General features: G+C 48.5%; 52 protein-coding genes and 1 riboswitch (1 of these 53 running past the window's edge). Of the genes, 16 read left to right on the plus strand and 36 right to left on the minus strand.

The annotated features are described in order from the left end of the window. Nucleotides 1-120: 120 nt before the first annotated feature. A complete protein-coding gene (gene ald / locus ACRRNK_RS17205) occupies nucleotides 121-1,251 on the minus strand; it encodes an alanine dehydrogenase (protein WP_433943905.1) in 1,131 nt (376 codons plus the stop codon). 358 nt (nucleotides 1,252-1,609) lie between these two features. Between ald and yhbH the strand changes: the two genes are divergently transcribed. Continuing rightward, complete coding sequence (gene yhbH, locus ACRRNK_RS17210; RefSeq protein ID WP_433943906.1) at nucleotides 1,610-2,773, plus strand: sporulation protein YhbH; 1,164 nt, start codon at nucleotides 1,610-1,612, stop codon at nucleotides 2,771-2,773. Between the two features lie 8 nt (nucleotides 2,774-2,781). Then, nucleotides 2,782-4,212, plus strand: a complete 1,431-nt coding sequence (locus tag ACRRNK_RS17215; RefSeq protein WP_433946927.1) for a SpoVR family protein — start codon at nucleotides 2,782-2,784, stop codon at nucleotides 4,210-4,212. Nucleotides 4,213-4,461: 249 nt separating this feature from the next. On the opposite strand, the gene ACRRNK_RS17220 is transcribed toward ACRRNK_RS17215, so the two are convergent. After that, a complete protein-coding gene (locus ACRRNK_RS17220) occupies nucleotides 4,462-6,357 on the minus strand; it encodes a PrkA family serine protein kinase (protein WP_433943907.1) in 1,896 nt (631 codons plus the stop codon). Between the two features lie 293 nt (nucleotides 6,358-6,650). On the opposite strand from ACRRNK_RS17220, the gene ACRRNK_RS17225 reads away from it, so the two are divergent. Then, nucleotides 6,651-7,412, plus strand: coding sequence for a DUF2161 domain-containing phosphodiesterase (locus ACRRNK_RS17225; protein WP_433943908.1), 762 nt, complete (start codon nucleotides 6,651-6,653; stop codon nucleotides 7,410-7,412). A 117-nt stretch (nucleotides 7,413-7,529) separates the two neighbouring features. Here the strand turns inward: ACRRNK_RS17225 and ACRRNK_RS17230 are convergent, their stop codons facing one another. Continuing rightward, complete coding sequence (locus ACRRNK_RS17230; RefSeq protein WP_433943909.1) at nucleotides 7,530-8,729, minus strand: hypothetical protein; 1,200 nt, start codon at nucleotides 8,727-8,729, stop codon at nucleotides 7,530-7,532. Between the two features lie 380 nt (nucleotides 8,730-9,109). Here ACRRNK_RS17230 and ACRRNK_RS17235 point away from each other — a divergent pair, with 380 nt between their 5' ends. After that, a complete protein-coding gene (locus tag ACRRNK_RS17235; RefSeq protein WP_433943910.1) occupies nucleotides 9,110-9,520 on the plus strand; it encodes a hypothetical protein in 411 nt (136 codons plus the stop codon). Further along, complete coding sequence (locus tag ACRRNK_RS17240; RefSeq protein ID WP_433943911.1) at nucleotides 9,517-10,593, plus strand: phosphodiester glycosidase family protein; 1,077 nt, start codon at nucleotides 9,517-9,519, stop codon at nucleotides 10,591-10,593. Before ACRRNK_RS17235 ends, ACRRNK_RS17240 begins: the two co-directional genes overlap by 4 nt. Nucleotides 10,594-10,867: 274 nt before the next feature. Here ACRRNK_RS17240 and ACRRNK_RS17245 read toward each other — a convergent pair whose 3' ends face one another. The 16 genes from ACRRNK_RS17245 to ACRRNK_RS17320 form a co-directional block, all read right to left on the minus strand. Continuing rightward, nucleotides 10,868-11,122 carry an AbrB/MazE/SpoVT family DNA-binding domain-containing protein gene (locus tag ACRRNK_RS17245; protein ID WP_433943912.1) on the minus strand — a complete coding sequence of 85 codons (255 nt, stop codon included), beginning with the start codon at nucleotides 11,120-11,122 and terminating at the stop codon, nucleotides 10,868-10,870. 229 nt (nucleotides 11,123-11,351) lie between these two features. Then, nucleotides 11,352-11,816, minus strand: a complete 465-nt coding sequence (gene trmL / locus ACRRNK_RS17250) for a tRNA (uridine(34)/cytosine(34)/5-carboxymethylaminomethyluridine(34)-2'-O)-methyltransferase TrmL (RefSeq protein ID WP_433943913.1) — start codon at nucleotides 11,814-11,816, stop codon at nucleotides 11,352-11,354. Between the two features lie 114 nt (nucleotides 11,817-11,930). Next, nucleotides 11,931-13,019 (minus strand): 3-phosphoserine/phosphohydroxythreonine transaminase, encoded by a 1,089-nt coding sequence (gene serC, locus ACRRNK_RS17255; protein ID WP_433943914.1) that lies wholly within the window; start codon nucleotides 13,017-13,019, stop codon nucleotides 11,931-11,933. A 288-nt stretch (nucleotides 13,020-13,307) separates the two neighbouring features. Beyond that, nucleotides 13,308-14,732 carry a type I glutamate--ammonia ligase gene (glnA, locus tag ACRRNK_RS17260; protein WP_433946928.1) on the minus strand — a complete coding sequence of 475 codons (1,425 nt, stop codon included), beginning with the start codon at nucleotides 14,730-14,732 and terminating at the stop codon, nucleotides 13,308-13,310. A gap of 227 nt (nucleotides 14,733-14,959) precedes the next feature. Then, the gene (gene aroF, locus ACRRNK_RS17265) at nucleotides 14,960-16,012 is read right to left on the minus strand and encodes a 3-deoxy-7-phosphoheptulonate synthase (protein ID WP_433943915.1); all 1,053 of its coding nucleotides are present in this window, start codon (nucleotides 16,010-16,012) and stop codon (nucleotides 14,960-14,962) included. A 220-nt stretch (nucleotides 16,013-16,232) separates the two neighbouring features. Further along, entirely contained in the window at nucleotides 16,233-17,192 is a 960-nt protein-coding gene (locus tag ACRRNK_RS17270; protein ID WP_433943916.1) for a 4-hydroxy-3-methylbut-2-enyl diphosphate reductase, read from the minus strand. A 64-nt stretch (nucleotides 17,193-17,256) separates the two neighbouring features. Continuing rightward, entirely contained in the window at nucleotides 17,257-18,714 is a 1,458-nt protein-coding gene (locus tag ACRRNK_RS17275) for a HAMP domain-containing sensor histidine kinase (RefSeq protein ID WP_433943917.1), read from the minus strand. Between the two features lie 2 nt (nucleotides 18,715-18,716). After that, complete coding sequence (locus ACRRNK_RS17280) at nucleotides 18,717-19,406, minus strand: response regulator transcription factor (RefSeq protein ID WP_433943918.1); 690 nt, start codon at nucleotides 19,404-19,406, stop codon at nucleotides 18,717-18,719. Nucleotides 19,407-19,689: 283 nt separating this feature from the next. Continuing rightward, complete coding sequence (locus ACRRNK_RS17285; protein WP_433943919.1) at nucleotides 19,690-21,294, minus strand: S1C family serine protease; 1,605 nt, start codon at nucleotides 21,292-21,294, stop codon at nucleotides 19,690-19,692. Between the two features lie 119 nt (nucleotides 21,295-21,413). Next, on the minus strand, nucleotides 21,414-22,070 hold the full coding sequence (locus ACRRNK_RS17290) for a response regulator (protein WP_433943920.1): 657 nt from the start codon (nucleotides 22,068-22,070) through the stop codon (nucleotides 21,414-21,416). Further along, the gene (locus ACRRNK_RS17295; RefSeq protein ID WP_433946929.1) at nucleotides 22,067-23,104 is read right to left on the minus strand and encodes a sensor histidine kinase; all 1,038 of its coding nucleotides are present in this window, start codon (nucleotides 23,102-23,104) and stop codon (nucleotides 22,067-22,069) included. Before ACRRNK_RS17295 ends, ACRRNK_RS17290 begins: the two co-directional genes overlap by 4 nt. A gap of 4 nt (nucleotides 23,105-23,108) precedes the next feature. Beyond that, nucleotides 23,109-24,080, minus strand: a complete 972-nt coding sequence (gene liaF, locus ACRRNK_RS17300; protein ID WP_433943921.1) for a cell wall-active antibiotics response protein LiaF — start codon at nucleotides 24,078-24,080, stop codon at nucleotides 23,109-23,111. Between the two features lie 209 nt (nucleotides 24,081-24,289). Continuing rightward, nucleotides 24,290-24,583 carry a hypothetical protein gene (locus tag ACRRNK_RS17305; RefSeq protein ID WP_433943922.1) on the minus strand — a complete coding sequence of 98 codons (294 nt, stop codon included), beginning with the start codon at nucleotides 24,581-24,583 and terminating at the stop codon, nucleotides 24,290-24,292. Nucleotides 24,584-24,712: 129 nt separating this feature from the next. Beyond that, nucleotides 24,713-25,321 carry a 3D domain-containing protein gene (locus ACRRNK_RS17310; protein ID WP_433946930.1) on the minus strand — a complete coding sequence of 203 codons (609 nt, stop codon included), beginning with the start codon at nucleotides 25,319-25,321 and terminating at the stop codon, nucleotides 24,713-24,715. A 267-nt stretch (nucleotides 25,322-25,588) separates the two neighbouring features. Continuing rightward, nucleotides 25,589-27,526 (minus strand): threonine--tRNA ligase, encoded by a 1,938-nt coding sequence (gene thrS, locus ACRRNK_RS17315; RefSeq protein WP_433943923.1) that lies wholly within the window; start codon nucleotides 27,524-27,526, stop codon nucleotides 25,589-25,591. A gap of 415 nt (nucleotides 27,527-27,941) precedes the next feature. Beyond that, complete coding sequence (locus ACRRNK_RS17320; RefSeq protein ID WP_433943924.1) at nucleotides 27,942-28,853, minus strand: putative sporulation protein YtxC; 912 nt, start codon at nucleotides 28,851-28,853, stop codon at nucleotides 27,942-27,944. Between the two features lie 69 nt (nucleotides 28,854-28,922). Here ACRRNK_RS17320 and ACRRNK_RS17325 point away from each other — a divergent pair, with 69 nt between their 5' ends. Then, entirely contained in the window at nucleotides 28,923-29,666 is a 744-nt protein-coding gene (locus tag ACRRNK_RS17325; RefSeq protein ID WP_433943925.1) for an Ig-like domain-containing protein, read from the plus strand. Between the two features lie 104 nt (nucleotides 29,667-29,770). On the opposite strand, the gene ACRRNK_RS17330 is transcribed toward ACRRNK_RS17325, so the two are convergent. From ACRRNK_RS17330 to metA, 6 genes are all read right to left on the minus strand, one after another. After that, on the minus strand, nucleotides 29,771-30,607 hold the full coding sequence (locus ACRRNK_RS17330) for a stalk domain-containing protein (protein WP_433943926.1): 837 nt from the start codon (nucleotides 30,605-30,607) through the stop codon (nucleotides 29,771-29,773). A 188-nt stretch (nucleotides 30,608-30,795) separates the two neighbouring features. Further along, nucleotides 30,796-31,611, minus strand: a complete 816-nt coding sequence (locus tag ACRRNK_RS17335; protein WP_433943927.1) for a copper amine oxidase N-terminal domain-containing protein — start codon at nucleotides 31,609-31,611, stop codon at nucleotides 30,796-30,798. A 350-nt stretch (nucleotides 31,612-31,961) separates the two neighbouring features. Next, nucleotides 31,962-33,095: a cyclic dehypoxanthinyl futalosine synthase gene (gene mqnC, locus ACRRNK_RS17340; RefSeq protein ID WP_433943928.1), complete on the minus strand. Its 1,134-nt coding sequence runs from the start codon at nucleotides 33,093-33,095 to the stop codon at nucleotides 31,962-31,964. Nucleotides 33,096-33,266: 171 nt separating this feature from the next. Further along, the gene (locus tag ACRRNK_RS17345; RefSeq protein WP_433943929.1) at nucleotides 33,267-34,421 is read right to left on the minus strand and encodes a trans-sulfuration enzyme family protein; all 1,155 of its coding nucleotides are present in this window, start codon (nucleotides 34,419-34,421) and stop codon (nucleotides 33,267-33,269) included. After that, nucleotides 34,421-35,602: an aminotransferase class I/II-fold pyridoxal phosphate-dependent enzyme gene (locus ACRRNK_RS17350; protein ID WP_433943930.1), complete on the minus strand. Its 1,182-nt coding sequence runs from the start codon at nucleotides 35,600-35,602 to the stop codon at nucleotides 34,421-34,423. Before ACRRNK_RS17350 ends, ACRRNK_RS17345 begins: the two co-directional genes overlap by 1 nt. A 20-nt stretch (nucleotides 35,603-35,622) precedes the next feature. Beyond that, nucleotides 35,623-36,558: a homoserine O-acetyltransferase MetA gene (gene metA / locus ACRRNK_RS17355; protein WP_433943931.1), complete on the minus strand. Its 936-nt coding sequence runs from the start codon at nucleotides 36,556-36,558 to the stop codon at nucleotides 35,623-35,625. Nucleotides 36,559-36,675: 117 nt separating this feature from the next. Beyond that, nucleotides 36,676-36,803, minus strand: a riboswitch (SAM riboswitch). A 475-nt stretch (nucleotides 36,804-37,278) separates the two neighbouring features. Between metA and corA the strand changes: the two genes are divergently transcribed. Further along, complete coding sequence (gene corA, locus ACRRNK_RS17360; RefSeq protein ID WP_433943932.1) at nucleotides 37,279-38,214, plus strand: magnesium/cobalt transporter CorA; 936 nt, start codon at nucleotides 37,279-37,281, stop codon at nucleotides 38,212-38,214. A gap of 84 nt (nucleotides 38,215-38,298) precedes the next feature. On the opposite strand, the gene ACRRNK_RS17365 is transcribed toward corA, so the two are convergent. After that, entirely contained in the window at nucleotides 38,299-39,303 is a 1,005-nt protein-coding gene (locus ACRRNK_RS17365) for an HRDC domain-containing protein (RefSeq protein WP_433943933.1), read from the minus strand. Between the two features lie 201 nt (nucleotides 39,304-39,504). Between ACRRNK_RS17365 and ACRRNK_RS17370 the strand changes: the two genes are divergently transcribed. Together ACRRNK_RS17370 and bioB are read left to right on the plus strand one after the other, a co-directional pair. Continuing rightward, a complete protein-coding gene (locus ACRRNK_RS17370) occupies nucleotides 39,505-39,807 on the plus strand; it encodes a DUF3055 domain-containing protein (protein ID WP_433943934.1) in 303 nt (100 codons plus the stop codon). A 323-nt stretch (nucleotides 39,808-40,130) separates the two neighbouring features. Beyond that, a complete protein-coding gene (gene bioB, locus ACRRNK_RS17375; protein WP_433946931.1) occupies nucleotides 40,131-41,123 on the plus strand; it encodes a biotin synthase BioB in 993 nt (330 codons plus the stop codon). Nucleotides 41,124-41,210: 87 nt separating this feature from the next. On the opposite strand, the gene modB is transcribed toward bioB, so the two are convergent. From modB to ACRRNK_RS17390, 3 genes are all read right to left on the minus strand, one after another. Beyond that, nucleotides 41,211-41,876: a molybdate ABC transporter permease subunit gene (modB, locus tag ACRRNK_RS17380; RefSeq protein ID WP_433946932.1), complete on the minus strand. Its 666-nt coding sequence runs from the start codon at nucleotides 41,874-41,876 to the stop codon at nucleotides 41,211-41,213. A gap of 6 nt (nucleotides 41,877-41,882) precedes the next feature. Beyond that, on the minus strand, nucleotides 41,883-42,860 hold the full coding sequence (locus ACRRNK_RS17385; RefSeq protein WP_433943935.1) for an MBL fold metallo-hydrolase: 978 nt from the start codon (nucleotides 42,858-42,860) through the stop codon (nucleotides 41,883-41,885). 208 nt (nucleotides 42,861-43,068) lie between these two features. Continuing rightward, a complete protein-coding gene (locus ACRRNK_RS17390) occupies nucleotides 43,069-44,196 on the minus strand; it encodes a foldase protein PrsA (protein WP_433943936.1) in 1,128 nt (375 codons plus the stop codon). 203 nt (nucleotides 44,197-44,399) lie between these two features. On the opposite strand from ACRRNK_RS17390, the gene ACRRNK_RS17395 reads away from it, so the two are divergent. Continuing rightward, complete coding sequence (locus ACRRNK_RS17395) at nucleotides 44,400-45,761, plus strand: dipeptidase (RefSeq protein WP_433943937.1); 1,362 nt, start codon at nucleotides 44,400-44,402, stop codon at nucleotides 45,759-45,761. Between the two features lie 108 nt (nucleotides 45,762-45,869). Here ACRRNK_RS17395 and ACRRNK_RS17400 read toward each other — a convergent pair whose 3' ends face one another. From ACRRNK_RS17400 to ACRRNK_RS17415, 4 genes are all read right to left on the minus strand, one after another. Continuing rightward, the gene (locus ACRRNK_RS17400; protein WP_433943938.1) at nucleotides 45,870-46,178 is read right to left on the minus strand and encodes a hypothetical protein; all 309 of its coding nucleotides are present in this window, start codon (nucleotides 46,176-46,178) and stop codon (nucleotides 45,870-45,872) included. Nucleotides 46,179-46,453: 275 nt separating this feature from the next. Next, nucleotides 46,454-46,678, minus strand: coding sequence for a helix-turn-helix domain-containing protein (locus tag ACRRNK_RS17405; RefSeq protein ID WP_068620025.1), 225 nt, complete (start codon nucleotides 46,676-46,678; stop codon nucleotides 46,454-46,456). Between the two features lie 193 nt (nucleotides 46,679-46,871). After that, entirely contained in the window at nucleotides 46,872-48,479 is a 1,608-nt protein-coding gene (locus tag ACRRNK_RS17410) for an MDR family MFS transporter (RefSeq protein WP_433946933.1), read from the minus strand. A 49-nt stretch (nucleotides 48,480-48,528) separates the two neighbouring features. After that, the gene (locus tag ACRRNK_RS17415) at nucleotides 48,529-48,969 is read right to left on the minus strand and encodes a MarR family winged helix-turn-helix transcriptional regulator (protein WP_433943939.1); all 441 of its coding nucleotides are present in this window, start codon (nucleotides 48,967-48,969) and stop codon (nucleotides 48,529-48,531) included. A 210-nt stretch (nucleotides 48,970-49,179) separates the two neighbouring features. Here ACRRNK_RS17415 and ACRRNK_RS17420 point away from each other — a divergent pair, with 210 nt between their 5' ends. From ACRRNK_RS17420 to nagA, 3 genes are read left to right on the plus strand one after another with little or no spacing between them, the layout of a single operon-like run. Then, nucleotides 49,180-50,031 (plus strand): MurR/RpiR family transcriptional regulator, encoded by an 852-nt coding sequence (locus ACRRNK_RS17420; RefSeq protein ID WP_433943940.1) that lies wholly within the window; start codon nucleotides 49,180-49,182, stop codon nucleotides 50,029-50,031. A gap of 16 nt (nucleotides 50,032-50,047) precedes the next feature. Then, a complete protein-coding gene (nagB, locus tag ACRRNK_RS17425; protein ID WP_433943941.1) occupies nucleotides 50,048-50,779 on the plus strand; it encodes a glucosamine-6-phosphate deaminase in 732 nt (243 codons plus the stop codon). Next, complete coding sequence (nagA, locus tag ACRRNK_RS17430; RefSeq protein ID WP_433943942.1) at nucleotides 50,776-51,963, plus strand: N-acetylglucosamine-6-phosphate deacetylase; 1,188 nt, start codon at nucleotides 50,776-50,778, stop codon at nucleotides 51,961-51,963. Before nagB ends, nagA begins: the two co-directional genes overlap by 4 nt. Before the next feature lie 89 nt (nucleotides 51,964-52,052). Here nagA and ACRRNK_RS17435 read toward each other — a convergent pair whose 3' ends face one another. Beyond that, nucleotides 52,053-53,309 (minus strand): YhcN/YlaJ family sporulation lipoprotein, encoded by a 1,257-nt coding sequence (locus ACRRNK_RS17435; RefSeq protein WP_433943943.1) that lies wholly within the window; start codon nucleotides 53,307-53,309, stop codon nucleotides 52,053-52,055. Nucleotides 53,310-53,502: 193 nt separating this feature from the next. Between ACRRNK_RS17435 and ACRRNK_RS17440 the strand changes: the two genes are divergently transcribed. Then, nucleotides 53,503-54,570, plus strand: a complete 1,068-nt coding sequence (locus tag ACRRNK_RS17440) for a glycosyltransferase family 4 protein (protein ID WP_433943944.1) — start codon at nucleotides 53,503-53,505, stop codon at nucleotides 54,568-54,570. Between the two features lie 179 nt (nucleotides 54,571-54,749). Here ACRRNK_RS17440 and ACRRNK_RS17445 read toward each other — a convergent pair whose 3' ends face one another. After that, on the minus strand, nucleotides 54,750-55,100 hold the full coding sequence (locus tag ACRRNK_RS17445; RefSeq protein ID WP_433943945.1) for a hypothetical protein: 351 nt from the start codon (nucleotides 55,098-55,100) through the stop codon (nucleotides 54,750-54,752). A 166-nt stretch (nucleotides 55,101-55,266) separates the two neighbouring features. Between ACRRNK_RS17445 and ACRRNK_RS17450 the strand changes: the two genes are divergently transcribed. Together ACRRNK_RS17450 and ACRRNK_RS17455 are read left to right on the plus strand one after the other, a co-directional pair. After that, nucleotides 55,267-56,493, plus strand: coding sequence for a glycosyltransferase family 4 protein (locus tag ACRRNK_RS17450; RefSeq protein ID WP_433943946.1), 1,227 nt, complete (start codon nucleotides 55,267-55,269; stop codon nucleotides 56,491-56,493). Between the two features lie 9 nt (nucleotides 56,494-56,502). Beyond that, nucleotides 56,503-56,664: a hypothetical protein gene (locus ACRRNK_RS17455; RefSeq protein WP_433943947.1), complete on the plus strand. Its 162-nt coding sequence runs from the start codon at nucleotides 56,503-56,505 to the stop codon at nucleotides 56,662-56,664. A gap of 165 nt (nucleotides 56,665-56,829) precedes the next feature. Here the strand turns inward: ACRRNK_RS17455 and ACRRNK_RS17460 are convergent, their stop codons facing one another. Beyond that, on the minus strand, nucleotides 56,830-57,671 hold the 3' portion of the coding sequence (locus tag ACRRNK_RS17460) for a glycosyltransferase family 4 protein (RefSeq protein ID WP_433943948.1). It continues 193 nt past the right edge of the window; 842 of the gene's 1,035 nt are visible here — the last part of the coding sequence; its start codon lies off the right edge, out of view; it ends in the stop codon at nucleotides 56,830-56,832.

The following is a 57,671-nucleotide window of genomic DNA, read 5'->3' on the forward strand; positions in this document are numbered from 1 at the left end:
GCACTTTTTGAAAAAAAATCTGTAAGGACCTTTATGGCAGTACTACCGGAGGCAATCATTGTTCAGGCAATCACACTCAGAAGTTATTTATACTTTAATAATGTTGAACTCCCAACTGCCTTAATCCACCGTTCCTTCTAAAGCCTCTTCCACACTTATATAGGATGTGTTCACACTGCGAGCAACCGCTTCGTGAGTAACGTATCCATTTAAAACATTAATTCCTTTGGCAAGTGCTTTGTTATTCATAGCTGCTGTCTTGAGTCCGGAATTGGCAATTTGCAAAGCATATGGCATTGTAGCATTGGTCAGCGCCCAGGTTGATGTTCGTGCCACCGCTCCTGGAATATTAGCTACAGCATAATGAACCACTCCATGCTTCACGTAGGTTGGGTTCTCATGAGTCGTCACCCGGTCAATGGTCTCAATAGAGCCTCCTTGATCGATTGCAACATCAACAATAACCGAACCTTCACTCATTTGACGAACCATCTCTTCATGTACCAGCTTAGGAGCACGCGCTCCAGGAATAAGGACAGCCCCAATTAATAAATCCGCTTTGGCGACGGCTTGCCCGACATGATAAGAGTCTGACACTAGTGTCGTGACTCGTCCTCCAAATAAATCATCCAAATAACGCAAGCGCGCAGCGTTAACATCCAGCAGCGTTACTCTGGCACCCATTCCTACAGCAATTTTCGCTGCGTTCGTACCTACAACGCCCCCACCTATAATTACTACCTCAGCAGGCGCAACGCCTGGAACTCCACTCAGCAGAACGCCTTTTCCACCATGGGGCTTCTCCAGGATCTGAGCTCCAATTTGAACCGCCATTCTGCCCGCTACCTCGCTCATCGGAGTTAGAAGTGGAAGCGAACCATCACTCTGCTGCACTGTCTCATAGGCTATAGCGGTAACGTCTTTCTCTTGTAAAGCCCTTGTTAATTCCGGCTCCGCCGCCAGATGAAGATAGGTGAACAGAATTAGCCCCTTTCGAAAATACCCATACTCTTCCGGAAGGGGTTCCTTCACTTTCATGATCATTCCCGATTGGTTCCATATCTCAGCTGGATCATGGATGATCAGAGCTCCCTTGTCACTAAACTGGTGATCCGCGAATCCGCTGCCCACTCCCGCGCCGCTTTCAATCCATACTTCATGACCATACCTCTTTAGGACCTCCACACCGGCCGGTGTAACGGCTACGCGGTTCTCATTGTTCTTGATCTCCTTCGGTACGCCTATGATCATGATAGACCCTCTCCTTGTACTCTTAATTATTGCTACAGATAATTAGTACAAAAATAGCACAGCCCATTCGTAACACCGCAAAGAGCACCACCAAAATAAAAGCTTGATTTTAGATCTACTACTGTAAAAAAATTGTTTTTATTTAATTATATATGCTCTGCAGCACCTGAGGCCATTCTCTTCTGATCAGTATATTTAATGAGGGTTAGAACCTTTTTATTCAAACTAACCTTCCATTAAAGATTAAGCCAGCTATTCAAATTAAAGTTTTCAATTTATGCCCCTCACATATCACTCTTCCCCTTGAATATATATGAATAATAGGTCAATCAAGCCTTAATCAGGGAGGTGGCTGGCTATGCCGTCATCCGATAAATCTCTCTTTATCGTGTCCAAGGAAGATTGGTCTTTGCACCGTAAGGGTTACCAGGACCAGCAGCGGCATGAGAAGAAAGTGAAAGAGATTATTAAACAAAATCTGCCGGACTTCATTACAGAAGAGAGCATCATCATGTCAGATGGTAAGCAGATTATTAAAGTACCTCTACGCAATTTGGAAGAATACCGGTTCGTGCACAATTTTCAGAAGCAAAAACATGTTGGTCAAGGAGACGGGGATTCACAGGTTGGAGACGTACTCGGCCAAGACAGTCCGAAGCAGCAGGCTGGTTCCGGGGAAGGAGCCGGCGATCAGCCAGGAGTAGACTTCATGGAGGCCGAGATCAGTATTGAGGAATTGGAGGATATCCTGTTCAGCGAGCTCGAGCTCCCCTTTATGGAAGATAAAGATACTGACCAGATTGAGATTACCGATATTCGATTTAACGATATCCGAAAGAAAGGCATCATGTCCAACATCGATAAGAAACGAACGATTCTGGAGAATCTGCGACGAAATTCCACCAGTGGAAGGCCGGGCATTCATGGGATTTCGCCGGACGACCTTAGGTATAAAACTTGGGAGGACATCGTTGTTCCCCACTCAAATGCGGTCATTATCGCCATGATGGATACCTCGGGTTCGATGGGAACTTTCGAGAAATACTGTGCACGAAGCTTCTTCTTCTGGATGACCCGTTTCCTTCGGCGACAGTATGAAAAGGTGGAGATTGTGTTCATTGCCCATCATACGGAAGCCAAAGAGGTCAGTGAAGAGGATTTCTTCACCCGCGGCGAAAGCGGAGGTACAATCTGTTCATCAGCTTATATGAAGGCCCTGGAAATTATCGATACCCGCTACCCACCTTCGAGCTACAACATTTACCCTTTCCATTTCTCGGACGGGGATAATCTTACCTCTGATAATGATCGATGCGTTAAGCTGATCGGAGAACTTCTGGACCGGAGCAACATGTTCGGCTACGGGGAAGTTAACCAGTACAACCGGGGGAGCACTTTAATGTCGGCGTATAAGAACATTTCCAAGCCAAGATTTCTGCATTACATCATTAAAGAAAAGGGAGCTGTCTACCAGGCCCTAAAAAGCTTCTTCCACAAGCAGGAAGGGGGGCTCGCTCAGTGAGCTTGGAAATGGAACAACTGGAGAAATCCATAAGTGAGATTATGGAGATTGCCGATGGATTCGGACTTGACTACTATCCGATGAGATATGAAATCTGCCCGGCCGATATCATTTACACGTTCGGAGCATACGGAATGCCAACCCGTTTCAGCCATTGGAGCTTTGGAAAAACCTTCAACAAAATGAAGCTGCAGTACGATTTCGGTCTCAGTAAAATCTATGAACTCGTCATCAACTCCAATCCCTGCTATGCGTTTCTGCTTGACGGCAATTCGCTGATTCAGAACAAGCTGATCGTGGCTCATGTATTGGCCCACTGCGATTTCTTCAAAAACAATGCCAGATTCGCTGCCACAAACCGCAACATGGTCGAGAGCATGTCTGCTACTGCCGAGAGAATCAGCCAGTACGAGTTGGTTCATGGTACCGATGCAGTAGAAACGTTCGTGGACGCCGTTCTCTCTATTCAAGAGCATGTTGACCCGCAGCTGATCAAACCAAGGCGGCTGGATAAGAAGAGATATACCGAAGAGAAAATGCGGGAGCTGAAGGAAGGACTCCATACCACAAAGCCTGCTACTCCGTATGATGATCTATGGTCCATAGATCATCTGACGTCATCTGCTGGCCCGGCAGAACCAGCAGGGCTTCCAGTGTTCCCTCCGGAACCGGAAAAGGACCTGGTCTGGTTCATCCAGGAATATTCGGAGACTCTCGAGGATTGGCAGCGGGATATCATGAGCATGCTGAGGGAAGAAATGCTCTATTTCTGGCCTCAAATGGAGACCAAGATCATGAACGAAGGCTGGGCTTCATACTGGCATCAGCGGATCATCAGAGAGCTGGATTTAACTAGTGAAGAGACGATCGAGTTCGCCAAGCTGAACTCGTCTGTCGTGCAGCCCTCAACTCAAAGCCTGAATCCATATTACCTGGGGCTAAAGATCTTCGAGGATATCGAACGACGCTGGGATCAGCCCACCAAGGAAGAACAAGAACGTTTCGGTAGAGTGCCCGGTAAAGGCAGAGAGAAAATATTTGAGGTGCGGGAGCTCGATTCCGATATCTCCTTTATTCGCAGTTATTTGACGAAGGATTTAACTCGTGATCTGGATCTCTATGTGTTCCAGAAGCAGGGCTCTGAATGGAAAATCACAGATAAATCATGGGAGAATATCCGTGATCAGCTGGCGTTATCCCGAGTAAACGGCGGTGCGCCTTATATTGTTGTTCAAGATGGCGATTATCAACGCAGCGGCGAACTCGTTCTCAAGCATCAATATGAGGGAATTGAGCTGGATCTGAAATATCTGGAACGAACGCTTCCTCACGTGCATCGTCTCTGGGGCAAGACAGTTCATCTGGAGACGGTGATCGAGGATAAGAAGGCGATATTTAGCTTTGATGGTCAGAAGCATTACAGGAAGTTCGTAAGCTAATAAAAGGGTTAAATGTCTTCAGTCCGTGGTTAACCATGGATTGAAGACATTTTTTTACGAGAAGCATATTTTTCAAATGTACAGATAATCAAAAGACCTGAGGGAGATTGAATCGTCCCCTTGATAGAATATTGGAGAAAACTCTGGTTACCCAATGATTAACTTAGTCAAAACACAGAAACCCGCAAGAAGATCACTTTAATAATAAGCGATCTTCTTGCGGGTATTCTTTTACTCCTAAAATGAATGTTATCTGTTCAACAAACTTCCCACATAACGAAGCAGCTCATTCGCACATACCGGGCAGTAGCCGTGATTCTCGATCAGACGTTTGCTGACCTCATTAATTCGCTTAAGCTGATTCTCGTCCGGCGTCTTGGTTGAGGTGGTAATTTTGACGATATCTTTCAAATCCACGAACAGCTTCTTCTCAATCGCTTCCCGAAGCCGGTCATGATCGTTATATTCAAATTTGCGTCCCTTTCTGGAATAGGAGGAGATGCGGATCAGGATTTCCTCACGAAACGCCTTCTTGGCATTCTCGGAAATGCCTATTTGCTCCTCAATAGAGCGCATGAGCCGTTCATCCGGATCAAGCTCTTCATCGGTCAGCGGATCCCGAATTCGCGTCCAGTTGCAGAAAGCCTCGATATTATCGAGGTAGTTCTCAAACAGAGTGCGCGCAGACTCCTCGAACGAATAGACGAAGGCCTTTTGCACTTCCTTTTTGGCCAGTTCATCATACTCTTTGCGTGCAATCGCGATAAAGTTCAGATACCGCTCCCGCTCCTCCCGGGTAATGGAGGCATGCTGGTCCAGACCGTCCTTGATCGCCCTTAATATATCCAAAGCGTTAATGCACTGAAGGTCCTGCTTAATCAGCGCGCTTGAGATCCGGTTAATGACATAGCGCGGATCAACACCGGACATGCCTTCATCCAGATACTCATTCTGGAGCTCCTTAAGGTCGGCAATTTTGTAGCCCTCTACCTCCTCCCCGTCATACAGACGCATCTTCTTGAGCAGGTCGACCCCCTGCTTCTTGGAGTCCTTGAGGCGAGTGAGAATAGAGAAAATTGCTGCAGACCTCAGCGAATGCGGAGCAATATGAATATGGTTCATATCACTCTGGCCGATTAGCTTGGAGTAAATCTTCTCCTCCTGCGATACCTTGAGGTTATACGGAATCGGCATAACAATCATCCGGGACTGGAGCGCTTCATTCTTCTTATTTGCAATAAAGGCTTTGTACTCCGTTTCGTTCGTATGCGCGACAATAAGCTCGTCAGCACTGATCAACGCAAATCTCCCTGCCTTGAAATTGCCCTCCTGAGTGAGCGACAAGAGATTCCATAGAAATTTCTCGTCACATTTCAGCATTTCCTGGAATTCCATCAGCCCCCGGTTGGCCTTGTTCAGCTCTCCATCGAATCGGTATGCCCGCGGATCGGATTCCGAACCGAACTCGGTGATTGTCGAGAAATCGATGCTTCCGGTAAGGTCAGCAATGTCCTGAGATTTAGGATCAGATGGACTGAAGGTACCAATTCCAACACGGGCATCCTCTGAAATTTCCAGCCTTGTTACTCTGACATCTTCAATGTTATTATCATATTCCGTCTTCAGCCTCATTTGGCAGACCGGGCATAAATTTCCCTCTATCCGAATTCCCAGCTCCTGCTCTACTTCGGATCGCAGCTCAAGCGGAATAAGATGAAGCGGGTCCTCATGCATCGGGCAGCCTTCAATGGCATACAGGGCGCCTTTATCTGTACGCGAGAACTTTTCCAGTCCCCGTTTGAGAAGAGTAACGATCGTTGATTTCCCTCCACTAACCGGGCCCATTAGCAGCAGAATTCTTTTACGTACATCCAGCCTGCGGGCAGCCGAATGAAAATACTCCTCCACCAGCTTCTCGACCGCGCGATCCAGACCAAAAATCTCCTGTTCAAAAAACTTGTAGCGCTTTTGGCCATTTACTTCTTCCACACCATAAGATTCAATCATGTCATATACCCGGGCATGAGCTGTTTTGGCCGGAGACGGGTCTTTTTTCAGCAGCTCAATGTATTCTTTAAAAGTACCGCTCCACGCCAACCGATCACTTTCTGCCCGGTATGCTGCAACGCGTTCAAAAATATCCATGCTTGGTACCTCCTGTGCTTCCGATATGAACTACGCATCTTTGTCTGTCCCTGAGAGCAGTACGCCGTGAGCTTTTACAACGGTTAAAAAAGGATATTACATTCTTATGCGAGCTTATACAATTAATTGACGATTTTATCTGAACTATATTTTATACCTATCGGAAAAATAGGTTTATTACAGCAAACGAGGGTGCCTCGTTTGCGATTTTCAGACGAAACCTTATGATATACTTTATTTACTATGACTACCCGCGAATACTTCGCGCCAGGAAGGGAAGGGAGCACAAGTACATGGCGGTTCAACACGAGACGGAATTATATAAGCCGCTAAAGCTTTTTTTCGAGGAGCAGGGTTATGAGGTTAAGAGTGAGGTGCGGCACTGTGATCTGGTTGGATTTCGGCCTGACCAGACCGAGCCCCTGATCGTCGAGATGAAGAAGACCTTCAATCTTGCGCTACTACTGCAAGGACAGGCACGCCAGAAGCTGAGCAAGGAGGTGTATCTTGCTGTTGAGCGGAACCGGCAAAAGAAAGGGGCCCATAATCAGCGCTGGGGCGAAATTACACAGCTGTGCCGAAGACTGGGGCTGGGGCTGATCACGGTAACCCATTACAAAACCAAGAAACCATTCGTCGAGGTTCTATGCAGACCTGAAGGAACAGATAGTTACGCACCAAGAACGATTAAGACCCGGGTAACCCGGTTGACCAATGAATTTCGTGAACGAAGTGGAGACTATAACGTCGGAGGCAGCCGTGGCCAAAAGCTGGTGACAGCTTATCGCGAGAAGGCGCTTCGGATCGCCGAGGTAATGTCACGCGGCGGGGAGCAGATGTCCCCCCGCGAGATCCGTGACCAAAGCGGGGTAGGCACAGCGGCAAATATTCTGCAGCATAATTATTATGGCTGGTTCCATAGAGTCAGCCGCGGCCGCTACAGCCTAACTCCGGCGGGAATAGCTGCGCTGGAGCAATATGAGCAGGTGACGGCAAGCCATCGCCAGTTCGCGGCCGCCGAGGACGAAGAAGATACGACGCTGCTAATAGACTGATTTGGGCCAGGGCGAACGAGGTTCTACAACCGTGTCAGTCACACGAGAAATCTTGGTGTGCAGTTGGGAACAGAGAGAGCGTTGGCCTGTTGCAGAATAGCACTCGTAACCGCTGGGCTATCCCCCCCAGCGTGCCGTGAACTCCTCCGCTGCCTCGCAGATTCGCGCAAGCCCAAGCCGCAGCCGCGGCCGGCTCTGCTCTGCCAGCGACAAGCGCAGCGTCCGCAGGTTCCCCGCTCCCGCATAACACCGCGCGCCGGGCAGGAACGCCGCGCCCTTAAGCCGCGCCGCCCGAAGCAGGGCGCCGCTGTCCATACCTGCCGGCAGCTCCGCCCACAGGAAGCGTCCGCTGCCGGCAGCGTGCTGGCAGACAGCCCCGAGGGCCCGGCTGCCAGCCAGCACAGCAAGAGCTTCCGCTCGCCGCGTGGCGTACTCGCGGTTCAGCGCCGCGGCATGCTGCGGCCAGCTGAAGCCGGGCCGCACCAGCATCTGCGCCGGAACCCCGCCAGGGCAGCTTATGCTTTCCGCGCTGCCCCAAGCCTCTCTCGCATCCTTCAAGCGCTGAATCAGCGGCTCACTCGCTCGAATCCATCCGGCATGGATGCCATGACCATCCATGGACATCAGTTCAGCGATTCGCTCGCCAAGTCCCTTGTCTCTGCCGATCTCGTATAATGAGCGGCCTTCCCCTCGCGAATACTCTGCCCCAGCAGCAAATGGAGCCACTGCGCCGCTTCGGTCTGACAAGAGCCAAATGCCTGCTTTTTGGGTGATCTCTACAATCTCCCGTCTGCGAATTGCGCTCCACGAAATCCCCACGGTGTCCGAATAATCAGGGGTGATATATACCAGAGCAGGCTTGTGCAAGCTAATACAGCTACGCAATTCTTCCGGCACTATTCCTTCAGGATCACAGTCCACTGGAACGACCTTCACTTGTCTGCGGATAAGATTCCCGAGTACCACCGGGGAGACTGGGCTTTCGACCACAACAGTGTCCCCGGACGTCACCAGTTCATCGAACAGCAGCTTCAAGGCTTCCTCCCTGCCGGTTGTCAGCAGCAGGGCAGGCCTCTCTATTCGAATTCGTTCATCGTAACTGTAAGTTTCAAGAATAAAGTCGGCTATATGGGAGTACTCTGATTCCCCCAACCAAGTCTTTCTGATGCCATCCCCTGTTTCGACATTCATCTCGCCCACGGTCACTAATTGCTCTTTCCCGGCAGGATACAGCCCCTTCTCTACTCCATCTCCAGCAAGCGAAATCATGTCATAGTCTAGCTCCTGTTCCCCATGCCACAAAGGACTCTGCTTCATACCTTATCCGCTCCTCTCTAATTCAGCTCTAGTTTTAGTGTATGGAGCAGTCCATCTTATTTTTCCTTATATATGGAATGAACTTTAGAATTAACCGATCTCAGCGGAGAGGCCGAGTGATTCTGAAGAAGCGGAGCGTCCGCCTTTGTCTCCGAAATGCCCCACTGATATCTAGTTCAAGCATTTCGGAGACAACAGTGGTCGTAAGAACACTCGGCATCGCAGCGCCCGAATAGGGTAACTTTCATAAGTTCATTTTATATAATGAAATAATTTATCGTCTATTATACTTTGAAAACATTTACATATTTTGCGAACAGGTATAGGGAATGTTAGAATGGAATTTGGTAAAAATTTATAAAATGCTAGAGGTGATACACATGTCTTACTCTACGGAGCCTGTTTCCACGCCTACTTCGGCGCGCAGCACGAGAACCCGGGGAACGTCCGTAAAGGTATTTCTCGTGATCTGGCTGCTGCTTATCGGCATAGGTATAGCGGCAACCTACTGGTACAGTCACCATCTGCAGCAGTCCATGCTCTCCACGCTCGACGCCAAATGGCAGGCACAGACGAATGCAATCAAGGCCGATTACAATTCCAAATTATCCTCATTATCGAAAGAGGTCAGTCAGCTGGACAGCAAGGTTCAATCGTTCAACGAGCTGCTCACCTTCACGAAGGACAATGCAAGCAATAAGACCGACAACAGCAACAAGCTCTATACTCAGCTAGATGAAGTCAAGAAGCAGCTGAGTACACTCCAAAGCAAGATGGATCTATTAAAATGAGCATTCAGGTCAAACAGCTAAATCGGTTCTTTTTGCTTGCTACAGCGCCTTTCTTCGGCCTAATTCTTGCGCTTCTGCTCGGAAGTGTTCAGCTGAACTGGGAGGGACAGCCTGTACAATTATCTGCTCCAGCCGAACACGAACTTGATCAGCAGGTGAATCAGGTGTCTACAGCCTTATCAGACGCCGAGGAGACCGCGAAATATACGATTTCAACCATTCGTAAAACGGCTGTCTTATATCAGAAGACGACTTCGGCCATGTCTCAGGTGGTCACCACTGCTCAAAAGACTACCCGTCGGCCAGAGGCGATATATGACCGGCGCATTACTTCCAAGTTCGGTTCCTCGCCTTATGAGACCGTCCAAAGCGACAAAATACGGATTGAACTGTACAAGATTAACCCTGGCAACTATAAGGGATACGCTATGAAGATCAAGCTAAAAGACCCGTCAGCCATGAGAATGGCTGTTGCCGGAGACAAGCTCGGCTCCTCTGAGACCACCTTGCAGGCGGTCAAACACAGCGGAGCCATCGCGGGGATTAACGCAGGGGGATTCGCCGATTCAGGAGGCAAACGTTATCCGCTGAGTACAACGATCCAGAACGGCAAATATTTAACTGGCTTCCAGCCCAGTTTCAAGGACCTTTCTTTTGTGGGACTGAGCCAGTCCGGCAAGCTAATTGGGGGCAAGTTCTCCAGTCAATCCCAGCTGGACAAATTGAAGCCTTCATTCGGGGCTACCTTCGTCCCGGTCCTTCTACAGAATGGCGTGAAGACTCCAATCCCTCAGAAGTGGCTGACTTCTCCTTACCGCGCACCCCGCACGGTGATCGGCAGCTACCGGGATGATCAATTGCTCGTGCTCGTGGTGGATGGTTATGACGAGAACGGAAATTCAGGAGCATCCCTTCCCGAGCTTCAGGACAAGCTGTATAATTTGGGCGTTCAAAGCGCTTATAATCTGGATGGCGGGGGCTCCACTTCGCTGATTCTGGGTGGCAGGGTGATTAACAAGCCTTCCGATGGGGCCCTTCGCCCGGTCCCTACTCATTTTTTATTTTTTAAATAATATATCTTTTAATTTAGTTCCTGTGATGGTTATAATAGGAGATAGAGAGTATACGTTGGAGGTGGCTGCATGTCCTTTTCACTAACATTCTGGATTATTACCTTAGTGTTCGCCCTGTTCCTGGCTGGAATCTTAACCGCATCCTATAACGACGATAAAACTAAAGGCTTGTAAGCAAAGAAGAAGCTCTTTCTCAGAGAAAGGGCTTCTCTTTTTGTTCAAATTTCAAATTAAAAAGCACCACAGAATTCTGCGGTGCTTAGTAAGACACAACTTATGCGTGTCGTGGTATGTGATTCATTTCAACCAGGCATTGGCCACAAATGGACCGTTCTTTGAACTCGCTTACATCTTCCATGTTGCCGCAGAATACACATTTGGGACGATAACGTTCAAGGATGATATGATCGCCCTGCACGAGAATTTCGACAGGATCCCCCTCATTCATTTGATATCTCTTCCGAAGCGATTTGGGTAAGACGATTCTCCCCAGTTGATCCACTTTACGGACCACACCAGCAGGTTTCATAAAAAGCACACCTCTCCCGAAAAATATAAACAGACCGCGCATTATAGGGTTCTTTCCTGTAGATACAATAAAGCATCCCTCTCTATATATCGGCCAGAAAAGAAAAAGATGGAAGGTCTTTAAATAAATATATTTCGGCAATTTCTTCCTAAATCCTGCTGGCCAATCTCAATTTTGTGAAAATTCTTTTAAAAATCGCAACTTTGGACATATTTACAACACGTTAACCCTATTCCATTCCAGGAAAATTCAATTGTCTCAGCGCTTCATATACAATAATCGCGGCGGAATTCGACAGGTTTAGTGACCGAACCTTGTCGGTCATCGGCATCCGGATTAAGCTGTCTGGGTGAGCTTGAAGGATTTCAGGCGCGAGTCCTTTGGTTTCTTTTCCGAATACGAAGAAATCGCCATCCTGGTACTGAAAGTCGCTGTATCTCTGATCAGCCTTGGTTGTGGCGAAAAAGAATCTGCTCCCTTTATACATCTCCTCCACCTCAGCGAAGGAATCGTGATATTCAATATGAACAGCATACCAGTAATCAAGTCCGGCACGCTTAAGCGTTGCATCATCCGTACGGAATCCAAGAGGACGTACCAGATGCAGGTGAATTCCGGTTGCCGCGCAAGTGCGGGCGATGTTCCCGGTATTCGCCGGTATTTCAGGTTCTACAAGCACAATATGTAAGGCCATGCTGAAGAAAGCACCTCTCTCTACAAAATCACTATATACATCCTAATATTATACCATACAGCAGAAAGGTGATACCCAGAGATCTGGATATCACCTTTCCTCATACATATGAATTTAGCCGTTCTTTCTTTGGAATTCTCCCATGAAGTCAACCAAAGCTTTAATGTGTTCGTAAGGTACAGCATTATAGATCGAAGCGCGTAGACCGCCAACACTGCGGTGGCCTTTGAGACCTACAAAGCCTTCCTGTTCAGAAGCTTTGATGAATTGTTTCTCAAGATCTTCAGATGCCATGCGGAAGGTTACATTCATGTTGGAACGGCTGTCCGCATCTGCGAAACCACGGAAGAATCCGCCGCTGTTATCAATCGCATTATAGAGAAGCTGTGCTTTCTCACGGTTCTTGGCCTCGATTCCGGCGAGGGAACCTTGTTCCTCAATCCATTTAAGCACCTGGTTCACCATATAGATCGAGAAGGATGGAGGAGTATTGTAAAGAGAGTTGTTCTTGGTGTGTGTATCATATCTAAGCACGGTTGGAATGTGTTTTGGTGAATTCTGAATTAGTTCTTCACGGGCAATTACTACGGTTACGCCTGAAGGACCCAGGTTCTTCTGAGCACCTGCATAGATCATTCCGAAATTCTTCACGTCAATAGAACGTGACAGGATATCACTGGACATATCCGCAATCAAAGGTACATTACCTGTATCCGGGAATTCCTGGAACTGGGTGCCCTCAATGGTCTCGTTAGAAGTAAGGTGCAGGTATGCTGCATTCTCAGGTAATTGAAGATTCGCCAGACTCGGAACCGATTTATATTGGTTCTCTTCAGAAGAAGCGGCAATGAATGTATCTCCAATTAATTTGGCTTCACTAATCGCTTTATTTGCCCAACTGCCTGTCTTAACATAACCCGCGGTCTTACCTTCAGATAACAAGTTCATCGGAAGCATAGCGAACTGGGTGGAAGCTCCCCCCTGCAGGAACAGAACCTTGTATCCTTCCGGGTTGCCAAGCAGGTTCAGCAGACGGCTCTGAGCTTCATTGTGTACCCCTTCATAGACGGCTCCGCGGTGAGACATCTCCATAATCGACATTCCATTGTCTTGATAATCGACAAATTCAGCTTGGGCGCGCCCAAGCACTTCCAAGGGTACCGCTGCGGGACCCGCATTAAAATTATAGGCTCTCTTACTCATTTGGACTCCCATCCTCTCTCTTCATCAAAGTTAAATATGACGGTGCTTTAGTTACGGTTTACTATAGCAACATTCTATCCTTGCATCAAGAACATATTGGGCAACTTTGGACAAGTTTGCAGAATTGACACATTAACGCTTTGTCTTGTGAAAGGCCATAAGACTATCATCATGAACTATTCAAGGATTTAGCAAGGTCATCTACAGCAAAAGAGACCCTTCCCCCAGGTCCGAATCGACCTTAGGGAACGGCCCCTTAGCTATCATATCATGAATATATAAGTTCTATTACAGATCGAAGTAAAGTCCGATTTCATGCGGGTGTACGCGCATAGCAACGGCTTTAGCTTCTTTACGCTTCAATGCTACAAAGTTATCAATGAAGTCTTGTGTAAATACGCCGCCTTCAGTCAAGAATTCGGTGTCGGCAAGCAGTGCATCAAGAGCCTCATCCAAGGAACCTGGAACGCTGCGGATTTCTTTCTTCTCAGCATCAGACAAATCATAGATATTCTTGTCGTATGGTCCATAGCCTTGTTCTTGAGGGTTGATTTTACGCTTGATTCCATCAAGGCCCGCAAGAAGCATTGCAGAGAATGCCAGGTAAGGGTTAGCCGTGGAGTCCGGTGTACGGAACTCAATGCGGCAGCCTTTAGGTGTTACAGCCGCTACCGGGATACGAACTGCTGCAGAACGGTTACCTTTGGAGTATACAAGGTTAACTGGTGCTTCGTAACCAGGTACCAGACGTTTGAATGAGTTCGTACTAGGGTTAGTGAAGGCAATCAGAGCTGGCGCGTGATGCAGGATACCACCGATATAGTGAAGAGCCATTTCACTCAGGTTCGCATATCCGCCTTTTTCATAGAAAAGAGGTGTATCGCCATCGAAGATGGATTGGTGAACGTGCATACCACTACCATTGTCACCGAAAAGAGGTTTCGGCATGAAAGTAGCTGTCTTGCCAAATTGTTGTGCTGTATTGTGAACGATGTATTTATAAACCATCAAGTTATCAGCAGTTTTAAGAAGGGTGTCGAAACGGAAGTTAATTTCAGCTTGACCTGCAGTTGCTACTTCGTGGTGATGACGCTCAATACGAAGTCCTGCTTCTTCAAGCAAACGGCACATTTCACTACGAATATCCTGCTGCTTATCTGTTGGTGCTACAGGAACGTATCCACCTTTAACAGGTACTTTGAAACCAAGGTTGCCGCCCTCTTCAACACGGCTAGTGTTCCAGCCGGCTTCTTCGGAATTCACTTCATAGTAAGAGCGATTCATGCTGCTCTCATGACGTACATCGTCGAAGATAAAGAACTCGGATTCAGGTGCAAAGAATGCCGCTGTACCTACACCGCTCTTCTTCAAGTATTCCTCTGCACGAACAGCGATACTGCGGGGATCACGCTCATAACGATTACCGTCTGGTGTAAAGATATCACAAAGAATGTTCAAGGTAGGATGTGCTGTAAATGGATCAACAAAGCTTGAGCCCGGATCCGGCATCATAACCATGTCAGATTCTTCAATACCACGGAATCCCGGGATGGAAGAACCGTCAAAAGCCACACCATTTACAAAAGTTTCTTCGTCAACCTCTTTGGCTGGCAGACTGATGTGGTGTGCCCGACCGGACAGGTCTACAAAACGGAAATCCACCCACTCAATTTGTTTCTCCTGAATAGTCTTCAAAACCTGCTGTACTGACATCATTAATCCTCCCAATCACGAACATTAAAGCAAGAAAAAACACTTAACGTTCATACTAAATATTTTCTGTCGTCATTATAATACCAAGCAAAAGCATCCGTCAATAGCTATGTAAGGTATTTTTATGGCTCATGTTAGGTATTGTTACATTTTCATCACTGTACATAAGTAAAGAACCCTGCGCTAGACAGCGAGGGCTCTTTCTTCTATCTATTTCATGGGAAAACTTAGACTTGCACGGTACTGGAAACTGGTTTGGGTGTGGTAAATGTTTTGCCGACAATCGGCGCCAGTTTTTCCAAATCTCGGAGAAGGCCGGCGAATTGATCAGGAAACAGAGACTGTACTCCGTCTCCAGTCATTGAATTATCGGGATCCGTATGCATTTCAATAATCAAACCGTCCGCTCCTGCCGCTACCGAGGCCTTAGCCATCGGCTCTACAAGTTCACGTCTTCCTGTTCCGTGGCTTGGATCGGAAATGACGGGCAAGTGGCTGAGCTGCTGCAGAACTGGAATCGCGGACAAATCAAGCGTGTTCCGGGTATACGTCTCAAAAGTACGGATGCCTCGTTCGCACAGCATGACATCCGGATTGCCGCCGGCAAGGATGTACTCCGCCGCATTAAGAAGCTCATCATATGTCGCGCTGAACCCACGCTTTAGCAGAACCGGACGGCCGCAGCTGCCCAGCTTGCGAAGCAGATCAAAGTTCTGCATATTCCTTGTTCCAATTTGGAGAATGTCAGCATATTCAGCACAAACATCCACATATTCAGGTGTCATGACTTCCGTAATCGTCAGCAGGCCGTGCTTCTTCCCTGCTTCAGCCATCATGATCAACCCTTCAACACCTACACCCTGGAAGCTGTATGGGCCGGTACGCGGCTTAAATGCACCTCCGCGCAATACCTGGCCGCCGGCAGCTTTAACCAGACGGGCGATCTCATCAATCTGCTCAGGAGTCTCAACCGCGCAAGGGCCACCCATAACGACGAGCTCCCCACCGCCAATTTTGACATCGCCAATGGAGATTACCGTATTCTCAGGATGGAAATCACGGCTGGCCAGCTTATACGATTTGGAGATCTTCACCACGTTCTCTACGTCCTTCATCTGGCGTAGATGCTCTGCAAGCTTCGGTTCAATCTGTCCGATTAAACCAATTACTGTGCGGTCGCTGCCGCGGGATACATGTGCCTGCAACCCCTCTTTCTCAATCACAGCAATAATCTCCTGAATACGCTCCTCAGGCGTCTGGTTGGAAGTAATTACGATCATATTCAAACATCCTCTCATAAGGTCTTTAATCTCATATGCTTAACGATTAATAAATAATAACAATCCGATGCGCTTTTTCACTTAAACGCTTGTGCGCTTTTATGCTTGTGTGCTTTTAAGCTTTTAACCGCTAAAGTAAATATACAGGATGTTTGCTTCTTCGTCAAGACCTCCATCTCACAAAGAAAGCGCCCCGATACAGGGCGCATGCTTGATAGAATTATATGGTTTTCGCCGCACTTTTCTCACGAACTGGAGGCAGCAGCTTCTGCATATTCACCGTACGCACAATCTCCCAAGTCTCGGGACGATCAGGGTCATACTGCTCCAGATATGTGATGACTTCTTTGGTGATCGGGGTAGGTGTCGAGGCACCGGATGTGACTCCAACCTTCTTAACTCCCTCCAGCCATTCCCGCTTAAGTTCCGTAACGTCCGCAATCCGGTATGCTGTTACTCCCGCTATCTCTTCCGAGACCTGAGCTAGACGGTTAGAGTTATTGCTGCGGGGATCTCCAACGACAATAACCAGATCGGTCTGACCAGCTTGCTCAGCCACGGCCTCTTGACGAACCTGGGTAGCCAGGCAAATCTCGTTATGCACCTCGGCCCCAGGATACTTCTCTACCAGCTTCTTGATGATATGCTTAATATCCCACTGGCTCATTGTGGTCTGATTCGTAATAATGATCCGGTCCGCATTAAGGTTCAGAAGCTCAATCTCTTCTTCCCGCTCAATAAGGTGCACGTGCTCCGGCGCAATCCCCATTGCTCCCTCCGGCTCTGGATGTCCCTTCTTGCCGATATAAATAATCTCATAACCTTCCGCAGCCTTCTCTTCAATAAGAACATGCGTCTTGGTCACATCAGGACATGTGGCATCCACAGTAGTGAGACCCTTGTCTCTGGCGATCTTCCTTACCTCAGGTGATACTCCGTGAGCCGTAAAGATTACGGTACCTTTGTCCACCTGACTCAAAATTTCCAGCCGGTTAGGTCCGTCCAGTGTGATGATTCCTTCATCTTCAAAAGAATTGGTTACATGACTGTTATGAACGATCATACCCAATATATAAATCGGACGCGGAAGATCAAGGTTCTTGGCTGCCTGACGGGCCAGAACCATGGCATCCACAACGCCGTAGCAATAGCCGCGCGGTGAGATTTTGACGACTTCCATGAATTATACCCCGCTTTCTTGGAGCTGCATTGAACTCTCTTTGACAAACACCTCTAATTATACCCTATTGAAGCGGGGTCGGAAAGGCAGGGAGCCAGATTACAAAAGCTGTCCCTTCACCCTTACGGGAGATGACCTCCACAGATCCGCGGTGCTCATCAATGATCCACTTGGCGATAGAGAGCCCAAGCCCCGTCCCCTGGGTAACACCCCGGGACGGATCCGCACGATAGAACCGTTCAAATATATGCGGGATATCCTTCTGATCCATACCGATCCCTGTATCCGCAATCCGAATTCCAATCTGGCCGCCTACCCGTACCGCATCGATCATTACTTTGCCCTCCGGCGTGTACTTAAAGGCATTCTCAATAAAGATGAACAGCATTTGCTGCAAATAATCCCGGTTACCCTCCACGTATAAACCTTCTATAGCCGAGAGGTCCCCCTGAACCCAAGCGGCGGAGCGGGTAAGGAACTGGGATCTGCGTATAACATCCTGTACAATCGGGGACATGAGCAGCGGCTCCTTCGTAATCGTCTGCCCCGTATCAGCACGAGCCAGGGAGAGCATATCATTCACAAGCCGGCTCATCCGCTTAGATTCATCCGCGATGTCACTGATTGCTTCCATTGATAAGCTGCGAAGGCTCTGTTCATCCATCTGAAGACGTCCTTCGGCCTCCTGATCCCAGACCTTCTTCAGCAGATCGACATTACCGCGTATAGTTGTCAGCGGCGTTCTAAGCTCATGGGAAGCATCGGATACGAACCTGCGCTGGGTAGCATACGCTTCCTCCAATTCCTTATAGAACCTGTCTGTCCGTGATAACATCTGATTCACCGTGCCAATTAGCTGTCCAATCTCGTCATTTGGTCCCTCATAGTCAATGCGGACACTGAGGTCATTTCCCGTCTGAATCTGGTTAGCCGCTTCAATAACCTTGCCTATTGGTCGCATTGATTTGCGAGCCAGAAACAGCCCCAGTGTGGAAGCACACACTACCGTAATGAAGAACCCGAATACAAGTACCGTCTTCATCTGATCCATGAGACGGTCTTCAGACATGGTATTCACAGCCAGAGACAGCACCCCAAAGGGCTGGTCAGCTGAAGGCACAGGCAGTTCAAACAGGATGAAGGAATAGCCATTCTTCGTAAATGTAGAGAACTCCCCCCCATTGACAAGCGCATTCGGCTTGGGAACCGGCAGACTTAAATTCCGATCCTGCAGGGCAGGAGCCAGACTTGTAATCCCACTACCATAGAAGCTGTATATTTGCCATGAGATATTATTGTCTTCCAGTCTATTCTTCTGATCTTTGCTTAACTGAAGGTCAATATTCTGTCCATCTGTGTAGGTGTCCAGGTTCCGTATCTGATTCGCCTGCTCTACAATCTTCTTCTTGACCTCAGTGTAAATGTTATAGCGCACAAGTCCATAAATCGAAGCTCCGAACAACACCAGAGTTACGGCCAATATGCAAGTATACCATGCGGTCAGCCGCCATCTTATGGACATGGTTAAGATTCCCCTCTCAGAATATAACCGGCACCGCGGATTGTCTGAATTACCCGCTTCTCGCCCTGCTCCTCCGTTTTTTGTCTAAGCATCGCAATATAGACTTCAAGCACGTTAGATTCCCCGCTGTAGTCATAACCCCAAATGTTGTCCATAATCAAATCCCGGGTTAAGAGCCGCTTCGGATTCTGCATGAATAAATACAGCAGTTCGAACTCCTTGGCGGTCAGCTCAAGTCTGCGTCCGGCTCTTATGACTTCTCTCGAATCATAGTCCAGAACGATATCTTCGAATACAAGCCGCTGGGCATCTCCGTCCGAGGCAGTCTCTTTGCGCCGCAGCAAGGCTCTAACCCTGGCCAGCAGCTCTTCTAGAGCAAACGGCTTCACCAGGTAGTCATCGGCACCGAGATCCAGCCCCTTCACCCGGTTCTCTACTTCGTCCTTAGCGGTAAGCATGAGAATAGGCACGCTGCTGCCTCCCTCGCGAATCCGTCTGCAGACTTCAAATCCATCCACCTGCGGCATCATTACATCCAGCACCACCAGATCAGGATCAGCCGTCAGCATCATTTGCAGCCCTTCCATGCCATTATGGGCGGAATACACATCATATCCTTCAAAAGCCAGACCCCGCCGCAGCATGGATATAATTTTCTCGTCATCATCAATGATTAATATACCGGATCTCATAGGAACTCTCCTTTAGCTTCCCAGCTCCATACGGCTGGTCCATCTCAATTACCTGTTATTGTACCAGAATAAACCCCTTTATTTATAACCAAAAGGGCAGCTTCAGATTGGCTGTCCTTTTGGTGCTATAACCAAAGGGCAGCTTTAGATTGGCTGTCCTTTTGGTGCTATAACCAATAGATCAGCTTTAGATTGGCTGTCCTTTTGATATTACAACAAGAAGCGGTAGGGTTCTCCCTGCCGCTTCTGCTTCATACGTGCCTGGTATGTCTGCCCATTTACCTTACTGCAGATTCTGGAAATTGTTCTTGTCGCCAATTGTTACGGTAACATCCAGCTTACTGTCATTACGAACCACGTTCAGCTTGACCTTATCCCCGACTTTATGAGTCTGAATGTAAGCAATCAAGTCTTCCTTGGTCGCAAAACTCTTGCCGTCAGCACCTGTAATTATATCGTATGGACGAAGATCCGCACTGTAGGCAGGGGATTTGTATACGATCTCGGAGACTACAGAGCCCTCCTTAACATTTGTACCCATTTGCTTCGCAACCTCATCTGTCAGGGTCATCAATGAGGCCCCGATGAACGGTACCGGCTTCTTAGGAATGGCCTGGTTATTCTTCAATTTATCAAGGACTTCATTAATTGTACTTGTCGGAATCGCAAAACCAATCCCTTGTGAGTTCTCACTAACGGCTACGTTAATACCAATGACCTCACCTTTCAAGTTCAGCAGAGGACCGCCGGAGTTACCTGGGTTGATTGAAGCATCTGTCTGCAGAAGGTTCTCGTATTTACGGTCCTTCTCCCCATTCTCACCGGCAATAGAAATCTCACGCCCTTTGGAGCTGAGTACACCAGCCGTTACTGAATGGTCGAAGCCTTGCGGGTTACCGATAGCAACCAGCCATTCACCGACTTTGGTATTATCCGAGCTTCCAAGTGGAATGGAAGGGAAGTTGCTGCCTTCAATCTTGAGAACAGCCAGATCCAGGTCATAGCTTGTGCCAAGCACCTTGGCTTCATATGGCTTATTCGTGCCTTGGACCGTTACCTGAACCACATCCGCATTATGAACCACGTGCTCATTGGTTAGAATGTAGCCTGTTTTATCAAAGATAAATCCGGAGCCTAGCCCTGTCGGTACAAGCTGGTTACCTTGTGAGGAAGATCCCGATCCACTGTCACTGCCTCCGCTCTGTCCGTCACCACCAAAGATCCCGCTATCTCCACCGAAGAAGAATTGGTTGAACGGGTCTGTATTGCTGCTGCTTCCCTGGCTTTGCTTGCTTGACTTCACCAGCGTCTCAATCTTGACTACTGCAGATCCCGCATGATCTACGACATCACTGACATCGCCAGGATTGGTCATCGGAAATACAGCTTGAGTGTTCTTCGAGCCTGTGCTTTGCTCAGACTGCGCCGAACTGCTGCTGGCAGGATATGCAGCAACTGGAGTCGCCGCTTGATCTCCTGTGAACAAATTCTCTTTATCAGCAAAATACATCCCCCCGCCAAGAATCAGCATGCCTGCCAATGCACCGGCAATGATCGATTTCACGGATGATTTCGGTTTGCTGTTGTACTGCCAATTTCCATTCCCTTTGTTACCACTACCAGAACCGGATCCCTGGGCACTGCCACCACCCTCGTTAGATGGGCGGATATCATAAGATGTCATGAGCGGTCTCACCGGCTGAGGTGGTGTAATTTCAACATGATTGTGTTCGGAAGGAATATCTCTTCCACCTTCTCTATTATCTTGACCATAAGATTGGAAGGGGCCATATGAATAGTATGATGAACCGGATTCTGTAGGCTGCTGCGGCTTATCAGAAGCATTTTCCCCAAAGCCCTGTCCGGGCTTGTTTCTTTGTTCGTCCATGGTTTATTATCCTCCTTATCCCATGATTGTAAGGGATCTTGTTTGCTTGTTCTTATTGTGTACTATAAACCTTAAACGTACCTTAAAAACAATTAAAAAGGAGATAAACCTTTGTGGCTCTAGGAAACCCACCCCTGACGGTGTGCATAAATTGCGAGCTGCGTACGATCCTCAAGTTCGCATTTCATTAATAGATTGCTAACATGCGTCTTCACCGTCTTGATGCTGATATGGAGCTCCTCCCCGATATCCTTATTCGTCTTGCCTTCGGCGATCAAGAGCAGCACTTCCTTCTCACGTTCGGTCAGACCGGACTCATCATTTTGAACGGTCCGCTGACGAAGACCGCGTGTCAGTGCCTGAGCAACATCCCCCGTCATGACAGGCATCCCCCTATAAGCCCCCTGCAGCGCATAGATCAGCTCCTCCGCGGACACCGTCTTAAGGACATAACTAACCGCGCCGGCTTCTATTGCCTTGACAACAAGGTCATCCTCCAGGAAGCTGGTCAGAATGACAATCTTCAGATTTGGAAAATGGCCAAGCAGCACTTTAGTCGCTTCAGCCCCGTTCATCACTGGCATCATCAAATCCATAAGAATAAGGTCGGGCATTACTCCGGCTTCCGCTGCGGTTAACATATCAACGACCTGCTGGCCGTCACTAGCCTCTGCAATAACTTGAAACCTCGGGTCCAGCATCAGGTAAGTTTTCAGTCCCATGCGAACCATGTCATGGTCATCGACAATCATTACTTTCACCGTATCACCGCTCATGCTTCATCGCTCTCTTCCTGCTCTTCAAATTTAGGAATATGTACACGTATAGTGGTCCCCGCTCCAGGCTTGCTGATCACCTCGACATGCCCGCCCAGCTTCTCGGCCCGCTCACGCATAGTCATTAGACCGTAGGAGCCCTGCCTCTGGTAAGTGGAGCTGAAGCCCTGCCCATCATCACTGATACTTAATACAACCTGCCTCGGCCCTTCGCGCAGCGACAGACTGACCAGGTTAGCTCCCGCATGCTTAACAATATTCGCCATAGCCTCCTGTATGATCAGGAATAGCTGATGCTCCTTGGCCTCAGACAGCTCGCCCTTGATATCCAGTTCCTTCATACCTTTAAGATTATTCTGACGGCAGTAGTCGGGGAACCATTGATCCAATGCCTCGGATAATGTTTTGTCTACGAGCTCCATCGGTCTCAGCTGGGCGATAAGCGCCCTCATTTGCTTCTGTGCAATTTGAGACATTTGAATCAACTGTTCCATAACTGCCGAGGCCTGTTCCTCATTAATCTCAAGCACCTTTGGCAGTGACGAAGCAGCCATATGGATCGCAAAAAGCTGTTGACTGACAGTATCATGCAGATCTCTGGCCAACCGACGCCGCTCTTCAAGCACAGCCTTCTCCGAGGCCTGCTCCTTCTCGATCACTTCCTGCTCGCCAAGCTGCTGGAGCAGCTGCATCTTCTTCTCTACAGCGGCCATCATCGTATTGAACTCAAGATACACTCCGGCAAAGGTTGGATCGGGAATCGACGGCATCCTCACATGAAGATTTCCTTTGGCTACTTGAAGCATGTTCAAATGCAGCACATCGATCCTCCGCTGAATTCGTTGTCCGGCCAGATAACCGATTATAATTGAAAACACCACAATCCCCACCACGTAGTAAATCCACATGTGAGGGTTCGTGATGATGATATATCCAGATGAATTCAGAACAAAGAGGGCTGCCGCCGCCATACTTCCTGTCAACAGAAAGTAGAACAGCAGCTCCCACTTCGTACTTCTGAGATTTCGCAGCATCATATCAGCCCACCATATTCACTCGAACGTCTCCAACAAACACACTGACGACGAGTTTCACCTTGCGGCTGGCTTCCCCATAATGAGGGGAACTGGACTGTACATTACTGAGAAATCCACCCTGCTTCTCGTTCAGAACCTTCATATCCCCGATGAATGAGCTCGAGCTGACTGTAATGGCAACATCCATTTCATCAGGCATGAACACTTTAACGTCACCTATAAATGCCGACACATTAATCTGGGTCTCCCCGTAGGGGATCTGTGCCTTCGTAAGGTCAATGACCGTATCGCCGATGAAATGAGATACGTTCGTTGGCTTCAATTCGAAATAATCGCGTCCGATATGCACATCACCGATAAAGCCGGATTTGTTAATCCGCTCATGCCCACCGTAAGAATTACCATAATTATAGTGACTGGATTTCCCTTTATCCTCCCACGTATGCATAGGCTGAGCAGGTGGCTTCTCGCCAAATTTCTCCCCAAAGGCCTCATCCAGCGATGATTTCATCTCCGGGTGAAACGGAGGCTGGGTAGGCGGGTAAGGTGGATACGGTGGCTCCGGAGGGAATGGCGGCTCTGATGGAAATGAGTTATCATGACGATTCCTGCGACGTTCCCGGCGCGATGAGCCATTTCTCGGCTTGAACAAAATGCACAGTCCGCCTAGAATGAGTGCAGCCGGACCGAAGAACCGGAAGAACTCGCCTGGGGACAAATCAACCAGGTCCAGATTCCTTCCAAGAAAATACATACCGACAATAGTGACGATTAAACCACCTATAGCTGAAGAACCGTAACGTCTACCACTGAATACCTGAGTTAGTCCAGCAATAATCACAAATACCGGCCAGAAGGTTGAGAAAATGTATCCGATGCTGATCTCTGTATAACCAAGCTGATTCAGCAGAAAGAGCACCCCAATTGCGATTAATACGAGGCCGCCCATATACCTACCAAAATGATTTCCCATAAATTACGCCTCCAAATGCTGTAAACTTTAGCTTGACTCCAGTGTACAACAGGATGGACGTAATGCAACAGCGGCGTGAGATTGAACTTGATCTCGGTCTCGAGACCGAGGAAGTTTGAATTTTTTACCAAAAATTTGGAGTTTGATGAAACAGACATAAAGAAGCTGCCCCATCTTAAGATGAGACAGCTTCCTTGAGCGCGGCCGGCCTAGCTGTTGTTGCGGCTGCGGCTTTGACGCTTACTGCTTACAGAATTGTTTTGCAGAGAGCCCAATTTGTTAGAACTATTGTTCTCTTCGGCAAACTCTGCGTTGAACTTCTCATCCGGAGTCTGGAAGTTCGTGTGAGTTTGACCCTCAGCGTGAGAAGCTCTTGCCTTCTGAGCTACAGTGTTCTGTGAGCCCGTCTCTACCGCAAACTCTGCATTGTATTTCTCATTCGGAGTAAGGGATTTGCCTTGTCCACCCATGCTGCCTTGATTGGTTTGGTTGTTGCGTGGCATATTGTGTCACCTCCCTGTAATAAGTGCGGGGTAATCAAGTACCCAGTCCATAGTATGGTTAGCCGGGAGATACATTATGCACTCAGCCTAAAAAGCCCCTGCCAGGCTATAGCTGGCAGAAGCTTATCATTAAATCGAATTTTCCCACACACTTTCGGGAACCTCTTTATTCACTTGCATAACTTGTCCGAGTTCCTTGAGCATGGCCTCCGTCAGCTTACCCCGGCCGCGCTTCACTACTTGAACCTCAACCTTCTTTTTGCCCCACTCTTTGTACACCTGCTTCGTGGTAGAGAAGTACAGATCAATCTTCTTCCCTTTGATCGCAGATCCCTTGTCGGCAACGACCCCATATCCATAGCCGGGAATATAGAGAATAGTACCGATCGGGAACACTTTAAGATCAGCCGCAATCGTAGACACAGTCCGCTTATCTCTTCGCACCTTAACGCCTGAGTACGTAATGCCATACTGTGGATGATTCCTGCTCTTGCCTGTTGATTCAATACCCGCAGTATAACCTGTCGCCATTACGGATACGGTTCTCAGCACTCGCTCGTCATCGGGAGCTGCAAGCACGGCAGACGATGGGTTACCGCGGTTAGCCTGTGCGGATGATCTCAAGTCTCTCTTCTTGCTCTGATTCTCTAATTCCCGAACCCGATTACGAAAAGATGGAGCAACAACCCAATTGGGATGAAGTGCCGAGGTGTTTCTTTTGACAACAGGACTCTTCATGCTACTATCTTTCTTACTATGAGACTCGCTGAATTCCAAAGCTTTACTAACAAACCGTTCCAACAAGGATAACGGCTTATACTCGCTTGCGTATATCGTGCTGTCAGGCAACACCAGACTGAATATAATCATACCTATCGTTAGTGTGACACTGAGTTGTCTCCAAAAATAAATACGGCGCATATGAATACCTCCCCCTTATTCGAGAGGTTCTCCAGATGCGCCGTATTTTATACCTGGCCTATAATTAATAACTCAAAGAGTAAGCTAAATAACGTGGTTGCGAATCTCTTCCTGCAGCAAAGCTACAGTCTCGTCAATCGTCTTCGCACCAATGTCCCCTTCGCCCCGCTTACGGACCGAGACAGAAGAACTGTTCTTCTCATTCTCGCCGACGATGAACATGTATGGAACCTTCTCCAGCTGAGCTTCACGAATCTTGTATCCCAGCTTCTCATTACGCAGATCCGCTTCAACACGAATACCGCTGGACTGCAGCTTCTCAATCACTTCACGAGCATAGTCGTCAAAAGCACCCGATACTGGGATGACCTTCGCCTGCACCGGAGACAACCAGAGTGGAAGAGATCCGGCAAAGTTCTCGAGCAGGAATGCGGTCATGCGCTCCATCGTACTGATGATCCCGCGGTGGATAACGACTGGACGGTGCTTCTGCCCGTCATCGCCTACATACTCCAGCTCGAACCGCTCAGGAAGAAGGAAGTCAAGCTGTACGGTGGACAGCGTCTCTTCCTTGCCAAGAGCCGTCTTGATCTGTACATCCAGCTTTGGACCATAGAAAGCCGCTTCGCCTTCCGCTTCAAAGAATGGAATATCCAGCGACTCCACAACCTCACGCAGCATGCGCTGAGACATTTCCCACATCTCATCATTCTGGAAATACTTCTCCGTATCCTGAGGATCGCGGTAAGACAGACGGAAACGGTAATCGCGAATTCCGAAGTCATCGTACACATGCTGGATCAGACGGATTACGCGCACGAACTCGTCCTTAATCTGATCAGGACGGCAGAAGATATGCGCATCGTTCAATGTCATGGCACGAACACGGTGCAGACCGGTTAATGCTCCGGACATTTCGTAACGGTGCATAAGACCAAGCTCCGCAATCCGGACAGGAAGATCACGGTAAGAACGCATATCGCTCTTATAGACCATCATATGGTGAGGGCAGTTCATTGGACGAAGAACAAGCTCTTCGTTATCAAGAACCATCTTAGGGAACATGTCCTCCTGGTAGTGTTCCCAGTGACCGGAAGTTTTGTACAGCTCCACATTACCCATTACTGGGGTGTAGACATGCTGGTAGCCCAGTCTTTCTTCCAGATCAACAATGTAACGTTCAAGCGTGCGGCGCAGCTTCGCCCCGTTCGGCAGCCAGATTGGCAGGCCTTGTCCAACAAGATTCGAGAAGGTGAAGATCTTCAGCTCTTTCCCGAGCTTACGGTGATCGCGCTTCTTCGCTTCTTCAAGCAGGTGGAGATGGTTATCGAGCTCCGCCTTCTTCACGAACGCGGTACCATAGATCCGCTGCAGCATTTTGTTCTTGCTGTTGCCGCGCCAGTAAGCACCGGCTACGCTGAGCAGCTTGAATACTTTGATCTTGCCGGTTGAAGGCACGTGAGGGCCACGGCACAGATCGAAGAACTCACCTTGATCATAAATCGTGATAATGCTGTCTTCCGGAAGATCACGAATAAGCTCCAGCTTATAAGGATCTTCGAGCTCGGCAAAAATATCAAGGGCCTCCTGTCGGCTTACTTCGCGGCGGGTAATCGGCAGGTTCTCGCCAACGATACGCTCCATCTCCTTCTCAATCTTTTGCAGATCTTCAGGATTAAGCGGGTGTTCGAGATCCATATCATAATAGAAGCCGTCCTCAATAACCGGCCCGATTCCGAGCTTTACTTCCTTATTGCCGAACAGGCGCTTGACCGCTTGAGCCAGCAAGTGCGCTGAGCTGTGGCGCATCATTTCAAGTCCATCCTGGGAATCCAGGGTGATAATTTCAATTTGCGCCCCTTCAACCAGCTTCGTGTTCAAATCAACAACTTGACCGTTCAGCTTACCTCCTACAGCATTCTTACGCAGACCGCTGCTGATGGAAGCCGCCACATCTTCAAAAGTGCTGCCTTCCGCATACTCCCGTACGGAGCCGTCCGGCAATTTAATCGATACTGCCATGTTCATCTTCCTCCTCCAAAATAATCCGGTTCTTCAAGAAGCGGACAACAAAAAACACCCGCCCCGAAAAGGGACGAGTGTGTGATATACCCGTGGTTCCACCCTAATTTGACTCTCACTGCTATCGGTACATCTGGCAGCTGAAGTCCTTCATTAGCATTCTATAACGTGAATGATCCGGCGGTTCTTACTGAATTCGGAAAATCCGAATGTTCGGAGCCGCAGCTACAAAGGGGTAGAATAAAGTCGAAGCGGAGGAAATTTCAGCCGGGGTTCCTCTCTCTGCGCGTTTCGTTGTTCCTTATTCCATGTCTTTATCATGGCTGTTCCAATGATACAATATCTTCAGATATTATAGCGTTACGAACCCAGCCCAGTCAAGGTGTACAGCTTCTTTTGTCGGTGGGAATGATTCTCACGGCCCTTGATTCCCATGCTTTCGTCCTCCCCCCGGAAAAGCCTTGCAGCGTGGGCAGTATTCGCACATTTCGATTCGTTCTCCGAAAATTTGCCGGATTGTCGAAATGATCTGTACCTCTGGTTCCAGAGTGTGAACAACAATCCGGCCAGGGGATAAGGAGATGAGCGAGCTGACAATGACATCGCCGAGCTCAAGCTCGTTGTCGGCGATTTGGGCAACGACCCCTCCCACCGCGGCTTCAAGCGGCATCATGTGCTCGTTATAAATCGTAAATTCACTTCCGCCCATATGAATCAGATGAACTACCCCGATTTGAGTCTCCTGGAAATGCACAAAATATTTCAGCAGCCCTATAAATTCCTCATACTGCTTATCAAGCAAATACTCATCGACCACATAATCCAGAGTCTCCCGGATCTGGTCCATGTACTCCTTCATTCGAAAAGCAATAAATCCATCCAAATTCAGTTCGCTATTCTCTTCAAGATAACTACGAATATGGACAGCCAGCTGTCCGCAGCGCCGGTCCCTGATCTCAGTCCCCTCAATCTCAGGGCTTAGCAAATGCAGGCAGGACTCAACAATTACCGTTTGGTCCTCTGTATCTGTGAAGTCATACTCTCTGGAGACCAAGCGTCTCACTATGTCCGCTTCCTTCTCCGTAATTACATACTCCGCAAGCGCAAGGGACAGCTTCTCCCGGATTGAAATCGAGCGCTTCGCAAAGCTGTAAGCGGCCACATCACCTTCAAATACAGCTCTTACAACATCTCCATCGGTTACAAAGCGCAGTTTAAACCCCGATTTATCTCTATGTAAACCGTTAAATTTACGCCGGATCAGACGGGCGAACCGCTCTGCATCTTTTTTGCTTCCGGCAGCCGCGGTTACTATACAGAACTCCATGGACTTGCCTCCTTCCCTTCTCTCTCCAAAGTATATGGTGAGACCATGGAGGATATACGGGAGGGACGTATGGAAAAGAATGCAGGAAAAGCGGGACATTCCCTGGAGAATGAATATGTTGTTGCCCTTCATGAGGATGGAAGCTATGGGGAGTTCAGGTACTTGGGAGGAGGTTGGACCCAAGAATTCTTGAAGCAGGTGATCCCCCTGTCCAACAAGGAATTTGCCACATATGGTACTTCGGATGGGTACGGATATTTGGTGAAGATAATTCCGCAAGCTCCTGAACCGGACCCTGGTCATCCCGAGGTCCAGCTTAAGTTAGATTCTATCTCATATAGTCTGATTCCAGGCGATACGCTGGATACCCATTTAATTGTTCAGGATCAACAGGGCGGATCAAAGGACGTTACATCCCAAGGGAAGTATGTGATTGAGGATACCAGCATCGCCCAGGTTGATAAGGAAGGGAACATTACCGGAGTTCGTCCAGGTGAGACGACGCTTAATGCTTCCTATCAAGACCAGACCGTGACTGCGAAGATTTATGTGTTCAAGGCTGCGGTTAATGGCCTTAAGCTGGATTCAGACGAATACAGTCTGCTGCCCGGCGAGTCGCTAGATACCCGTCTAACAATCAAAGATGGAGCCGGAACGAAAGACGTTACTTTAAAAGGAACCTATTCTACCGGGAATCCGAAAGTTGCGGTGGTAGATAGTGAAGGGAACATCACGGCGGTCGGACACGGTGAGACCTTGCTCACAGCAAGCTATCAGGGCGTGGAAGTCAAGGCGAAAGTGATTGTATATTAAGATAGAGCAAAAGGCGCAGCTCCTTTAAGGTAGCTGCGCCTTTTCTTTTCCGAATCTGATTTCGGCTAACTCAGGGCGGCTGTACACAGTCCTCCTTTGTATACCTAGTTGATATTCCAAAGGATCCATTTGTTATCTGAATTAAGTTCGAAGCTAAAGTACACGGGTAATATTTTTGGATAATCGCCACTTTCAAGTGCTACTTCATAATATAAAGTTCTAGTATAATTCCCATCCTCTGGAGCAGTTCTTTTACCGAAGTTCAAAGCCTCTGCATTTTTCTTTCCCGTGCTAGTTAGAGCATTAATTGTAGCGGAGGATTTACCATCTCTCCAATCCACCATGTATTTATGTACACTCTTGGAAGATTGCTCAGCCCAATTAGTACCAGACCCGGATGATTTCACATTTTTTTTAATCCATGCCTCTACTGCTGAACTGTCGTTAGTTCTATATGCATCTAATAGTAATGCTAAGTAGGTCCCTGCTGCAGATTTATTATCCTGAAACATTTTCTCTACACTTGTAGATTGCGGATAACCGTCTACTACATCTGAATTACTTGGAGTACTCGGAGTGTTAGAACTGCTGCCAATATCAGAGACATTGCTGTTATCCTTATCTGGTGCCGAGCTTCCACCACTTCCTGTACTAATTTCAACCGTCTGAGTAGAACTGTTCCATTTCACAGTCCCTCCCATAGCCTCAGCTACTGCTTTTGCAGACACATAACTATGTCCATTGTATGTAATTGGATACATCATTCCTTCATTACTCGAAAGATCCACTTTTGTCCCGTCTACGCTAATTTTGATCCCGCTATCTTGATACGCGGTAATCTTTCTTGCGGTGTTCGCCGCATATACAGAAGTCCCTGCTAGAGCAATAATGGATAAAACAGAAGTAATCGCCAAAACTTTTCTAGTAAAGATTGTTTTCATTAAAATCTCCCTCACTTAAATTACTTTATAATATACTGTTGTAAAGCATGTCCTAAATATTGCGGAACACTAAATTATAAGATAATGATCGATCTGGCTGACGGAAACACGCCAAATAGTAGTATGGCTACAATAATCCATGACACTATTTTCCTCATGTGATATCCTTCCTGAGCTATAAGATATTATTATTTCTTAGTATAAACATTAACGTAATTAAAATTAGGGAAAATCTTATCCTGATCTACATAAATTTCATAATCAGAGTTTTCAACAATTAAATCTTCTAATTTCATATTGCTAGAGGTTTTGGCACTAAGATGTTTAATTACAGCGTCAACCGTTTTCTTATCTATCTTTTGCAGTAGAATCTCTTCTACTTCTTTCAATTGAAGCTTATAGTTTCCTTTAAAATTAAGATCAATATCAAGCACAGGATAGTCTTTGCCTAATTTGTCATATTCATCACCTTTATCAAAAACCAAACCAGATCCCGTATTCTCAAATACCGTAAAACCATGAATCACTTGCTTCTTAATCGTATTTCCTTCGGTTTTAGGCTCTTGTGTATAATCCCCCGTAGTTATCTCCACTGTATTGATTGCGCTATTCCAAACCACTTTAGCCCCCAGCGCCTGGCTAACAAAACGAAGTGGCACAAAGGTTCGTGAGCCTTTCTCCATCGCGGAGGTGTCCATCTGCTGATTCTGACCATTCACTTGGTATACCTTATTGCCTATCGTGAGCTTAACCAACTTAGGTTTAAGAGAGATCGTAATCAGCTTAGTCTTTCCGTTCCAATCCACCTTGGAACCCAATGCTTCGCTTACAAAGCGGACAGGAACTTGTACTCGTTGATTCTTGTCCAAGAACGGTTGTGCATCCGGGAACCAGATTCTCTTTCCGTTCACTTCAACACGCAGCGGGATTGCCGCTGAGGACATTGAAGGTAGTAGAACAGCAACTAAAGCCACAATTAGTGCGATGATGCTTGTTTTTTTCAAGATTTATCCCCCTTTTGAATAGAAATAATTAATACCTGCTAACTAGGCATTCCTGGATATTCTACCAATATAGAACTTGGGGTTCAATACCTTTGTAGGAATTTTTTAGTATTTATTATCTTGTGCCTATTAAAATTTATTGTTATTTGGATAATATAAGACCTAAATCCCGCTATAGATGATTTAACTAGACAGTATGTCCTAGATAAAAAACAGCGCCCATCTACCCCAATCCCATAAAAGGATTAGAGACAAATAAGCGCTGGTTGCTATATGGAATGAACTAAGTAATTGACGTTAGAATAACGCAGTTTAGTTCAACCCATATTGTATTGGTTATAAAGTTAAATTTAGTTCTGCATAACAAAATCATTCTCGACATTCGCGCTCTCATCATCGAACACGCGAAGAATGTCGTAACGGGTATTGCGCTGCGCAGGAATCTTGCCGGCTTCGCGGATCAGCTTCAGGATCGAGCCAATATTCACTTTATGCGTTGCCCCAGCGGACGAGACCACGTTCTCTTCGATCATCGTACTGCCGAAGTCATTGCAGCCATACTGAAGGGAGAGCTTGCCGACCTCTGGTCCCATCGTTACCCAGGATGACTGGAAGTTCTTGATATTATCCAGCGTGATCCGGCTGATCGCTACGGTCTTCAGGTACTCTTCCGGCGTCTGGCGGTCCAGCTTCAGGTTCGTATTATCCGGCTGGAAGGTCCACGGAATGAAGGCTAGGAAGCCTTCGGAATCGTAGCCATTCTGGATGCATTCATCCTGCGCGTCACGTACGCGGTGCAGATGCAGTGCGCGTTCTTCCATCGTCTCACCAAGGCCAATGACCATGGTAGCCGTGGTATTCATGCCCATCTTGTGGGCTGTCTTCATGACATCCATCCAGTCTGTCCATGAGCCCTTAAGACGGCTGATCTTGCGGCGTGTCCGGTCGTCCAGAATTTCAGCTCCGCCGCCTGGCAGGGAGTCAAGCCCAGCTTCGTGAATCTGACGTACAACTTGTTCCAGGGTAAGACCATCCGAGACGACAACCATCTTCTGAATCTCCGCCGGGGAGAACGAGTGCATCGTGATCTCCGGGAAGCGCTGCTTGATCGCACGCAGTAGATCCGTATAATAGCTGAACGGCAGGTTTGGGTTCGTCCCGCCCTGCATCAGGATTTCGGTTCCGCCCACATCCATTGTCTCCTGAATCTTCTGGAAGATCACTTCATCCGGAAGTACATACCCCTCATCCGAACCCGGTCTGCGGTAAAAGGCACAGAAACGGCAGTACACATCACATACGTTCGTATAGTTAATATTCCGTCCAATAACAAAGGTAGTGATAGGATCTGGATGCATCCGGTTCATGAGAATATTGGCGGTATGCCCCATCTTCTCAACTTCATTGGATTCAAAAAGTGCCGTAGTATCCTCGACCGTAAGGCGTTCGCCCTGAAGTGCTTTATTCAAAATTGAGTCTATCATACAGAACCTCCTAACAAGAGTCTCGTAATTATATTCATTATTTCATCGTAACATACCCGCCCAAGAAAAACAGCACCCGAAACCCTCGGGTGCCTATCCTAAACCATCGAATTTGAACATTTATTGAACATAAAATTTCATAGTTTATCCAAATCTTGTACCTACCGCAAATTAACTGTTCTGAAGCGCCTGCTCCAGATCTGCAATCAGATCCTCAATATCCTCAAGACCGACAGAGAAGCGCAGCAGCCCATCTGTAATTCCGCGCTCGGCGCGTACTTCAGCAGGCATGGAAGCATGGGACATCATTGCCGGATACGATAAAATACTTTCCACAGCGCCAAGGCTCACCGCCACCAGCGGCAGCTTCACGCGGCTGAGCAGCTGCTTCGCGCGCTCGCCAGAGCCAACGTCGAAGGATACGACCGCGCCATAGCCGGTCGATTGCTTCTCCTGCACTTCCCGGCCCGGATGCTCCGGCAGGCCGGGATAATACACAGCGCCGATGTCATCCCGGCTGCTGAGCCAATCTGCGAGCTTGCGCGCGCTGATCTCGCTGTGCGCCATGCGCGCAGCCAGCGTCTTCATGCCGCGCATAAGCAGCCATGATTCCTGGGCACCGAGCACGGTGCCCAGACCATTTTGCAGATACTTGAGCTGCTTCGCAAGCTCTTCGCTGCCTGCCACGGCAAGACCGGCCAGCACATCACTATGGCCCCCAAGGAACTTGGTCGCACTGTGCAGCACAATATCCACACCCAGCTCCAGCGGACGCTGGTAATACGGGGTCATGAACGTATTATCTACAATGCTGAGCAGGCCTTTTTCCTTCGCCCATTCCGCCACTGCCCCGATATCCGTGATCTTCAGCGTTGGATTCGATGGCGTCTCCATATATACGGCCTTGGTATTCGGCTTCAGCGCCGCCTTGACCGCATCCAGATCCGTCATATCGACGAACGTCGTCTCAATATTCATCCGGCTGAGGATGGTAGTCAGCAGCCGGTATGTACCGCCATATACGTCTTCTGTAACAATGATATGATCCCCTGCTGACAGAAGCATGAAGGTCGATGAGATCGCGGACATCCCGGTAGAGTATGCGAAGCCCTGAACCCCGCCTTCTAGCACCGCAATATAGTCTTCCAAAGCTTGACGGGTAGGGTTACCCGAGCGGCTGTAATCATGAACCGGAGGATTAAAGATATCATGATGATGGAATGTAGAAGCCTGGTAGATCGGCACACTGGATGCCCCGGTAGCCGCATCCACTTCGGAACCGAAATGCAGCAGCTTCGTATCGAATTTCCGTTCTTGTTCGCTCATTACTCTTGTCCTCCTTCAATTTCGACCCTTGCCGCCTCAATAGCCTGGTCCAGATCTGCAATCAGATCATCCACATGCTCCACACCGACCGAGAAGCGAAGCAGACGATCGTCCACGCCCACCGCTTCACGAATCTCGAGTGGAATATCCGCGTGGGTCTGAACAGCCGGATAGGTCATCAAGGATTCCACTCCGCCAAGGCTCTCCGCGAAGGCGATCAGATTCAAGCTGCGCAGGATCGGTTCAACGAACCGGGCATCCCGCACCTTGAAGGAGAAGATCCCCGTATTTCCACTCGATTGTCTGCTCTGGATGTCATAACCAGGGTGATCAGGCAGCCCTGGATGAAAAACTTCGGCAATCTCCGGATGAGCATCCAGATGCTTTGCAATTGCCAGCGCATTAGCCTCATGGCGGTCCATACGAAGCGCAAGCGTCTTCATGCCACGCATTAATTGGTAGGAATCCGAAGGACTAAGCACAGCGCCAATCGAGTTATGCAAGAAGGCGATCTCATCCGACAATTCTTTCCCTTTGGTTACAATCAGACCTGCCAGTACATCGTTATGACCACCCAGGTACTTGCTCGCACTGTGGATGACAATATCAGCTCCAAGCTCAAGCGGCCGCTGGAAATACGGGGTCATTAGCGTATTGTCCACAACGGTCAAAATCCCGTGCCGCTTGGCCCACGTACAGGCAGATTCTATATCCGTAATCATCATTAGAGGATTGGTCGGAGTCTCGATAATCAGCGCCTTGGTGTTCGGCTGGCGGACCTGCTCGAGCGCATCCAGATCATTCGTATCCACATAGGATGCGGTGATTCCGTACTTGCCCAGAATCCGCTCGATTAACCGGTAGGTTCCGCCATAAAGGTCGAGAGACACAATCAGATGGTCCCCTTGCGAGAATAGCGTGAAGATGGTTTGAAGAGCCGCCATACCTGAACTGCATGCAAAGCCGGCATCCCCGGATTCCAGCGCCGCCGCCGCATCCTCCAGAACTTTCCGAGTTGGACTCTTCGTACGTGAATAATCGAAGCCTGTGCTCTGGCCAAGACGCGGATGCCGAAATGCCGTAGCCTGGTAGATCGGATAATTCACCGCACCGGTGACTGGCTCTTCCACAGAACCAATTTGTGCAAGTCTGCTCTCAATATGAAGCTTTTGATCTGACATATACTTGAACAACCCCCTAATTAGATGTGATAGATATACTCAGCGTTCTCTTCCATATCGTAAGGTGTTTCCTGATACACATAGTAATTGAGCCAATTGGAAAATAATAAGTTAGCATGCGCCCGCCAGGTTGAAGGCGGCGTCCGTGTCGGATCATCCTTCGGGAAGTAGTTGACCGGTAGCGCAACTTCAAGGCCCCGGCTCACATCACGGTCGTACTCCCACTTGAGGGATAACGGATCATACTCCGAGTGACCGGTAACGAAGATCTGCTTCCCGTCTTTAGTTGCCACTAAATAGATTCCGGAGTCTTCGGATTCAGCCAGGATCTCGAGATCCTGCTTGTTCTCAATATCCTCTCTGAGCACGGAAGTATGACGGGAATGCGGCACGTAGAACACCTCATCGAATCCGCGCAGCAGCTTAACATTAGGAATATTAATGGTGTGTGGGAACACACCGAAGCATTTCTCAGGCAAAGCGATCTTCGGCACACCGAAGTGGTGATACAATCCAGCCTGGGAGGCCCAACATATATGAAGCGTAGAAGTGACGTGAGTCTTCGTCCAATCAAAAATCTCCTTCAGCTCTTCCCAGTAATTGACTTCTTCGAATTCCAGCTGTTCAACAGGAGCCCCGGTGATAATCATTCCATCGAAGCGGTGCTTCTTGATTTCGTCAAAAGTCTTGTAGAACATCTCCAAGTGCTGGGCCGAAGTGTTCTTGGAGGTATGGGAACGTGGATGAAGCAGAACAATCTCCACCTGAAGAGGAGTATTCCCCAGCAGCCGCAAAATTTGCGATTCTGTAGTCTCCTTAGTAGGCATCAGATTAAGAATCGCGATTCGCAGCGGACGGATATCCTGTTCATAAGCGCGGCTTTCGTCCATCACGAAGATGTTCTCGTTCACAAGTACTTCCTTGGCGGGCAGGCTGTCAGGTATTTTGATTGGCATTTTTTGTTCACTCCTTCTTGGTATGAGTGCGATTTCCTATTGTCAGAAGCGGGTGCATACAGAAAATGACCCTTCTCACACATAGAGAAAGGTCATATCGGTTATATATATGCGCCTCTCTCATCTCTCAGAGACCCAGGCTCCTCTAACGTATGCCTGTAGTTCTGCAAGAATTAGCACCGTGCGATCACTCGCCGGTTGCCGGGTTTCATCGGGCTGGTCCCTCCACCTACTCTTGATAAGAATTCGCGTATGAAGTTAATGTTTCATAGGAGAAATTATAATTTCCCTGCAACTACTGTATAGCATAACCGGGTTCCTCGTCAAGAATCCAGGTGATATTTTCATACCAGTTATACTGCACCTCCCCGCCCCTTATGCCATATGTTATCCCATGACGCGCCAAGGGAGTTTTTCCTTGAAAATTTTTATACCGCGGCGTTATACTAGACGAGTGTTACAAGCCCAGAACCGAAGAGGTGAAGTTAGAAATGGAAGGCGACCCGAGTAGTCCGCAGAGCTATGCCCCTGCAGAACAACTGCATAGAGAACAAATCAGCAGGACACTTGCGGGAGGAAGGGGCTCTTTCGTTTCCCGGTGCCATTACTGCCTTGACTTACGGTAATGATCCGGCTGCTGATTTCTTTTCTGTGCTCTTATGTGAACCCACATAGACAAGAGTATATCCCTTCAAATGAAGGGTAAAGGAGTGAAATCAGATGAAAATTCGCCATGTTAACGCCGGTGTATTCACAGCGGTGGAAGATCTGGAGCTGACCCTTACGCCACCGGCGGAAGGATTCTACTGGATTGATGCTGACGCCGAGGACCTTGCGCTGCTGCAGCCGGCTTTTGCCCTGCATGATCTCGCAGTGGAGGACTGTCTGACGGAAGAGGAACAGCGTCCGAAGATTGAAATTTATGATAATCATTATTTCATTGTAGTGAACAGTATTCGTTTTGATGATGAAGAGATATTCCTGCGCGCACTCAGCGTGTTCCTGGGACGGCATTATATTATAACGGTAACCAAGCAGAAGATCAGCGAACTCAGAGCCATCAAACCTATCCTCTGGGAACAGGAAGTGAATGAGCCCGACCGGTTCCTCTACCTGCTGATTGACCTTGTGGTCGATAACTACTTCCTTGTCGGTGACCGGATTGAGGATAAGATCGAGAAGCTGGAGGAGGACATTCTGGTTCATACCAAGCGTTCTCATCTGAACGAAATTATCGGTCTGCGAAGCGAGATTCTGTGGCTGAAGAAGATGCTGGGTCCACAGAAGGAAGTTATCAATATCCTTAATAAGAAAGATCTGCGGCTCATTGACGATCAACTGCAGAAGTATTTCAGCGATATATACGAGAATGCTGTGAAGATCTCCGAGAACTTTGACACTTTCCGAGAGCTAATGGGCAACTTGCGAGAAGCCTATCAGTCCAGTATCGCCAACCGCGCCAACGAAATCATGCGTGTATTTACCGCTATTACAACTATCTTCATTCCGCTGACCCTGATCACAGGAATCTACGGAATGAACTTCGATAATATGCCGGAGCTGCACGGCAGATACAGTTATTTCATTGTGATCGGGATTATGATTACTTTAGGTTGTGGCATGTTCTATATTTTCCGCAAAAAAGACTGGATCTGAGCTCACCGCTCTATCCCAGATCAGGTAAAGGACGAAACGATCCCCTGCCTCCCGGCAGCTGGAGAGCTTCGTCCTTTCTTATTCCTAACCGGCGCTTCGCACGCCGGAGCCCTGACGCCGGAATCGGATGCGGATCAACCGCAGCTGCTCGTACATCTTCTCCACGTTGCTATCAAGCGGAAGCTCCGCACCATATACCCGCTGGAGAACAGGCTTAAGCAATGTATCGCCTAGCTCCTCATAAGCTTGCCAGATGGCCGTCTGCTCCGCCTCCGGGACTTCTCTTAGCTCCGTAATCAGCAGTGATTCAAGTTCATATCCATCCTTCTCCAGGTCTTCAAGCAGCTCTACGGTCTCGCGCCGATCAAGTCCTGTCCGCCTGCACATCTCCTCCACATCACTGCCTTCAGCAATAGCTTCAAGCATAACTCTGCGCAGACCGAACTTCTCCATCTCCACCCGATACTTAACTTCCTTCTGCTTATAGAGCCAGGAACGAAATTCTTCTTCATCCAGCGTCCCTTCCACCCAGTTCAGCGGGAAGATGAACGAACGCTCCCCCTGCTGTGTCAGCTCAAGCAGCTCTTCACCATACTCGGCAGACTTGGATTCACCTACACCCGGAAGCTGCAGCAGCTCCTCGCGCGTTCGTGGTTGGAACACACTGATCAGTCTGAGCAGCCGGTTGCTGGCAATTAAATACGGTGCCTTGCGTTCAGCAACGGCGCGTCTTCTCCGCCATGCGCTCAGCTCCGTGAATAACGTCTCGTTCGGATTGAGTTCACTGTAGAACACGAGCTTTTGGGCTAGGATGGCCTTTCCTTTCCCTTCTTCTCTCTCATGAAAGATACCGTCTATAGCCGGTCTGAATCCTTCCCCGAGCTTCACAGCTAGCCTGTGACGATAGACATGAAGCAGCTCAGACCAGGATTCTCCTTCATACCACAAGGTCTCTCCCTCTTCATCAGCGGACAGCTCATTCCAGCCCATTCTCCATACGCCTTCATCTTCACCTATCCACACCTGGGCTCCAATTGGCATTTGTTCACCCGTCTTCTTCTCCATACTGTTGAGAAATATGATCCGCATTAGGCTGCACCTCCTATGAATCAGCACACAAAAAAAGCACCTCTCCGGCTTATCGCCAAAGAGGTGCTTCCCCATTCGTATACTGTTACCCTTATCATACCTTATTCTGGAAGAAAGTCAAATATAAGTGTATTCAGCCTGACATCCCTTTTCCTGATATAATAGGAATAACTTAAGACAGTTGAGGAGGCAGTACCTAATATGACGTTTTCTGAGAAGGACCTTGATTTCCTGTCTGATTCCACGGAGCAGACATCTACCCGATTTGTTACATTCATCGGCCATTCCATGAAGCGATTCGATCTGGCTATTACGACTACGAACCGCTTTTACGGGAAGAAACTGGTTACTGACTTGCAGGCAGGCAAGACAGCTATTTTAGGCTCGGACGATCTGGATGAAGAAGGCTATCTCGAACGTGTCTACAGTCTGGATGAGGAAGAAGGCGAGGAGCTCCGCGGTTTCCTGTATCAGGTGCTCGGTGAGCCGCATTTTACAGATTAATTCAAGGACAAGTAATAGAGTATGAGGCGGGGATTTCCCCGCTTTTTTGTGCTGTATACCGTAATATCTCGGCTATTCGATGGTTTTTATATCTTCGGCTCATTGTTCTTATGCCAGCTGATCAAGCCCGCGAACATGTTCATTTTCCGTAAAAGCAAGATTCCTCTCTCCCATTACTTGAATGAAATATAGCTACGTCTTGTACCATGGGTACCCTTTACAGGTAAATTCAGGTCTGCTAGAATGTCTACATTAATTGTCAACCGATATATATTAAATAGGTTAACAATATACATAGTGAGGAGACTTGAGAAATGAATACGATGATCACTAGTCATTTAAAGTGGATGCAGCTTGCCGAAAAGGCACTGAATGGGGAGCTCATTACATTAGAGGAAGGACTGTCTGTGCTTGAGGCCGATAACGAAGAAGTGCTGCCGATTATGCATGCTGCATTCCAGGTTAGACGCCATTACTACGGCAAGAAGGTCAAGCTTAATATGATCATCAATGCGAAAAGCGGACTCTGTCCTGAGGACTGCGGCTATTGTTCACAATCGATCGTCTCCACCGCACCTGTTCAGAAGTATACCCTCTTGGACAAGGAGACGCTCCTTGCTGGAGCGAGAGAAGCACTGCAGCGCAAAGCAGGAACCTACTGCATCGTGGCTGCCGGGAGGGGACCAACCGAGAAAGAGCTGGATCAAGTGGTGGATGCGGTCAAGGAGATCCGTGACACGATGCCGCTCAAAATCTGTGCCTGCCTTGGCATCCTGAAGGACGATCAAGCCCAGCGCCTTGCTGAAGCTGGCGTGCACAGATACAATCATAATTTGAATACGAGCCAGGCTAACTATTCGGCCATTACGACCACTCATACCTATGAGCAGCGGGTCCAGACGGTTGACAAGGTCAAGTCGTATGGAATGTCCCCCTGCTCCGGGGTCATCATTGGCATGGGGGAATCCGATCAAGAAATTATTGAAATGGCTTATGCACTTCGTGAGCTGGACGCGGACTCCATTCCCATTAACTTTCTAAATGCCATTCCCGGAACACCTCTGGAGAATGCAGGCCGTACGCCTGCAATGAAGGCTCTTAAAGTACTCGCCTTATTCAGGTTGATCTGTCCAACCAAGGAGATCCGGGTAGCGGGAGGCCGTGAGGTTAACCTTCGCTCACTCCAGTCTCTTGCTCTATACGCAGCCAATTCCCTCTTCGTGGGTGATTATTTGACGACAGAAGGTCAGGATATTACTGCAGATCACCAGATCATTGAGGATCTGGGGTTTGAGATTGAATTAAACGCACTCTAAGGTGAGTAAATGAGACGTGGAAGGACTTCGTGGCACTTTTTACTCTTGGTTACTCATTCACACCTCTGCCCAAGCTTCCACCCTCACTCACTCCCGCTCTGCAGCCACTCGAGTACACAGCAGCAGCAAAAAGGACATGAGTACCATAAGCCCGGCCCACAGCCAGGCTGTGTTCAGATCATTGGTGTCCACAGCGATATAGATGGCTGTCGGCAGTGTCTGTGTCCTGCCTGGAATATTCCCGGCCAGCATCAGCGTCGCTCCGAATTCACCCAGGCTTCTGGTAAATGCCAGAATAAGTGCCGTCATCAGCGAGCGGCGTGCCAGCGGCAAGGTGACGAAGCGAAGGAGCTGAAATTCCGACGCTCCCATGGAGCGCCCTACTGCAAGAAGATCCCGGTCAATCGAGGTGAATCCAGTCTTGATGGTCTGGTAAGCAAGTGGAAATGCAACCACGGCTGCGGCAATAACCGCAGCCCCCCATGTGAAGACGATAGGCATGTGGAAGAACATTTCGAATACCTGCCCCACCCAGCTTCGCCGTCCAAAAATCACCAGCAGCAGGAACCCGACAACCGTGGGAGGCAGCACTAATGGAAGCATAAAGACTGTCTCAATCACGGTGAGGCCCGGGAATTTGCGGATAGTCATTCGCCATACCGCCCATATTGCGCAGACAAAAGCTACAATCCCTGCAAGCACGGATACCCTCAAAGAAAGGATAACGGGTGACCAAAATTCCATTGTATTCATCATGATTTATTCAACCGCATAATAGATCACTTGATCTAGCGAGGTCTCTTCGCAAGCTCGTCCCTGTCTGACGAGTTCGATCAGATGGGCAAGCGCTTCGGACATGGCAAAACGCATCTGATGAATGCCCAGCTTGCTTCCAAACAGCGCTGTACAGACTTCAAAGCAGGAACGGGGCCGTTCCTTCAGCAATCCTTCAATGATACCCAAACGATTCTCATGATGAAGAAGCAGCGCCTCCAGCCGCTCCCTGAAGTAATCGAATGGATGCCGGTGTCCCGGATAAGCAAAGTCAACCGTATAACCAGCCAGCTTAAGCATGGCATCAATATAGGATTGCAGCGGCTGCGGGTCACTTCCCGGCAGGAAGCTGATGTTCGGGGATATTTGCGGTAGAACCGCATCCCCGCACAGCATTGTCCTGCTCTCTGCGTGATAGAATGACATATGCCCGGGGGCATGTCCACCTGTCTCAATGGGTAGCCATAGACGGTCTCCCATTTCCAGCGGTGTTCCCTCATCAATATAGGACACGCGCGGCTCTGGTGTCACCTGAGGCAGGAAGCCAGCCAAGTGTCCGGGAAGCTGCCGGGTCAACTCCAGCGGCATACCATGAATCTGGTATAGTGCCGGCAGCTCATCATTCACCAAGCTTCCGCTCCCCCACATGAACTTGGTCTCTGCGTGTGCGCGTCTGGACATCCAGACACTAGCCCCTGTATAGGACTGGATGTATCCAGACAGGCCATAGTGATCGGGATGGTGGTGAGTCACCACCACTGAGTTAATTTCCTCCCTCTTCAGGCCGAGGTTCTTCCATATCTCCTTCCATTCCCCAATGCTTGTCTCGGTCTTGGGTCCTGGATCAACAATTGTAACTCCGTTACTACCGCGAAGAATATAACTATTCACCCACCGCAGAGGCGGGGCCATAGAAATCTTCACCTGAATGATGCCATTGTCCCATTGTTTGATTTCTGACATACCTCTTCAACCTCAGCTTCCTAACAGAAATATACGAGGTGAATGGTTCAGACTCGTATGTATCCCCTCTATTACCTATATAACGCTCCTTATTTTACCTTCTTTCTCTTCTGAACTCAAAGCAAAACAAAAGTCCCATATACTGAATATATAAACAGCCGGGTTCATATGAACCCGGCTGTCCCTGTTACTTTAATTATCGCCTTAATTATTTAGTTGTTGTCTCTGCAGCAGCTGCTCCCGATGACTTTGTATTCAGGTTATTCACAATCTTCGCTTTAGCTTTAGTCTCTTGAAGCCAGGTAGGCTGCAGTTGAGCTACCTGCTGGGACTCCAGACCGTCACGAATCTGATCCTTGCGTTCTTCAAATGTAGCTGTGTGAGCATCCTTGCGATCCGTCAATTTCAGGATCTGGAAGCCGGCTTGCGACTTCACTACACCGCTAAGCTCGTCCTTCTTAAGCTTGAACGCAGCCTCTTCCACCGCTGGATCCTGCTGGCCTTTACTGAAGAAGCCCAGGTCTCCGCCGTTAGCTTTGGTCGCTGTATCCGTAGATTTCTCTTTGGCAAGTGCCGCGAAATCACTTCCGCCCTTCAGCTGTTTAAGAATATCATCCGCTTCAGCTTGTGTGGCTACTGTAATGCTCGATACCCGTACTTGCTCCGGCGTATTTAAGGACTCTTTATTCTGGTCAAAGAACGACTTAACTTCTTCATCAGTTACTTTAATTTTGGAGCCAAGAAGCTTTCTGAGTTCAAGCTGCTTAACGACCATTTTCTTCAGATCATCCCTGGTCATGCTGTTCTGCTGAAGCGCTTGATCCAAACCTTCCTTGGAACCATATTGTTCTTCCAGATAACCGATTTCCTTATTAATATCCGCATCGGTGATCTTGATACCTGCCTTGGTCACTTCCTGCTTCATCAGCTCGTCCTCAATCATTCCGTCCAGAGTCTGCGCTCCGCCTGCTTTTACCAGCTCGCCATACAGCTTGTCCTTGGAGATTTCTACCCCGTTAACCGTAGCAACCGGCCCGTTATCAGAAGTGCTCTTACCTGTTAATGGCTTCACCAGAACAATAACCAGTGCAACAGCCAGAATCAAGGAGATCACCATCCAGATCAGGCTTTGTCTCTTCGCAGCTGTAACCGCCGGGTTACCGCCTGCACTCTGCTCAGTTACATAAGCTTTTTTGTCAGGAGATGCATAAGCTGCGGGTGTCTGAGCAAATGTCTGAGGCACTGCGGCTGCAGTTTCTTTCTTTTCCCCTGTGTTCTCTTCCGTTGTTTCCGGGCTTACCTCTTGTCCCAAATCTTTCTGATCTTTATCTTCCATGTGAATAATTGACTCCCCTCTAACGCTTGTTTAATTTCCACTTTACCAGAAATGACACCTGTTAACCTTAACAAATCATAAAAAAAACCGGTTAATTTTTAAGGAACCCTTAATAAAGCCTCTTTCCCTTGTGCGGAAGCCCATTTTTGTTTGCCCGGGAAAAAGAGTAAAATAGGACTATATCATGTTTTAGGAGGATTCGAATGACTACAGATTATAAAGCTTACTTCGAAAGCCTGCGGGAGCAGCACCTGGATCAATTGAAAGAGCTGCTTGCCATTCCAAGTATCTCCGCACTTTCCGAACACAAACCGGATGTGGCCAAAGCCGCCTCCTGGATAGCCGATGCGCTTAGAACAGCTGGACTTGAACATGTTGAGATCCACGAAACGAAAGGGCATCCAATTATTTATGCCGATCATCTTCATGCACCTGGCAAGCCAACCGTCCTGATCTACGGGCACTATGATGTGCAGCCGGTTGACCCCCTTCATCTGTGGGAGACTCCGCCTTTTGAACCCACCATCCGGGACGGCAAGCTATATGCCCGGGGAGCCACAGATGACAAAGGTCAGATCTTCCTGCATATCAAGGCGGTTGAAGCCCTGTTAAGCCAAGAGTCCGAACTTCCGGTAAATGTAAAGTTCTGCATCGAAGGCGAAGAAGAGGTATCAAGTCCCAACCTGCCTCTATTCCTTGAAGACAACAAGGAGAAGCTCGCGGCAGATGTGGTGCTCATCTCGGACACCTCCCTGATTGAGAAAGGGAAGCCTGCCATCAGTACCGGACTCCGCGGACTGTGCTCACTGGAAGTATCCGTACATACCGCGAACACCGATCTGCATTCCGGCACCTTTGGCGGTGGTGTACCGAATGCTCTTCATGCTCTGGTCTCGCTGCTCGCTTCGCTCCATGATGATCAGGGCCGCATCGCAGTAGAGGGCTTTTATAAAGGTGTTCCCGAGCTATCCAGTCAGATGAGAGAAGAATTCGCGAAACAGAACTTTAATGAAGAAGGGCTGCGAACAGACCTGGGGCTTGATACGCTGTACGGAGAAGAAGGATTTTCCTTCGTTGAACGAACAGGTGCGCGTCCAACCCTTGAGCTGAACGGGGTATACGGTGGATTCCAGGGCGAAGGCTCCAAGACTGTAATTCCGAAGGAAGCCCATGCCAAGATTACCTGCCGGCTTGTCGGGGATCAGGATCCTCAGGATATGCTGGATAAGATCGAGCGTCATCTTCATTCTCATATCCAGCCGGGCGCTAAGGTGGTAGTGAAGCAGCTGGAGCGGGCATTCGCGTTCAATATCGACCCTTCCCATCCGATGCTGCAGAAAGCAGCTGACGCCTATGAGCGGGTGTATGGAACACGCGCGCTCTTCACGAAGGATGGCGGCTCGATTCCTATCGTCGCCACTTTGTCCCGTGTCCTATCTGCTCCAGCCGTGATGATGGGCTTTGGTCTGCCGGACGAGAATCTCCATGCCCCGAATGAGCATTTCAATCTGGAGAACTTCGATAAAGGCCTGCTTACAATAGTTGAGTATTTGAAGCTGATTTAAGTCGCATTCCAAGAAACTTCATGTCTATACAAAAAGCCATCCAGGTGGATCTCCTTAAGAGATCGCCGGGATGGCTTCCTTGCTTGCATCCTATGGATCAAGCAGCTTCTATTCCAATACTTCTGTCTTGAATACATTGTCGACCTTCGCACCAAGTCTCTTCTTGAGTGGAACCTTGATATCTCTTCCCAGTTCATTGAAAAAGGTGCTGATCTCACATTTTACATTCTCGGCAATTAATGTAATACATCCATCTTCAACTATGTTACGGTTATCCTCGACCGGAACTGAGACCTCGATGTCATACTTCTTCATGAGTGTACGGATATATCTCGCAAATATTTCAAGTAACTCCTCATTGTTGAAATTCTCAATTGCGATCTTGCCCTTGTTCGTGAAATTCAAATTCACTTTCATTCGTCTTCCCCCTTTTCTGTTAAACCGCTTATGGTATTCGTACTAACCAGTTGAATGTAGGGTCACAAAGAAAAGGCTGCCGTCCTGACTTTTGAAACTCACTTTTAATGGCTCTACTATATATCATACCTCTTTTTCGGGGTAAATTCATGCTTTCCAAAATATTTCTTCAGTTACCAGGCAATGCTGCGTCTATGTATACAACAAAAAGCCTTCTCGGATTCCCCTGCGGTATCCATCGAGAAGGCTCATGCTTCATGCCGGGTGAAGCACCCTCAAATCTTTAGTTCCCCAAGCTTAATCAGCTCGACTACTGCCTGTGCACGACCTTTGACGTTGAGTTTCTGCATGACATTCGAGATGTGGTTACGCACCGTCTTCTCACTGATAAACAGCTGCCCGGCAATATCACGCGTCGTTTTATCCTGCACGAGCAGTTCGAAAACTTCCCGCTCACGATGTGTTAATAAAAATTTACTGTTGCGATCGCTGCCCTTCAAAATGTGTCACCCCTCCTTGCTCGGGTTTTGTGGTTTAACAAGCAAGGGATACAGTCAAGACATATTATGAATGGTATAAGAAGAAGGTGCGGTGCATAAGGAAAAATGGGCATACTGAGTAGGCAAGCCGCCGCATAGAAAAGCCGGGCCCATCTGCATAGGCCCGGTGTCTTGTGTATCTAATCGTATGTTATTACTGAACAGTGCTCTCTGCCGCGGCATTCGGTTTCTTTTTGGCGACATCCGACAGCTTGACATTTCTCATGACCAGAGCAATAACTCCCCCTGCGAGTACAAAGATCAAGCCGTACAGGAACACACTGTGCAAGGATTCAACAAGTGCGTTCTTAAGAATCGGATTCACGGTCTCCATCAGCTGTGGTGGAATAGCCTTCTGCATCTCTGGCGTCTGTACGGCAGAGTAGATCTGCTGCGGATTGTGTTCAATCATATCGTTGAACTTATCTACCAGCGGCTTGGCTTTCTCCGGAAGCTGACCCAGCAGCGGCGTCAGATCACTCGACAGAATACTGCCTGATTTATTATTCATGATTGCACCCAGCAGAGTCATGCCGAACGTCCCCCCGATAGAACGAAAGAACTGGGACGATGAAGTGACTACACCAAGCTGTGATTTCGGGAAGCTCTCCTGGAGAGCGAGTGTGAGAATCGGCATAACCAAACCCATCCCCAGCCCGATCACAACCATATAAGATGTGGCTACAAACTGGGTGGTATCTATGGACAGCGTAGTCAGCAGGTAGAAGCCAGCAGCCATTACAAGCATACCCAGAATAATCTGAAGCTTCACACCAAGGGTATACACCAAGCGTCCGCCGAACACACTGGTCAGAATCATGGCAATCATCATAGGTGTCATAATTGTTCCTGACTGAGTAGCACTTACTCCAACAACCCACTGCATGAACAAAGGCACGAACATGATGGCCCCGAACATCCCGATAGCCATGAAGAAGCCAATCCCGTTCAGCATGGAGAAAGTGCGGTTCTTGAACAGGGAGACCGGGAGAATCGGATCTTCTGTTCTGGATTCAATGAAGACAAAGGCGGTAAGCGAGATAAGAGCGACGATAAACATCGTTATAATCTGCCATGAGCCCCACTCGTACTTCTCTCCACCAAAACTTAACGCCAGCAGGAGGGCTACGACACCGATGACCATTGTAACGGTACCCGCCATATCCAATTTGACTGGCCCTTTATTGATATGCTTCGGCAGGCCTTTCGCGATGAAGATAACAGCAAGCACACCAACTGGAAGATTGATATAGAACACCCAAGTCCAGTTCCAGGCATCTACAATCCAGCCGCCGATCTGTGGGCCAAGGACGGAAGACAGCCCGTATAGAGCTCCGAAGATCCCCTGCCATTTGGCACGTTCCTTACCTGTAAATAAATCCCCGATAATGATCATGGCCATCGGCATCATGACCCCGCCACCCAGACCCTGGATAGCACGGAAAATAATCAATTCTGTCATGTTCTGGGACATCCCGCATAAAGCGGAGCCCGCCATAAATATAACCAGACCTGTAATATAGATTACCCGGCGGCCAAACAAATCTGCAAGCTTACCCGCCAGTGGTACAACCGTAGTTGAAGTGAGCAGATATGCGGTAGTTAACCAGGTGATCAAGGAGAGCCCTCCCAGATCTTTGACTATCGTTGGCATCGCTGTACCCACGATGGTGCCATCTAACGCCGCGAATAGCATGGCGATAATAAGCCCGATGACGAGAAGCTTTCTCTTGGAGGCATCCGCTGCAGGTGCCTCAGTGATATGTTCTGACAATGTAACTTATCCTCCTTAAATTGACTCGCTTAAGAGTTCATTCTTCCTTGCCCGGCTTCTCTATAGCTGCGAACTTCTCAAAAATTCGCGCAAGCGTATCCAGCTCGTTCGCATCCAGATGAGAGAAGTAATACTTGATGATCTCCCGCGACTTCTTCTTGGCTTCCTTAAGAATCTCTTCCCCATGTTCAGTTACTGACACAAGCACGGCCCTGCGATCTTGCTCGTCGTGGCGCCGTTCCACATAATCATTCTGTACTAGGCGGTCGATCATGACCGTGATCGCGCTAGGCTTCACTTCCAGCTTCTCAGCCAGATAAGAAATGTTGCAGGACTTTTCCTTCGAAATCAGCCCCAGCATGTGATACTGGGGGCCGGTAAGCCCTAGCTCACGGTGAACCATGATCTCCGATTCCATCTTACGGATCGTATTCTTCCAGGCCGCCTCAATTCTGTCGATGTAGCCATCGTAATCCAAGAGCCAATCACCTCAACTTATGTGTCTTCCATGTTTAATATTTAAACACTTTATTATTTAACTTATGAAAACATAATACCTGCCAAGAAAATTGTCAATACTTAAACTGAAGCCCTTGAAAAACAATATAAATTATATTATTATCAAATCAAAATAATTTTCATTATAAACATGATAATATTAAAAATAATTTTCAAAGGTGGCGCTATATTGTCTCCTATCCTTCATGCACTGGAACAACAATTGGACTCTCTACCAACCCAGGAACGCCGTCTGGGTCAGAAAATTCTAGAGTCCCCGTCTGCTGTAGTTCATCTTGGTATTACTGAGCTTGCAGAGGCATGTGGAATCAGCCCTTCAACTATTACCCGATTCTGCAAGACCTTTCACTTCAAGGGCTTTCCTGATTTTAAAATGAAACTGGCCGGCGAGCTCGCTCAGAAGCCTGCCGAGAATGCCTACCAGGACGTCATTGCAGGCAATTCTCTTCAAAAGATTGCCGAAGCGATTGAAGCCAATCACTTGGCCTCCATCACCGATACGACCAGGCTCCTTGATATAAGCCAGATTGAGCAGGCTGTTACGGCGCTGTGCCGCGCAGGCCGTATTGACCTTTACGGCGCAGCCACCTCCTCCATCGTTGCCCAGGACTTTTATCAAAAGCTGATACGGATCGGCAAGAACAGCACCGCCTTCGCCGATTCCCATATGCAGATCACATCCGCTTCCAGCCTAGGGCCGGGAGATGTAGCCCTTGCCTTGTCCTACTCCGGAGAGACCTCCGAGACGATCAGCGCCCTGCGCTGTGCAAAGGACAGCGGCGCCTTCACGATCTCCCTTACCCAATACGGCAGCAGCACACTTGCCTCCATGGCGGATATCGCCCTGTTCTCTTCATCACTTGAGAAGGGGATGCGCCGCGGAGATATGGCTTCCCGAATCGCGCAGCTGCATGTGATTGATATTCTTTTTACGGGAATGGTAAGCAGAGAATTTGAGGACTATATCCCGCGGCTCGAAAGTTCTTATCAGAATGTACGCAAATACCGCACAAACTCTTAAAAGGGAAGTGACTCCAATGCTGAACATCATCAAAGTATCCAATGACCAACAATTCAACGAGGTAGGAGCAGGTATTATCGCCGGGCTCCTGCAGTCGAATCCTCGCGCAATTCTAGGTCTTGCAACCGGCAGCACACCGGTAGGCGTGTACAGCCATCTGATTGAACTATACAAACAGGGGCTGGTCAGCTTCGCGAAGGCCCAGAGCTTTAACTTGGATGAGTATATCGGCCTGGCAGCAGATCATCCGGAAAGTTACCGCCGCTTCATGAATGAGAAGCTCTTCAACCATGTGGACATTGATCTCATGAATACGCATGTTCCTGATGGAACTGCAGCCGATCCAGAGAAGGCCGCGCAGGAATACACCCGAATGCTGGAGGATGCCGGACAAGTTGATCTGCAGCTTCTCGGGATTGGACATAATGGTCATATCGGGTTTAATGAGCCTGCTGACGAGCTCCAGGCAAATACACATGTGGTTGAACTGAAAAAGGATACCCGCGCGGCGAATGCCCGCTTCTTCAATTCTATTGATGAAGTTCCCACCCATGCTATGACGATGGGCATAGCCTCGATTCTGAAATCCCGGCAGATTCTGCTTATGGCTAGAGGAGCAAGCAAGGCCGATATTCTGGCTCGCGCACTCACAGGACCTCTAACGACGCAGTGTCCAGCTACCCTGCTTCAGACTCATCCGAATGTTGTTGTCTTGGTCGATGAGGCCGCTGGAGGACGGTTGTCATGAGTAATCAGATCAGTCGAACCTTTCAAATTAACCACGGTCAAGTTGTCACTCCACTTGGCATTATTAAGGATGGGGCCGTCACCGTTATTGACGGAATCATCAGTTATGTTGGTTCCTCATCCGGAGCCCCTTCTATGGTCCCCAGTTCGGCCGAGGTTATCGATGCCAAGGGAGCCTATATCTTGCCAGGATTCATCGATATCCATGTTCATGGAGGTATGAAAGAGGATTTTACTGATTCCACGCAGGAATCGCTGGATATTATTACGAAATTTCATGCAAGTCAGGGTACCACCGCGATGCTGGCTACCACAATGACAACCCCGAGGGAGGTCTTGGACCAGGTTCTGGAGGAAGTTCACATCTACAAGTCCAAGGATATGCCTTTTGCCCAGCTCGAAGGCGTTCATCTGGAAGGACCCTTCATCAGCCCGAAATGGCCTGGTGCTCAGAACCCGGAGCATATTGTACCCCCGAGTAAAGATTGGATTGAAGAATGGGAAGCGAGATATCCCGGCCTGATCAAACAAGTCACATTCGCGCCTGAGCGTGAAGGGGCGCATGATCTGATCCGTTACCTGCGCAGCAAAGGAATCGTGGCTGCGGCAGGCCATACCGATGCTGCTTATAAGGAGATTATGGCCGCCGTGGAAGTAGGCCTGCATCACTCCGTACACATGTTCAATGCCATGACTCCACTCCATCACCGTAAGCCTGGAGCAGCAGGCGCCATTCTCAGTTCTCCGAAGATAAGTGCCGAAATTATTGCTGACGGGATTCACGTTCACCCCGCAGCGATTTCCATCATTGCCAAGCTGAAGACTGATGAGAACTTCATTCTCATCACCGATGCGATGTCGGCGGCAGGGCTTGGTAACGGAGAGTATATGCTTGGCGATCTTCCGGTTATTGTTAAGGATCATGTATGTACGCTAAAAGAAAGCCCGGGAACACTTGCAGGGAGTACGCTGACCATGATTCGCGGATTCCGTTATCTTGTTCAGCAGGTAGGGCTTAGTGTGGAGCATGCTTCCAGCATGGCCAGCGGCAACCCTGCCAAGCTGCTTCGAATCGAGAATCGTACAGGCTCCATTGAGACCGGGAAGCAAGCAGATCTTCTGCTCGTAGATCAGCAAGAGCTGGAGATACGGAAGGTCTGGATTAAAGGGCGCCTAAATAAGTAGCTGGACAGTATAAAGACTGGGCTGCAGATATCCTTCTCAGATACCTGGAGTCCAGTCCCTTATTTACTCTTAATTCTTACCCAACCAGCTTAGCGGGTAGTCCCGCCGGAGAATCCATTTCCTGGTTGAGGGCCATGGATCGTATTCCCGATTCCATTTGTATTTCGCGGTGCTGGTGTATACCCGCTTGGACCCGTCATTGTTCCGGCACGGGACGGGAATATACGCTGAATCAGTGCGCTGAAATCACTCTCTACGCCTCGAAGCAGTTTCCCGCCCTGAGACTGAGTAGCATAACCGCTGACGCGGGATACAAATTCAGGATGACCGGAGACATGGACATTCTGGATATGCGGTGCAGTTGCTTTGATCTTGCGTTCAATCTCGTTCTTTAACGATTGAGGGATATTATCCAGAGGGCCGGTGCCATTCGTACCGTAGCTGCCGTTCGTACTATAAGTTCCATAAGTGCCGTGAGTGCCGTGAGTGCCGTGAGTACCGTAAGTGCCTGTAGTTCCGCCTGTTCCATTCATGTAGTTACCAGTGCCTCTCAGGCTATTTGAACGAAAGCCTGTCCCGTCCAGCGCATTGCCGCTGAAGTTATTTGCCCCGTTCAAACCTGGATGATTCGTATTCATCGTTCCATTCCCAGTAGTTGTGCCTATACCTCTACTGTTCATGATGTTCCCGTTCATTCCGGTTGCATTTGTACCTGTCCCTCCAATCCCGGGAGCATATCCATAGCCTGTGCCCGCAGAGGATCTTGGACTTGTACTTCCCCCATATGAGTAGTACGAGTTCCCTGAGATTCCTCCGTTCATTCCACCATAATAGCTGGTACCCATGTGGGTTCCGGCTCCTCTACCGTCCGCACCATACGTTCCGTAAGTGCGGGTACCACCTGTACCGCTCGACCCATATGTCCCCCCTCTGGCTGCATCCAGAAGACTTCCGGCAACGCCGGATCTTCCGATGCCATGGCTCAAACCGTCAGATCCAGTTCGGGTGCCTGGGGCTGGGGATACACTCTTGGCACTGTACCCGGCTCCTGAAGTTCCATGGGGTCCATGAAGGGTTACGGCAACATAAGCATCACGGTCAGTTACCAGAACTTGTGCAGTTCTTACCTGGCTAAGTTCGGATACTTTGTTACTCAAAGCCGGGCTGTATTTCAGCCCCGTAATGCGGCTGTGCTGTACAGAGTTCAGATCATACCGGTTCCCTGTCTTCGCATTCTGAGTGCGAAAATTGTTGTTATTCGGATTTTTGCCACATCCCGTAATACCGACCATACCAGCAATAAGAGCAGCCGATAAAGTTAAGCTAACAACCTTTCCTCCACGCATGAATTCATCCCCCATCATCATTGTAGTAAAAATAATGACTAACAAGGATTAGAATGCGCCCTGCTGATCACGTGTATTCAGTTAAGATTTAGCAGGGAATGAATATGGCCGTTATATATACCCACACCATAATTATTAGGCTTTCATACCATATTCTAGTATCCAAGAACCTCTGCGGGAGGATGAGCACACCATGAAGATTTTGTTTACCTTTTATGTACCGAGCGGCGGGGTCGAGACCTTGAACAGACTTAGATGTGAAACCTTACGTAAATATGGTGTTGAAGGACATCTGCTCTATACCAGTCCCGGTTCCGGGCTTCAAAATATTACAAGCACCCCAACCTATGTTACAAATTATGATGAAGACATCTCGCAAATCCTACAGGCCCAGAAGTTTGACGCCATTGTAGTCACTTCCGACTATTTGATGACCGAACGTCTCCGGCAGCTTCAATTCCCTGGCCCCATTATATTTGAAGCCCAGGGATTCGGTACGATGGAGCAGGCGCACAGATTAGTTGAAGACGCCTCCTTTTACCTAAAATCCTACTGTCAGGCTGTGCTCCTCCCCCCCACCTCTCACCTTATCGGACTATTCAACCAGGTATGTCCTTGGCTGCGTCAGTTCATTATTATGAATATGGTGGACACCTCTGTATTTCATCCCCGCGAGATCGGGGTATCCCCTCACCCCATCCTTGGTTGGGTGGGACGGCTCGAGAAGAATAAGAATTGGACTGAGTATTTGAAGATCGGCCACCGCCTCACGCAAATAATACCTAATCTTGAGCTGCGAATGCTCACAGACGAGACACTGGCTACACCCGAAGAGCAATATAAATTCAAGAAATGGGTAGCTAACTGGAATTTAACCCGCTTGCAGACCGTATCCAATGTTCCTCATAATCAAATGCCGATTCAGTATTCGATGATAGCCAATTCGGGAGGGTTTCTCTTATCCACCTCCATGGTGGAGGGATTCGGTTATGCGGTTGGTGAAGCTATTGCCTGCGGCTGTCCGGTGCTCAGTACGGATTCGGATGGGGTGAGATCTTTCATTAAACATAATCAGACCGGCAAATTCTACAGCCTTGGAAATATTGATGAAGCTGTAAGTGAAGGGCTGGATATGATGCGCAATCTTCCGCTAAGACAGTATATTTGCGAGCAGGGCATTCGGCTAATCACAGAATCATTTGCCCCCGGTAATTACGCTGAATCCTTCATTCATATGATGAACTGTCTCGATGTCAGTTAATCTCATCTAATATAAGCCGCGTTGGCCCGCATCCCAACTTCTTATGTACTATACTCCATACAAAATGTGAACCGGACAGGGAAATTGGTTTCTCCCTGCCCGGTTCGGCTGTTTTTTCATTCACTTTGCCAATCAATTGGACTTTTCAAAATGATGGCGGGTGATTTGCCAAACACCCATTAATCAGCCAATTTATGAAGCTGATATTCACTCAGTACACCGATCACCACACCATATTCATTCTTCAGATACATTCTCACCACACAATGTCCCGGTATGAGTCTGTTCGTTATAATCCGCAGATTGATGGGATCATGATAGATCCCCACATTCTGAATTAGCGCACTTCCATTAGGTGAATTAGCTGGACCAATTCGGTACAAAAACCTGAATAATTCGTTCCTAGTATCATGCGCATCCAAATAGACATCATAGGTCTGTACTCCAGAGTTCGCGATAACAATATCCATCAGATGAATGGCGGATCCTTCAAGAAGATTCCTGTTCATCGTAAAGGTGTAGTAAGCCACTATACCTCCCCCTTTGTGACAGTATATGATGGTCCGCCGTGTCAGTTTGGACCCCGGCGGACAAGTGAACTTCCGAGCCAGTGCCCTTTTTGCGCCCCATCTCGTACCTTGAGGAGTTCGGTACATAAAATAAACAAGATACCCCTTTAAGTGCAGAGGAGGATTCATGATGAAAATATTACTCGTGACCTATTGGTGGTTAACAAGTATGGGCGGGATTCGCACATATATGAATCAACTCGCAGACCGTCTGAGAACTCATGGGCATGAAGTGGATCTGATGGGGACTGATCTTAGCACCAATTCCGTTTATGTGGCAGGAGTGGATCGCCGGTTCTCCAAAGACTCGGTCCTTCCCCTGATTCGCCGGAATCTGGCCGGCGCACCGCTTCCGCAGCTTCATGCTTGTCCACAGGCCATGGCCATCGAGAGTGACCGTTATGCATTTGAGATGGGAGCCGCAACACTTGGTGTGAATCATTATGACTTGATCCACGCTCAGGACCCTATCGCCGCTCTCTGTATTAGAAGAATCCTCCGCAGACCCGTTCCACTGCTTGTCAGCTTTCACGGTTCCCTTGCGAGGGAAGGTTACCATGACTCTCGTTCCTTTCATCCAGGACTCACCTGGACCGAATTTCGCGCAGGAACCTACGGTAAGCATTATAGTTCGCTAGAGTATCTCGGAGCGGAGGCTTCGGACCTTGTGCTTGTCAGTTCTGGATGGATCAAGGGGCTTATTATAGAGTCCGGAATTCCTGAGGGGAAGATCCGCCAAGTACCCTACGGAGTAGATATTCATGCCTTTCTAGCTAAGTCGGCCGCAGAGTTCCCCAAGGCCAAGAATCCTGACAAGAAGCTCATCATGTATACGGGACGGCTCGAATATGTGAAGGGCGTCCAGATACTTATAGAAGCTCTTGGGCTTCTCAGCAGAACTCGTACCGATTGGAACTGCTGGATTATCGGGGATGGCGGCATGCTTGCGCAGCTTCAAAATCGCTGCATGGAACTTGGAATAAGCCAGGAAGTAGAGTTCCTGGGCATGGTTGATAATATTCCTTCAGCTCTTAAGCAGGCGGACATCTATGTCCAGCCGAGCCTTCAGGACACCCAGCCTTTCTCTCTGACTGAAGCACAGCTTGCCGGAGTAGCCTCTATCGCTGCGAATGCCACGGGAATGCCCGAAATGATCCAGGAAAGCATCACCGGATTATTGTTCGCTCCCGAGGACCCTGCTTCACTATGCGCTCAGCTCAGCCGTCTGCTTAGCAGTCCCGGGGAACGCAGTACGCTTGGATATCATGCAAGCCAGTGGGTATTCAGGAACCGTACGCTAGCCCAGATGTATCAGGGAACTTGGAGGGTCTATCAAGAACTGACAGGAGGTTAAGATCAAATCATGGAATTGAAAGCGCCTAGTGATTTGTATAATGCGTGGTTTCTGCACCCTGCCGGATCTTCAGGCATGGAAGTCGATTATTTCATATTAAATACAATCATGGAGAACCTGCCGGACAACTATGTAATACCTGATCCGAGAGTGATGAGCTGGATCGAATAGCATCATGAAGATAACAATCAGGCTATACGAGGAACCTTCGTATAACCTAATTGGATTAGAAAGATCAGCAATCACAAAAAAACAGCCGCAATCATGACCTGCACCCCAATGGTTAGTTAGTGTCTACCCATTGGGGTGCAGGTCAGAATTGGCTGTTTTTCTATTTTACCGCCATAAAATCTCATACACGGCCTGCTGGAAAGCCTCCACACTTCGCCCCCAGGTGTACTCATAAGACACTCGCTCACCCTCAAGCGCCAGGGACTTACGGAGAACAGGGTCTTCAACCAACCGAATTATATCTTGTGCCAGGCGGTTCTCATACCGGTAGGACATTAAACAATTCCGCTCATGTCGTCCATACTTTAAGTTCCCGCCCGAATATACCGTGACCAGCGCAGCCCCGCACCGCATAGCCTCCAGGCCCGGAAGTGATCCCGCATCGTAAGTGCCGGAGCTTACGAATATATCCGTGTGGTTATAATGGTAACGCAGCTCGACATCATTGGCAGGAGTCAGAATCCGGTATCTTCCGGTATCCCGGAGTCCCTGCAGGTTAGGAGATTCTTGGAACTCCTGAGGAGGACAGATCAGATTGATGATCACTTCAGGGTGAAGAGCCTGAACCAGGTTAAGCTGGGAGATTAAGTAGTCTTGCTCGCGATGCCAGGAGAATTCACTCTCGATCCTTCTCAGTATGGCGGATATATTCAGAGGTTCCGCAATCTGATCCCGGATATGGAGATTCTGGAAATAGGGGCTTACTCCAATCGGGACAATATGCCCCTTAATCCCATGCAGGAGCTGGATTAGATCCTGCTGCCACTCGGAGAGGACCAGCAGATTATTTGTCATATGATAAGTGGGAAAGGAAAGATGATTGTCGTAGAGGAATGCCGGTTCATAGCATAGCGACAGCCGGATATGAACCCCCTTGCCCATCTCGCTTGCCGCCTGCGAGCAGGCAACTGTGGTGTAGAAGTTAGATACGATGACATCGCCTTGAG

It is taken from the genome of Paenibacillus sp. SN-8-1 (assembly GCF_050995535.1).
GTDB lineage: Bacteria > Bacillota > Bacilli > Paenibacillales > Paenibacillaceae > Fontibacillus.

Bases quoted from the DNA above. Each gene is read 5' to 3' on its own strand.
- ACRRNK_RS17390 (WP_433943936.1), bottom strand. From the start codon at position 44,196: ATGGAAGATAAAGATCAGAAAGATTTGGGACAAGAGGTAAGCCCGGAA.
- glnA (WP_433946928.1), bottom strand. From the start codon at position 14,732: ATGTCAGTACAGCAGGTTTTGAAGACTATTCAGGAGAAACAAATTGAG.
- nagB (WP_433943941.1), top strand. From the start codon at position 50,048: ATGCTGAACATCATCAAAGTATCCAATGACCAACAATTCAACGAGGTA.
- ACRRNK_RS17435 (WP_433943943.1), bottom strand. From the start codon at position 53,309: ATGCGTGGAGGAAAGGTTGTTAGCTTAACTTTATCGGCTGCTCTTATT.
- serC (WP_433943914.1), bottom strand. From the start codon at position 13,019: ATGAGTAAGAGAGCCTATAATTTTAATGCGGGTCCCGCAGCGGTACCC.
- trmL (WP_433943913.1), bottom strand. From the start codon at position 11,816: ATGGCCTTACATATTGTGCTTGTAGAACCTGAAATACCGGCGAATACC.
- ACRRNK_RS17215 (WP_433946927.1), top strand. From the start codon at position 2,782: ATGGAACAACTGGAGAAATCCATAAGTGAGATTATGGAGATTGCCGAT.
- yhbH (WP_433943906.1), top strand. From the start codon at position 1,610: ATGCCGTCATCCGATAAATCTCTCTTTATCGTGTCCAAGGAAGATTGG.
- ACRRNK_RS17370 (WP_433943934.1), top strand. From the start codon at position 39,505: ATGACGTTTTCTGAGAAGGACCTTGATTTCCTGTCTGATTCCACGGAG.
- ACRRNK_RS17310 (WP_433946930.1), bottom strand. From the start codon at position 25,321: ATGAAGAGTCCTGTTGTCAAAAGAAACACCTCGGCACTTCATCCCAAT.
- ACRRNK_RS17350 (WP_433943930.1), bottom strand. From the start codon at position 35,602: ATGTCAGATCAAAAGCTTCATATTGAGAGCAGACTTGCACAAATTGGT.
- ald (WP_433943905.1), bottom strand. From the start codon at position 1,251: ATGATCATAGGCGTACCGAAGGAGATCAAGAACAATGAGAACCGCGTA.
- ACRRNK_RS17400 (WP_433943938.1), bottom strand. From the start codon at position 46,178: ATGAAAGTGAATTTGAATTTCACGAACAAGGGCAAGATCGCAATTGAG.
- ACRRNK_RS17440 (WP_433943944.1), top strand. From the start codon at position 53,503: ATGAAGATTTTGTTTACCTTTTATGTACCGAGCGGCGGGGTCGAGACC.
- bioB (WP_433946931.1), top strand. From the start codon at position 40,131: ATGATCACTAGTCATTTAAAGTGGATGCAGCTTGCCGAAAAGGCACTG.
- ACRRNK_RS17245 (WP_433943912.1), bottom strand. From the start codon at position 11,122: ATGAAACCTGCTGGTGTGGTCCGTAAAGTGGATCAACTGGGGAGAATC.
- ACRRNK_RS17235 (WP_433943910.1), top strand. From the start codon at position 9,110: ATGTCTTACTCTACGGAGCCTGTTTCCACGCCTACTTCGGCGCGCAGC.
- ACRRNK_RS17450 (WP_433943946.1), top strand. From the start codon at position 55,267: ATGATGAAAATATTACTCGTGACCTATTGGTGGTTAACAAGTATGGGC.
- ACRRNK_RS17365 (WP_433943933.1), bottom strand. From the start codon at position 39,303: ATGCGGATCATATTTCTCAACAGTATGGAGAAGAAGACGGGTGAACAA.
- modB (WP_433946932.1), bottom strand. From the start codon at position 41,876: ATGAATACAATGGAATTTTGGTCACCCGTTATCCTTTCTTTGAGGGTA.
- ACRRNK_RS17320 (WP_433943924.1), bottom strand. From the start codon at position 28,853: ATGGAGTTCTGTATAGTAACCGCGGCTGCCGGAAGCAAAAAAGATGCA.
- ACRRNK_RS17270 (WP_433943916.1), bottom strand. From the start codon at position 17,192: ATGGAAGTCGTCAAAATCTCACCGCGCGGCTATTGCTACGGCGTTGTG.
- ACRRNK_RS17290 (WP_433943920.1), bottom strand. From the start codon at position 22,070: ATGAGCGGTGATACGGTGAAAGTAATGATTGTCGATGACCATGACATG.
- ACRRNK_RS17240 (WP_433943911.1), top strand. From the start codon at position 9,517: ATGAGCATTCAGGTCAAACAGCTAAATCGGTTCTTTTTGCTTGCTACA.
- ACRRNK_RS17325 (WP_433943925.1), top strand. From the start codon at position 28,923: ATGGAAAAGAATGCAGGAAAAGCGGGACATTCCCTGGAGAATGAATAT.
- ACRRNK_RS17330 (WP_433943926.1), bottom strand. From the start codon at position 30,607: ATGAAAACAATCTTTACTAGAAAAGTTTTGGCGATTACTTCTGTTTTA.
- mqnC (WP_433943928.1), bottom strand. From the start codon at position 33,095: ATGATAGACTCAATTTTGAATAAAGCACTTCAGGGCGAACGCCTTACG.
- ACRRNK_RS17345 (WP_433943929.1), bottom strand. From the start codon at position 34,421: ATGAGCGAACAAGAACGGAAATTCGATACGAAGCTGCTGCATTTCGGT.
- ACRRNK_RS17275 (WP_433943917.1), bottom strand. From the start codon at position 18,714: ATGTCCATAAGATGGCGGCTGACCGCATGGTATACTTGCATATTGGCC.
- thrS (WP_433943923.1), bottom strand. From the start codon at position 27,526: ATGGCAGTATCGATTAAATTGCCGGACGGCTCCGTACGGGAGTATGCG.
- ACRRNK_RS17395 (WP_433943937.1), top strand. From the start codon at position 44,400: ATGACTACAGATTATAAAGCTTACTTCGAAAGCCTGCGGGAGCAGCAC.
- ACRRNK_RS17385 (WP_433943935.1), bottom strand. From the start codon at position 42,860: ATGTCAGAAATCAAACAATGGGACAATGGCATCATTCAGGTGAAGATT.
- nagA (WP_433943942.1), top strand. From the start codon at position 50,776: ATGAGTAATCAGATCAGTCGAACCTTTCAAATTAACCACGGTCAAGTT.
- ACRRNK_RS17305 (WP_433943922.1), bottom strand. From the start codon at position 24,583: ATGCCACGCAACAACCAAACCAATCAAGGCAGCATGGGTGGACAAGGC.
- ACRRNK_RS17225 (WP_433943908.1), top strand. From the start codon at position 6,651: ATGGCGGTTCAACACGAGACGGAATTATATAAGCCGCTAAAGCTTTTT.
- liaF (WP_433943921.1), bottom strand. From the start codon at position 24,080: ATGGGAAATCATTTTGGTAGGTATATGGGCGGCCTCGTATTAATCGCA.
- ACRRNK_RS17295 (WP_433946929.1), bottom strand. From the start codon at position 23,104: ATGCTGCGAAATCTCAGAAGTACGAAGTGGGAGCTGCTGTTCTACTTT.
- ACRRNK_RS17285 (WP_433943919.1), bottom strand. From the start codon at position 21,294: ATGGACGAACAAAGAAACAAGCCCGGACAGGGCTTTGGGGAAAATGCT.
- ACRRNK_RS17220 (WP_433943907.1), bottom strand. From the start codon at position 6,357: ATGGATATTTTTGAACGCGTTGCAGCATACCGGGCAGAAAGTGATCGG.
- ACRRNK_RS17280 (WP_433943918.1), bottom strand. From the start codon at position 19,406: ATGAGATCCGGTATATTAATCATTGATGATGACGAGAAAATTATATCC.
- ACRRNK_RS17230 (WP_433943909.1), bottom strand. From the start codon at position 8,729: ATGAAGCAGAGTCCTTTGTGGCATGGGGAACAGGAGCTAGACTATGAC.
- metA (WP_433943931.1), bottom strand. From the start codon at position 36,558: ATGCCAATCAAAATACCTGACAGCCTGCCCGCCAAGGAAGTACTTGTG.
- corA (WP_433943932.1), top strand. From the start codon at position 37,279: ATGAAAATTCGCCATGTTAACGCCGGTGTATTCACAGCGGTGGAAGAT.
- ACRRNK_RS17455 (WP_433943947.1), top strand. From the start codon at position 56,503: ATGGAATTGAAAGCGCCTAGTGATTTGTATAATGCGTGGTTTCTGCAC.
- aroF (WP_433943915.1), bottom strand. From the start codon at position 16,012: ATGATCGTAATTACTTCCAACCAGACGCCTGAGGAGCGTATTCAGGAG.